Annotated in this window: 38 protein-coding genes and 2 tRNA genes; 16 read left to right on the top strand and 24 right to left on the bottom strand. The window is 44.2% G+C overall.

All coding sequences use genetic code 11. The features are described from left to right. Positions 1-208: 208 nt before the first annotated feature. Positions 209-811: a hypothetical protein gene (locus ACRBG0_RS12810; protein WP_431487267.1), complete on the bottom strand. Its 603-nt coding sequence runs from the start codon at positions 809-811 to the stop codon at positions 209-211. Positions 812-1,279: 468 nt separating this feature from the next. On the opposite strand from ACRBG0_RS12810, the gene ACRBG0_RS12805 reads away from it, so the two are divergent. Next, positions 1,280-4,441 (top strand): WD40/YVTN/BNR-like repeat-containing protein, encoded by a 3,162-nt coding sequence (locus ACRBG0_RS12805; protein ID WP_431487266.1) that lies wholly within the window; start codon positions 1,280-1,282, stop codon positions 4,439-4,441. A gap of 181 nt (positions 4,442-4,622) precedes the next feature. Here the strand turns inward: ACRBG0_RS12805 and ACRBG0_RS12800 are convergent, their stop codons facing one another. After that, positions 4,623-5,336, bottom strand: coding sequence for a thioredoxin family protein (locus tag ACRBG0_RS12800; protein ID WP_431487265.1), 714 nt, complete (start codon positions 5,334-5,336; stop codon positions 4,623-4,625). Between the two features lie 18 nt (positions 5,337-5,354). After that, positions 5,355-5,939 carry a TlpA disulfide reductase family protein gene (locus ACRBG0_RS12795; RefSeq protein ID WP_431487264.1) on the bottom strand — a complete coding sequence of 195 codons (585 nt, stop codon included), beginning with the start codon at positions 5,937-5,939 and terminating at the stop codon, positions 5,355-5,357. Between the two features lie 278 nt (positions 5,940-6,217). Between ACRBG0_RS12795 and ACRBG0_RS12790 the strand changes: the two genes are divergently transcribed. After that, positions 6,218-6,637, top strand: coding sequence for a hypothetical protein (locus tag ACRBG0_RS12790; protein WP_431487263.1), 420 nt, complete (start codon positions 6,218-6,220; stop codon positions 6,635-6,637). A 38-nt stretch (positions 6,638-6,675) separates the two neighbouring features. On the opposite strand, the gene ACRBG0_RS12785 is transcribed toward ACRBG0_RS12790, so the two are convergent. Together ACRBG0_RS12785 and ACRBG0_RS12780 are read right to left on the bottom strand one after the other, a co-directional pair. Further along, positions 6,676-7,308: a DNA-3-methyladenine glycosylase I gene (locus ACRBG0_RS12785; RefSeq protein WP_431487262.1), complete on the bottom strand. Its 633-nt coding sequence runs from the start codon at positions 7,306-7,308 to the stop codon at positions 6,676-6,678. Then, the gene (locus ACRBG0_RS12780) at positions 7,305-7,841 is read right to left on the bottom strand and encodes a helix-turn-helix transcriptional regulator (RefSeq protein ID WP_431487261.1); all 537 of its coding nucleotides are present in this window, start codon (positions 7,839-7,841) and stop codon (positions 7,305-7,307) included. Before ACRBG0_RS12780 ends, ACRBG0_RS12785 begins: the two co-directional genes overlap by 4 nt. Positions 7,842-8,107: 266 nt before the next feature. On the opposite strand from ACRBG0_RS12780, the gene ACRBG0_RS12775 reads away from it, so the two are divergent. Further along, the gene (locus ACRBG0_RS12775) at positions 8,108-8,662 is read left to right on the top strand and encodes an RNA polymerase sigma factor (RefSeq protein ID WP_020539089.1); all 555 of its coding nucleotides are present in this window, start codon (positions 8,108-8,110) and stop codon (positions 8,660-8,662) included. 125 nt (positions 8,663-8,787) lie between these two features. Here the strand turns inward: ACRBG0_RS12775 and ACRBG0_RS12770 are convergent, their stop codons facing one another. Continuing rightward, the gene (locus ACRBG0_RS12770; protein WP_431487260.1) at positions 8,788-9,486 is read right to left on the bottom strand and encodes an SIR2 family NAD-dependent protein deacylase; all 699 of its coding nucleotides are present in this window, start codon (positions 9,484-9,486) and stop codon (positions 8,788-8,790) included. After that, entirely contained in the window at positions 9,479-10,999 is a 1,521-nt protein-coding gene (locus ACRBG0_RS12765; protein ID WP_431487259.1) for an NAD(P)H-hydrate dehydratase, read from the bottom strand. Before ACRBG0_RS12765 ends, ACRBG0_RS12770 begins: the two co-directional genes overlap by 8 nt. Positions 11,000-11,269: 270 nt before the next feature. On the opposite strand from ACRBG0_RS12765, the gene ACRBG0_RS12760 reads away from it, so the two are divergent. Continuing rightward, positions 11,270-13,075, top strand: a complete 1,806-nt coding sequence (locus ACRBG0_RS12760) for a hypothetical protein (RefSeq protein ID WP_431487258.1) — start codon at positions 11,270-11,272, stop codon at positions 13,073-13,075. Positions 13,076-13,093: 18 nt separating this feature from the next. On the opposite strand, the gene ACRBG0_RS12755 is transcribed toward ACRBG0_RS12760, so the two are convergent. From ACRBG0_RS12755 to dnaA, 5 genes are all read right to left on the bottom strand, one after another. After that, positions 13,094-14,500 carry a hypothetical protein gene (locus tag ACRBG0_RS12755; protein ID WP_431487257.1) on the bottom strand — a complete coding sequence of 469 codons (1,407 nt, stop codon included), beginning with the start codon at positions 14,498-14,500 and terminating at the stop codon, positions 13,094-13,096. Positions 14,501-14,504: 4 nt separating this feature from the next. Beyond that, positions 14,505-16,148, bottom strand: coding sequence for an N-acyl-D-amino-acid deacylase family protein (locus tag ACRBG0_RS12750; protein ID WP_431487256.1), 1,644 nt, complete (start codon positions 16,146-16,148; stop codon positions 14,505-14,507). 344 nt (positions 16,149-16,492) lie between these two features. Beyond that, positions 16,493-16,567: transfer RNA gene (locus ACRBG0_RS12745), tRNA-Pro, on the bottom strand. A 22-nt stretch (positions 16,568-16,589) separates the two neighbouring features. Then, positions 16,590-16,678: transfer RNA gene (locus tag ACRBG0_RS12740), tRNA-Ser, on the bottom strand. A gap of 142 nt (positions 16,679-16,820) precedes the next feature. Then, entirely contained in the window at positions 16,821-18,269 is a 1,449-nt protein-coding gene (gene dnaA / locus ACRBG0_RS12735) for a chromosomal replication initiator protein DnaA (protein WP_431487255.1), read from the bottom strand. Positions 18,270-18,666: 397 nt separating this feature from the next. Here dnaA and ACRBG0_RS12730 point away from each other — a divergent pair, with 397 nt between their 5' ends. Next, positions 18,667-19,038: a cupin domain-containing protein gene (locus tag ACRBG0_RS12730; RefSeq protein WP_431487254.1), complete on the top strand. Its 372-nt coding sequence runs from the start codon at positions 18,667-18,669 to the stop codon at positions 19,036-19,038. A 52-nt stretch (positions 19,039-19,090) separates the two neighbouring features. Continuing rightward, positions 19,091-19,663 carry a shikimate kinase gene (locus ACRBG0_RS12725; RefSeq protein WP_431487253.1) on the top strand — a complete coding sequence of 191 codons (573 nt, stop codon included), beginning with the start codon at positions 19,091-19,093 and terminating at the stop codon, positions 19,661-19,663. A 74-nt stretch (positions 19,664-19,737) separates the two neighbouring features. On the opposite strand, the gene lysA is transcribed toward ACRBG0_RS12725, so the two are convergent. Continuing rightward, the gene (lysA, locus tag ACRBG0_RS12720; RefSeq protein ID WP_431487252.1) at positions 19,738-20,985 is read right to left on the bottom strand and encodes a diaminopimelate decarboxylase; all 1,248 of its coding nucleotides are present in this window, start codon (positions 20,983-20,985) and stop codon (positions 19,738-19,740) included. A gap of 237 nt (positions 20,986-21,222) precedes the next feature. Between lysA and ACRBG0_RS12715 the strand changes: the two genes are divergently transcribed. Together ACRBG0_RS12715 and ACRBG0_RS12710 are read left to right on the top strand one after the other, a co-directional pair. Beyond that, positions 21,223-21,786 carry an RNA polymerase sigma factor gene (locus ACRBG0_RS12715; protein ID WP_431487251.1) on the top strand — a complete coding sequence of 188 codons (564 nt, stop codon included), beginning with the start codon at positions 21,223-21,225 and terminating at the stop codon, positions 21,784-21,786. A 35-nt stretch (positions 21,787-21,821) separates the two neighbouring features. Continuing rightward, complete coding sequence (locus ACRBG0_RS12710; protein ID WP_431487250.1) at positions 21,822-22,304, top strand: hypothetical protein; 483 nt, start codon at positions 21,822-21,824, stop codon at positions 22,302-22,304. Positions 22,305-22,457: 153 nt separating this feature from the next. Here the strand turns inward: ACRBG0_RS12710 and ACRBG0_RS12705 are convergent, their stop codons facing one another. From ACRBG0_RS12705 to ACRBG0_RS12690, 4 genes are all read right to left on the bottom strand, one after another. Next, a complete protein-coding gene (locus ACRBG0_RS12705) occupies positions 22,458-23,690 on the bottom strand; it encodes a hypothetical protein (protein WP_431487249.1) in 1,233 nt (410 codons plus the stop codon). Positions 23,691-23,874: 184 nt separating this feature from the next. After that, a complete protein-coding gene (locus ACRBG0_RS12700) occupies positions 23,875-24,480 on the bottom strand; it encodes an inorganic diphosphatase (protein WP_431487248.1) in 606 nt (201 codons plus the stop codon). 5 nt (positions 24,481-24,485) lie between these two features. After that, a complete protein-coding gene (gene rfbB / locus ACRBG0_RS12695) occupies positions 24,486-25,532 on the bottom strand; it encodes a dTDP-glucose 4,6-dehydratase (protein ID WP_431487247.1) in 1,047 nt (348 codons plus the stop codon). Between the two features lie 7 nt (positions 25,533-25,539). After that, a complete protein-coding gene (locus ACRBG0_RS12690) occupies positions 25,540-26,478 on the bottom strand; it encodes a UDP-glucuronic acid decarboxylase family protein (protein WP_431487246.1) in 939 nt (312 codons plus the stop codon). A gap of 397 nt (positions 26,479-26,875) precedes the next feature. On the opposite strand from ACRBG0_RS12690, the gene ACRBG0_RS12685 reads away from it, so the two are divergent. The 5 genes from ACRBG0_RS12685 (at position 26,876) to ACRBG0_RS12665 (ending at position 32,622) form a co-directional block, all read left to right on the top strand. Continuing rightward, positions 26,876-27,658: a hypothetical protein gene (locus ACRBG0_RS12685; RefSeq protein WP_431487245.1), complete on the top strand. Its 783-nt coding sequence runs from the start codon at positions 26,876-26,878 to the stop codon at positions 27,656-27,658. Positions 27,659-27,661: 3 nt separating this feature from the next. Next, complete coding sequence (locus ACRBG0_RS12680; RefSeq protein WP_431487244.1) at positions 27,662-28,906, top strand: 3-deoxy-D-manno-octulosonic acid transferase; 1,245 nt, start codon at positions 27,662-27,664, stop codon at positions 28,904-28,906. Positions 28,907-29,045: 139 nt separating this feature from the next. Continuing rightward, positions 29,046-29,474 carry a doxx family protein gene (locus ACRBG0_RS12675; RefSeq protein WP_431487243.1) on the top strand — a complete coding sequence of 143 codons (429 nt, stop codon included), beginning with the start codon at positions 29,046-29,048 and terminating at the stop codon, positions 29,472-29,474. Positions 29,475-29,574: 100 nt separating this feature from the next. Further along, complete coding sequence (locus tag ACRBG0_RS12670; protein WP_431487242.1) at positions 29,575-30,561, top strand: bifunctional heptose 7-phosphate kinase/heptose 1-phosphate adenyltransferase; 987 nt, start codon at positions 29,575-29,577, stop codon at positions 30,559-30,561. Positions 30,562-30,738: 177 nt separating this feature from the next. Beyond that, positions 30,739-32,622, top strand: a complete 1,884-nt coding sequence (locus tag ACRBG0_RS12665; RefSeq protein WP_431487241.1) for a T9SS type A sorting domain-containing protein — start codon at positions 30,739-30,741, stop codon at positions 32,620-32,622. A 127-nt stretch (positions 32,623-32,749) separates the two neighbouring features. Here ACRBG0_RS12665 and ACRBG0_RS12660 read toward each other — a convergent pair whose 3' ends face one another. The 6 genes from ACRBG0_RS12660 to gldA all read right to left on the bottom strand — a co-directional run bounded on the left by ACRBG0_RS12660 (position 32,750) and on the right by gldA (position 40,992). Further along, positions 32,750-35,509: an AAA domain-containing protein gene (locus tag ACRBG0_RS12660; protein WP_431487240.1), complete on the bottom strand. Its 2,760-nt coding sequence runs from the start codon at positions 35,507-35,509 to the stop codon at positions 32,750-32,752. Between the two features lie 121 nt (positions 35,510-35,630). Next, positions 35,631-36,635 (bottom strand): DUF4340 domain-containing protein, encoded by a 1,005-nt coding sequence (locus ACRBG0_RS12655; protein ID WP_431487239.1) that lies wholly within the window; start codon positions 36,633-36,635, stop codon positions 35,631-35,633. 98 nt (positions 36,636-36,733) lie between these two features. Continuing rightward, the gene (gldG, locus tag ACRBG0_RS12650) at positions 36,734-38,458 is read right to left on the bottom strand and encodes a gliding motility-associated ABC transporter substrate-binding protein GldG (RefSeq protein WP_431487238.1); all 1,725 of its coding nucleotides are present in this window, start codon (positions 38,456-38,458) and stop codon (positions 36,734-36,736) included. Between the two features lie 72 nt (positions 38,459-38,530). Then, on the bottom strand, positions 38,531-39,262 hold the full coding sequence (gene gldF / locus ACRBG0_RS12645) for a gliding motility-associated ABC transporter permease subunit GldF (RefSeq protein WP_020539129.1): 732 nt from the start codon (positions 39,260-39,262) through the stop codon (positions 38,531-38,533). A gap of 120 nt (positions 39,263-39,382) precedes the next feature. Further along, positions 39,383-40,075 carry a hypothetical protein gene (locus tag ACRBG0_RS12640; protein WP_431487237.1) on the bottom strand — a complete coding sequence of 231 codons (693 nt, stop codon included), beginning with the start codon at positions 40,073-40,075 and terminating at the stop codon, positions 39,383-39,385. Then, positions 40,072-40,992, bottom strand: coding sequence for a gliding motility-associated ABC transporter ATP-binding subunit GldA (gldA, locus tag ACRBG0_RS12635; protein WP_431487236.1), 921 nt, complete (start codon positions 40,990-40,992; stop codon positions 40,072-40,074). The genes ACRBG0_RS12640 and gldA overlap by 4 nt, the downstream gene beginning before the upstream one ends. A gap of 339 nt (positions 40,993-41,331) precedes the next feature. Between gldA and ACRBG0_RS12630 the strand changes: the two genes are divergently transcribed. From ACRBG0_RS12630 to ACRBG0_RS12620, 3 genes are all read left to right on the top strand, one after another. After that, entirely contained in the window at positions 41,332-42,912 is a 1,581-nt protein-coding gene (locus tag ACRBG0_RS12630; protein ID WP_431487235.1) for a hypothetical protein, read from the top strand. 100 nt (positions 42,913-43,012) lie between these two features. Continuing rightward, the gene (locus ACRBG0_RS12625; protein WP_431487234.1) at positions 43,013-43,528 is read left to right on the top strand and encodes a hypothetical protein; all 516 of its coding nucleotides are present in this window, start codon (positions 43,013-43,015) and stop codon (positions 43,526-43,528) included. 31 nt (positions 43,529-43,559) lie between these two features. Further along, positions 43,560-44,894, top strand: coding sequence for a hypothetical protein (locus ACRBG0_RS12620; RefSeq protein ID WP_431487233.1), 1,335 nt, complete (start codon positions 43,560-43,562; stop codon positions 44,892-44,894). Here the strand turns inward: ACRBG0_RS12620 and ACRBG0_RS12615 are convergent. Then, positions 44,891-45,971, bottom strand: a 1,081-nt coding sequence (locus ACRBG0_RS12615) for a dipeptidase (RefSeq protein ID WP_431487232.1), incomplete at its 5' end; no start/stop codon positions are given. The genes ACRBG0_RS12620 and ACRBG0_RS12615 overlap by 4 nt on opposite strands.

Raw genomic sequence — 45,971 nt, 5'->3', positions numbered from 1 at the left:
GTTTTTCACAATAGTTGAATAAACGATTCATTTTAAGTGTTTTAACTATTTGAAAAACTTAAGAAAAATCGCACTTTATTTTCTGCGCAATGCTTATGTGCTGGCCGCCAGGCTGTTCGTTCTTATGCCCTCGCTGCGCAGGGCATACCACTGCCATCCTTGGTTGATACGGGCTCCGCGCGCTGCGCTGCGCCCTAAGTATCTCTTGCTATAAACGCCGTTTGCCCTTTGCACATTCTTTGTCGTACGCCTCTAGTATGGTATACAAATCCTTGAATCGGTAGCCTTTCTTGCCAATGAGCCTGGATAGTCTTGGTGCTGTATCAGACATCAGTCGTCTCATTTGGCGACGAAACCCTAGCTTCTTTAGTGGAAGAATTCGGTCTCCGGGAAGTTCTACCCAATATTGTACAATCTTTTTGTCGTGGGCAACCAGGTTTCCGTTAAACCATTCGTATTTGATCAGCGTTTCTGGCGTTTGAAGTAAGCTGATATTATCACCAGAGTACTGTAGGCGTAGAAACATCCAGGTGTTTCTGTAATATTTGCTTTCATAAGCACTTATTGCTGGCCCTTCAAAAAAAACAAAGCCCTTGATAAGTGCAGGATGCAGAAAATAAGGAGTGCCAAAATCATTAATAAACTCTACCATACTTCCGTACTTGGTGTGTTCAATAAGGCCAATAGCTCCGGTTAAATGATAATTGTTCTTTGTCACAATATACCCGGTTAATGCTTGTGAATGCTGAGCATTTAGCGTACCGAAAAGAATACCAATTGTGAATAGGAGGAGGGTAGAAATTCTTGGCATATTTTGTCTGTTGATTTTATACTTCTTTATAAAAATACAAATATTTTCTAACTCAATAGTAATTAGCACTTTAAATAGGTATTTTTTAGTAATCCATCAGCCAAATAGGGGTATTGTTTGGATAACATGAAACCTTTAGCGTGTTAATCCGTAAACTATGTGCGATAGATAAAAATCCAAATAAAATATGCACAGGCTCGTCCTGTCCTTTTCAGGCTTTCTGCCTGGAAAGCCAACTTCTCAAGGGTTAAGCACTGGGTTACGATGTTTTTCGTAAATTAGCAGCTTTGATCCCCTATGCGTGGTTAGTTTACAACAGAAAGCAATTTAAAACGGGATTGTTTTCTGAAGTTTATTCCACTACAACATGGTGCAAAGCTGCAATCATCGCCGAGTTTATTTCAGTATCTACCTCGGTAGTACCTGTTTTTAATCGCCGGTTTTTCGCTTATGCCCAATATTATGAGAATGAAACACTTGCTCAAAGCGAGCTTGTTGCTGGCCCTGGTTTTCGCAACCACCTCAATTGTAACAGCACAGCTCGAGACACCAAAAAACGTCGGCCCGTTCAATGTGGCCGTGTACCAAGGTGCGCATTGGCGCGGCATTGGTCCTTATCGTGGTGGCCGCAGCGTAGCGGTAGCCGGGGTAATAGATAATCCTCAGGTTTATTACATGGGAGCTACAGGCGGCGGCGTCTGGAAAACTACTGATGCTGGCCTCAGTTGGCACAATATTTCCGATGGCTTTTTTAACGTAGGCTCTATTGGAGCTATAGGTGTAGCACCTTCAGACCCCAATGTCCTTTATGTTGGTACCGGCGAGCATGCTATCCGTGGAGTAATGACTTCCCATGGCGATGGTGTTTACAAGTCTACAGATGGTGGCAAAAACTGGACCTATCTGGGTTTGGAAAATAGCCGCCATATTGCTGATATTCAGATTCACCCCGAAAATGCTGATTTAGTTTACGTTGCTGTTCAGGGTGCTGCACACGGACCTTCCTCAGATCGTGGCATATACCGTTCTCAGGATGGTGGCAAAACCTGGGAGCATCTTTTCTTTATCAATGATTTTTCTGGTGCTGCTGATTTAAGCATGGACCCTTCAAACCCTCGTATATTGTATGCGGGGATGTGGGATCATGAGCGTAAGCCTTGGCAAATTCGTAGTGGAGGAGAAGGCTCAGGGTTATTTCGCTCTGTAGATGGCGGTGAAAACTGGCAAAAACTTTATCAAGGCCTCCCAGAAAAAATGGGTAAAGTTGGAGTCTGTGTCTCTCCGGCCAATACCCAGGTCGTTTATGCTAATATCGAAGCTGAAAAAGGCGGTGTCTTCCGTTCCACTGATGGAGGGGATAGCTGGACCCAGGTGAATGACCAACGCTTGACCATCGGGCGAGCTTGGTATTATACCGAAATTGTAGCTGATCCCCGAGATGAGCATACCGTATATGTTCTTAACGCACCCTTGCTGCGTTCTACCGATGGAGGGAGAACCTTTGCCAGTATTCCTAACCCTCATAGCGATCAGCATGATCTTTGGATCAATCCATCTGATCCAACGAATATGATTTTAGCCAATGATGGCGGAGCCTGTATAAGCTTTAATAGTGGCAAAAGCTGGTCTGCACAAGACAACCAGCCTACCGGACAGTTTTACCGGGTCATTGCCGACCAACGATTCCCCTTTTACCATGTTTACGGGGGGCAACAAGATAATTCCGCCATTGCTATTGCTACTCGTTCTCCTCGCGAAGGAATTAGTGGAAAAGATTGGTACGAGGTAGCCGGTGGCGAAAGTGCCTTTATTGCTTTCGACCCCAGTGATCCTCAGCTGGTTTATGGAGGAAGCTACCAGGGGAATATCTCTGTGTTTGATCACCATACTGGAGAAACTAAAGATATCATGGCCTACCCAACAGTAGGCCTGGCGACTTTGCCACGAGACATGAAGTACCGTTTCAATTGGAACGCTCCTATTGTGGCCAGCCCGCAAGATCCAAGGGTGATCTTTCATGCTGCACAAAAAGTTCTGCGAACACGTGATGGCGGTATCAATTGGAGCGAAATTAGCCCAGATCTTACCCGAAACGATAAAACAAAACAAGGCCCAGGAGGTGTACCTTTTACCAATGAAGGTGCTGGTGGCGAAAATTACAATACGATCAGTTACCTGGCTTGCTCTCCTCATGATTCTTGGGTGATTTGGGCAGGTAGTGATGATGGCTTAGTACATCTTACTCGCGATGAAGGACAGAGTTGGCAAAACGTTACTCCACCGGAACTAGGAGAATGCCTGATCAATAGCATCGAGGTTTCTCCACATAATCCTGCTACGGCTTATGTGGTGGCCACTCGTTACCGCTTCAACGATTTTACACCACTTATTTTCCGAACCGATGACTTTGGAGAAACCTGGGTGAAAACGACAAGAGGTATTGCTCCGGAAGATTTTGCCCGTGTTGTTCGTGAAGATCCACTGAGAGAAGGACTTCTTTATGCGGGAACAGAAACAGGCATCTATATATCTTACAGCAATGGCCGTTTCTGGCATCGTTTTCAGCTTAACCTACCAGTTTGTCCAATCAATGACCTGACTATTCAGGGCAATGATCTTATTGCGGCAACCTCCGGGCGAGGATTTTGGATGATTGATGACCTCAGTTTTTTACAGCAAAGCGCAGGTTACTTGCTCGCAAAAAGCCCTCAGGTATTTCGCCCCAAGAATACTTATCGACTGACCACTAGCGGTGGTGGGAGTCAGCAAGGTACAAACCCGGCAGGAGGTATGAGTATTGATTATTACCTGCCTCCACAGATGGATACGGCTTTGGCTATCCTGGAAATTTTAGATGATAGAGGTGAACTAATACGGTCATACTCCAGTAAAGCCGATGAGAGATATTCCGCTTATGTAGGCGGACCTTCTGAGCAACCCCTTCTCGCGAGGGGTTATGGTATTCATCGTTTTCAGTGGGATTTACGCCGCAAACCCATTCGCCACTTGGAGGATGTTTTTGTATTAGGAAATTATCAGGGAGCATTGGTACCTCCAGGTGATTATACTTTGCGGTTGATTGTTGGTGATAATAAGTACGAAGAGGTTGCTCAGGTACTGGCCGATCCTCGTATGAAGCTTAGTGGTGATGCTTACATTGCTCAGCAGGAATTATTGATCAACATAGAAGAAACCATTGCGGATATTCACGGTTCGGTAGAGATGATGCAAGACTTGAGAGCGCAGATGGAAATACTCGCCGGGCGCTTGAGTAAGTTAGAAGCCCAGTCAGGCTTAGTGGCAAAAGCAAAGGGGATTACGGATCAAATTAATATATGGGAACGGCAACTGATCCAACCTGATCAGAAGACTTTTCAAGATGTTATCAATTTTCCTAATCGTTTAAATGCAGAATTACTTGATTTACATAATCGTTGCGATGGTGTCGATCCACGGGTAACACAAGGAGCAGAAGATCGCTTAGCAGACTTGGTAGCGGAATGGGAAGGCTTGGCAGAAGAGCGTGATCTAATCATCTTCAATGAGATGGCAGAATTCAATAAGCTGTATAGCGAACAACAATTGCCTGCGCTATTTTTACCCGATTCAGCCAGCGGGACTGCTTGGTAGTATTGGTTTTAAGAAGATTAGAATGACTTTTAGTCTGTTGGGAACAACAGCGCAAAAAAAACGCTCTACCTAGCATCGCTAGGTAGAGCGTTTTTTTTAAGGTAGCTAATATATTAGGCATGATCTCCTTTAGGGAAAGTAAAATACCTTGTACTTTTTACCAACTACTCAGTACTTTTTGCTAAATCTTCTTAGTCTTGATGCTACAACCAACAGCCTTTACATCTGCTGGATTTGGCTCTTGGCCATTGTTTATGGCTTCGACTGCTTTCTCCACGTAATTAATGGTAACGGCTTCAGCATCTTGCGCATTGTCGTCAATTGCTCCGTGGTAACGAACAACCAGGTCGGCATCTACAAGATAAATCTCAGGGGTACGGCTGGCACCATATTGTGGGTAAATAGCCTGCCCTTCATCCATAAGATAAAGGAAAGGGAAGCCTTTTTCTTTAGCGCGCTGCTGCATATTGGCAAAGTTGTCGCCTTCTTTAATCTCTGGATCATTAGGCTGAATTGCAACGACAGGGTAGCCCATAGGTGACAGTGTATTGTGAAGGTCGATGAGACGATCTTCGTACATTACTGCGTATGGACAGGTATTACACGTGAACGTAACAACATATCCTTTAGGGGTATTTCCGTTAGCATCCTTGATGTTGTCAAAGGAATACATATTCCCGTCAATGTTTTTGAGATTAAAAGCAGGGGCAGTATCACCAACCTTTACACCGGTCATATCAGCATCTTCGGTAGTATGGCTAACGGTTTTGCTAACAGCTTCGGTTGATTCCGTTGCTGTGGCGTCTGTATTCTCAGTAGTAGCGTTTTGGCAGCTAAAAAGGGCCACGAGTGCCATCATTGGTGCTAGGGAACGAAGCAAACTTGCAATCTTCATTTTTTAATGATTTATAGATTATTGGAAAGATCGAACGGCAGTAGCCAGTTCTTCATAATTAGCAAATTGTTCAGCAATAAACAATCGTTTATCCTGGTGATAGACAATTGTGATAGGGATAGCTCCTCCCCATTCGGGATCAACCTTGTCTATCCAAACGTTGGTTTTGCTGTCTGTGAGCGCAATAACAGGAAGGTCGAAGGGCCGATTCTTGATGAATTTCCATAATTTAGTACGAACATCGCGGCGAAAATCCAGGCTTACCATCACAATTTCTACCTCTTCTGGATTCGTTTCTTCTGCTAGGCGCTCAAAGTAGGGGAGTTCCTCTACACATGGGGCACACCAGGTCGCCCAAAAATTGATCACATAAATTTTATCGTCAGTACGGGAAAAGATGGGCGCTAAATCGTCAAAATCCTCTACGATAGGATAGGGGAGTGTGTCGGTTAAAGCAAGGTGCATTATTTGGTTAGGTGTAGTATCAACTCTTGTAACAGGGGTAGACGATTCTCCTTCTTGTTGTTGCTCTTTTTCTGTTGATTGACAAGCTGCTGTGCAGAATAAAGTTAAGGCCAGTAATCCGGAGAGTAAGTGTCGCATGTCCGCCGTTTTTATTATTATATTCATTAAGCGTTTCAAAGAATAAAGCTCGATAAACGCTGAAGAGGCAAAGTTACGTTACAAACAATAATCTTCAACCCAATGTTGTGACGTTGACTGCAAAATGCACCTCTTTCAGTGCTTAAATGCAGGTTGGTAAAGAAAATCATCAAGTCGATGTCTTGATAAAAATATTTTTACAAATACTCCAACCTTTTATTCCGCTATTGACGTCTTAGCCTAAATGAAGAGTTTTCTTTAATGTTTAATCATTTACTATGAAAGTCTATCAGATACTAATATTAGCCAGCTTCGCTTTTTTCGCTTGCGAGAAAAGCACAGAAAGCTTGAGCCCAATGTACGAAGCAGGTATTGCTTTCAATTTGGAATACGATGAAACCACGAATTGTAATGGTTGTGATGGTCCCGAACTTCGCTTTGTGAATGTGGTGACGGAAAGCCGTTGCCCAGAACCGGTCGCGTGCATCTGGGCTGGGGAGGTGATCGTCGAGGTAGAGATCGATGGAGAAGTAGTAGTAATGGGCCTCAGCCCAATTGAAACTGCTCCAGCGGAAGTCATGGTCGGCGAATGGAACGTCAGCCTGTTAAAGGTCTTACCTTACCCTACTCAGTTCCTGGAAGAAGATGATATTGACCCTAGTATTTATTCCTTAGAGTTACTGGTGGAAATGATGTAAACGATTAGGGAAAGCACACGATGAATCCCTCCTTTCCTTTATAAGTTGAAATCAGCACGCGCAGCCTCTGCCTTTGCCCTACAGAAACAACCTTCCAGATGATCATTGACGAGCCCCATTGCTTGCATGAAAGCGTAGGCAGTGGTAGGTCCAACAAAACGCCAGCCACGCTTTTTAAGATCCTTGCTCAAGGCGGTGGAAGCAGGTGTTTGTGCCAGTTGATGTAAGGTCTCGTAATTCAGGGCTTTTGGCCGCTCATTCGCTGGTGGTTCAAAAGACCAGAAATAATTCGCGAGGGAGCCTTTCTCTTCCACGAGTTCGATAGCGCGCTGGGCGTTGTTGATGGTGCTCTTTATTTTTCCTCTATGCCGAATAATTCCGGCATTCTGTACGAGGCGCTCTACATCATCTGGCCCCATTTTTGCTATTTTGGAATAATCAAAATGATGGAATGCTTCTCTGAAGTTTTCTCGCTTACGGAGAATGGTCAGCCAGCTTAACCCTGCTTGAAACCCTTCTAGGCATATTTTTTCAAAAAGGCGGAAGTCGTCTTTTACCGGGTATCCCCATTCGTTGTCATGGTAGTGGAGGTAATCTTTGTGGCTACCATGCCACCAGCAGCGTAGTTGCCCATCCTCTCCTCGAATCAAGCCTTCCGGAATAGAACTCATACGTCTTTCTTCTTTTCTTCTTTTGTGCGGCACATACGCAGTAATTGCAGATGCTGTTCTGATAACCTGAGGGCTGCTGCATGCAGTTGTTCAAAATGGCTGCGTAAAAATTTAGCTACCTGAGGAAGGTCATCACTATTTTTTTCCAAATCTTTTGATTTGTAGGAATAGCAAGTGTATATGCCTTTGAGAAATTGATCAAAATCCAGCGCGCCTTGAAAAAGGCCTTCTAACTTGGCCCGCTCCTGAGGGCACAAGCCATGAATTCTCGTTAGCGACTTGAGGGTCGCTTCCTCAGTTAGATCTCGTTGGGCAAGGTCGATCAGTGAGATTTCGAAAAATTCCGCCATACGTAGCAGATTGCTGATCTTGGGTTCAGCTGATCCATTTTCGTAAGAAGCAATATTGCCTCGATTAAGACCTATTTGTAGTGCCAACTCTTCCTGGCTTAGCTTTCTACGTTTTCGTAGAAGCCGAAGGTTGGCGGCAAGATAATTGCTGCTGATTTGTTTGTCCTGCTTAACAGTTTCCATTTACTAGCACATTTGTGTTGGAACTACCTCTATGAATATCAAAAAAACGTTTCACTATCAATTCCTATCCAAAAATACAAAGGAGGGACTGATTTTGTTTTAGAACGTTAAGGAAATTAACATTTTTTGAGCTGACAATGCGTCAGTTCGTCGTGTATGGAACAGTTCTTGTACAAATATACTTGAAAAGTCAAAAATATTTGCATTGTGTTGAAAATGTAGCTATTTTTGACAAAAATAATTACAGAATATAAATCACCCCTGATATGCTATACGCGATTCAGAACCAAATACAGGATCAATTAGACTCCATCAGTAACTCACTGAAGGCTTTCTCAATGAAACTGACGGGAAATAGCGACGATGCGGAGGACTTGTATCAGGATACCGCATTACGGATTATCACGAATGCCGATAAATATCGCCAAGGCACTAACTTTAAGGCTTGGGCGGTTACTATAATGCGGAATATCTTTATCAATAACTACCGCAAGAAAGTTCGTCGTAACCTAATTATCGACCAAACACCGAATAACTACTACATCAACTCTGGTGAGCGTCCCATTGAAAATGATGGCGAAACCCAGGTTGCTTATAAGGAGTTGGTAGAAATGGTAGATCGTTTACCTGACGACTTCAAAATTCCTTTCATGATGGCCTACCAAGGCTATAAATATGATGAGATTGCAGAAGAATTGGGGTCTCCATTAGGTACAATTAAGAGCCGTATTTTCTTCGCTCGCCGGAAATTGCAGAAAATGTATGCAGACGCGACAAAGAATTTATTGCAGGAACAGCAACGAAATACCAAAACGGCATGACATAGTGGCGTAAGCGCCAATGTACCCAGACTATTTCATAACGGGTAGAAAGAACTGACTTTAAACAAGTGACTTGAATGGGCTCCGACGATTAATTTTGTCGGAGCTTGTTCTTTTTAAGAAAGTTAGAGAAGCAACTGATCCACTAGTTTTCGAACACCAGTGGTCGCGGGCTCCGCAATGACTTCCAGGCTACTCCGCTGTTGTAACTCGTAATTAATACTAGGTTTGGGGTCGATGTAGTAAATGTTAGCATCTCGAGGAGCATACCCTACCAAGCCGGCAGCAGGGTAAACCTGCATAGAAGTACCTATAATAAGGATATGATGTGCTCCGTAAATTTCATCCACGGCATCTTCCAATGCAGGAACTGCTTCCCCAAACCAAACGATGTGAGGTCGCAATTGATAACCTTTTTTACAACGATCACCCAGCACACAATCCTCTTCCCAATCGTAGATCAAGGTTTCATCACCAGTGCTTCGCACTTTTCGAAGTTCTCCGTGTAAATGGATAATGTTGGTGCTGCCGGCTTGCTCATGTAGGTTATCTACGTTTTGAGTGACAATAACAACATCATACTTTGTTTCCAGCTCTTTAAGTGCGAGATGCCCCGCATTGGGGCTTACTGTTTTTAATTGTCGCCGCCGCTGGTTATAAAAATCAAGGACCAATTCCTTGTTCTTACGCCAACCTTCGGGTGTGGCCACCTCCATCACATCGTGCCCTTCCCATAGCCCGTCGGCGTCGCGGAAGGTATTGATTCCACTTTCAGCGCTGATGCCTGCTCCGGTGAGGACAACTATTTTTTCTCTTTTACCCATGATAGGTTCTTAATTTAGCGAAAGCTTTACCAAGGTACTGAATAATATCTTCAGCAATAATACTTTCCATTTGTTGATCAACTGCTGCTAGATCACCGGCCAGACCATGTAGACAAGTTCCCAATAAAGCGGCTTCTTTAGAGGTGTATCCTTGCGCCAGCAAACCACAGATAATACCAGTTAACACGTCACCAGCACCAGCAGTTCCCATTCCAGGGTTACCAACCGTCAAAAAGAATAACTGGCCTTCTGGGGTGGCAATAGCTGTGTTTCCACCTTTGAGGAGAATGTAGCATTGTAGCTGTTGTGCTTTTTCTTGTAGTCGTTTCCACCTGCTAAAGCTGTTAGTTGTTTGCCCGAAAAGGCGAGAAAATTCTTTAGGATGAGGCGTTAGGATACTATTTTTTGGTATTAATGTTTGCCAATCAGAATGCTCCCCCAGTATGTTTAGTGCATCAGCATCGAGTACTAGGGGTTGCTGTGCTTTTTTTAGTAAAGACAGCAATGCCGCTTGGGTAAGCGAGTTGGTCCCAAGGCCAGGCCCTATACCTATAGCAGCATAGGCCCCGAGGTCAGGAGGGGTGGTGAAGACTTCCCGATGCGGATCGGTTAAAACCATAGCTTCCGGAAAAGCAATCTGCATAATTTCGTAACCACAAACTGGCAAATGGGTAGTTACCAAGCCACAACCTGCCCGTAGTGCTGCTCGTACACTGAGGATAGCGGCACCAATTTTACCATAACTGCCCGCAATAATTAAACTGTGCCCAAAGGTGCCTTTATGATCAAAGCGACCTCTTGTTTTTAAAAAGCCAGCAGCAGCCTGAATGGGGAAGTAAGAGTAAGCAGTCGTTTGGGTAGCCAGCGCTTGCTGGTGGAGTTGTATGTCAAGGACTGTCCACCGCCCTATGTAAGGCGCATTTTCAGGAGCGAAAAAAGAAAGCTTTGGCAGTTGGAAAGTATAGGTGCGATCGGCCTTGAATATTATGCCTCTTGAAGAAGAATCAGCAAAAAGCCCGCTTGGAATATCAATAGCTATACGTCTGGCAGGATTTTCATTGAGATGGGTGATCAATTGCTCCCAATAAGATGATATGGGGCGGTTAAGGCCGGAACCAAAAAGTCCGTCGATGATGATTTCAATATTGGTTAGGTCAGGTAGTTTATCTCCTTCCGATAAAGTTTGGATGGGTACCCCTCGTTTTTTGTGCAGCCGTTTCAGATTGGTTTGCTGGTCTTCACTACTTTTCCCCAGGTTAACGACCAATACACTGACTTCATAACTGGCTTCGTAGAGCATTCTGGCTATAGCCAGACCATCCCCACCATTGTTGCCAGGGCCGCAGACGATGAGTGTTTGCTGGTCCAGGTCGGTATATTCTTTTTGGTACTGCTGGACAAAGGTACGGCTTGCTCTCTCCATTAAATCATAAGAAGAAATAGGCTCTAGTGAAATGGTTTGTTGATCAAGTATGCGTATCTGAGCAGCCGAAAGAATTTTTAATGGTAACATGTTTCAAAATTATTAGAGAAGGTATTATTTTCTTGCCAATTTCTTTTGGAACAGCACAAAAATAAGTTGAGCCATCGTTTTTCAAAAAGCTGGCTAGGCAGTTTACTTTAAGCGTGTCGGCTATTTGGAAAACCACAAAGACGGTTCAACTTATTTTTTGTGCAATACTTACCATTCTCTTTGTATTCCTACCGTTGCGTAAAATAAACACTAAGCAAGTGTAGTTTTAGCAGTCATCTGGCTATTTTCGGCTTAAGAAAAATGAGTGATATGTTTTCCAGACAATTACGCTGCTTTTTATTGCTTTTGGTACTTGGCATTTCTTTTACTCCAGGACTTTCCGGGCAACGCATAGACCGTGCCCGAAGTAAATTAAATGACCATCGGGCAGAGAGTTGGCCTCCGGAGAAAGTTTATTCCAGGGTGTCATTGGGGCGTGCCCTCCAGCAAACCTTTCAACGACATTATCAATACTGTGGATTTGAAACTGCCGCCGGGAGCCGGGATTATCTTCCTGCGGATATTAGTCGTTTTCTGGGCAGTCGAGACTTGCGTACCAAGGTTGAAGCAGCAGACCTCAGCGGTGGTGGATTACTGCAATATATTTTCAATGAAGATGAAACAACCTTACCATTAAACGTGATTCGATTTCGTCCGGAATTTCGTTTAGAATTACCCGGAAGTACTACCTCTTTCGAGTTATCTCCGGTAGATGAGTTTGATACGTTTATCCTTACGGAAAACTGTAGTGGTTACCTCAAGGCGGCCCTGGATGCAGGTGTAGAGCCTCCATATGCTGCTTTTAAAGCAGCTTTGAGTACCGATGATCGCAAAGAATCAACGGTGTTGGCTATTGCCGGAACCTTCCTTAGCCCATTAGAAACAGCCCTGCGCGCCAAAGATGCCCGTACTACCAGCTTGATGCTGCGACTATGGGAGTTTTATCAAGAAAATCCCGAGTATATAGGGCAGGCTTATTACTTGCAATCTTTTGCTGGCGTAATGATTAAGCACACTGCTTCGGCAGAAGAGAGCCGCAGAATAGAGAATGAACTGGGCATGAATATCAACGCGCCTTTAGGTATAAAAGCCAACGCGCAAATGGATTGGGGACGCAGCCGTAGGGCTAGTTTTTCCGGTACCGACTGGGAAACTATTGTATTTGCTGATTTCAACGAACAATACAAGCGCCAGCAATGGTATGTCCGTTTACCAGACCCTGCGGCGATCATAGCCTATTTTGGACAGCTACAGCCAGGGTTTGAGCGTCATGCCGACTTTCCTTTGCTAACGGAAGGTGTTGAGCATCGTCATTATTTGAAATTAGAAGGAATACCGGCGTCGCTGGCGCGTGGAGGTTGGGTCATAGAAGGCGTTTCTCCGGGAGTGTATAACCAATCACCTCGCTTGGAAGCCCGCCCATATTCGGAAGATGGCAGGTTTGGCTGCCGATTTACAATTATTGGACAACCAGATGCAGCTTTATTTACGGGCCCTTTAGCAGAACGCCCAGGAAAGCAAACCCTGTCGTACCGGATCCGAAGCTTGCAGCAGATTGGCCCGAAAGCACTTTCTGTTACTGTTAAAGAGGAATTGCCCACCAGTGCTCATCCTGTAGTCCAGCTAGGAGAGGGACGGTTTGATTTATCCATTAAAGAAGATCGGCGTTTTGCCCTGCAATGGAAAGTACCGCTTGAAGTGATTGATGATGAAAACCCCGTCGATTTTCTCGAGGTACCCTATTTTAGTGAGTTAGCCCTACGTGGTAGTAACCAACTTGACCCTTTAGAGGTTCAGGTGAAAGAGGTGATAACAGATGCTCGTCGACATGAATATGTGTTGGTCTTGGAAACGGTACAAACCTGGCCATTAGGAAGAATTAACGACCAAGAGATGCGGAGCTATCAACTGAATTGTCAAGTACACCTACCTGCCGAGCGCTCCGAGGCGAGAATGCAACGACCACTCAAGGGTGTTATTTCATTCCCCACGATCAACCCGCCGCCGCCACCTGTACCAGCAGTGGATTTGAGCCCTGTTCCGGTTATACAGGATGGAGGAGAGGACAAAAACTAAGTATGGTTTTAGCAGAAGCTAATCTTCCGCTAACTTTTCAAGGAGCAACTTTTCATTCGAACGCCAGTCGAGGTTAGCAACAGCTACCTCTGGCGCATAATGCTCTTTAAGTTCAGCGAGCAGTTGGGTAATGGCGTGCCGAACCTGGTTGTTTACCCGATCCCAATCTGCGGCAGAGATCAATTTGTTTTGTAGCTGATTGCTGTTGTCATTCCAGCGGAATTGCAGCAATAGAAGGGTGTCACGAAAGTCAGTATCCTTGTCTTGTACAAAGTTGACGATGCGTTCGATGGCCAAGTCTACCCGCCCGTGGAGGAGCGCGTGCCTTACAGCTTCTTCGTCTTCCTTATCCCAATCGGGGTCAGGAATAGGTTGTTCGCTAAAGGTGGCTTTTGCTGTTGGGGCATCATCTGTATTTACTTGAATGGCCCGGTCAAGCACAGCCACATCAAAAGGGCGTTCTCCATATCCAGGCACTTGAACTTTGGCGGTCACGCGCAAAAGAAGCGCGTAATGGCCCGGGCGGTGTGGTGTTATGTCAAAGCTCCACTCTGTAGGCATGAAAGGAAGGATGGGCTGCTCTTCATTATTGCGGGGTATAATGTCGAAGTTGTCGCCCTCTTGAGCCTCCACCAGTGCGACTTTCATGACAGAGGTGATCTTGATAGATTCTTTCGATGCTGTTTCGCGTTCCTCCGGTTTAAGTCCTGCGAGTAATTCGTCGTTACTGATTTGTTCCGGAGCAATCCTCACCCGACAGCGGCTGGGGGTAGATATGGCCATCTGATCAGGAATAGCGTAAAGAATTTTACCTTTTTGGAAAGGGGAGGATACTTCAGGCGTTGGAGCAGGAGCAGGAACCGGTGCCGGAGAAGGTGCCGCTGGTGGAGCAGGAGGTGGAGCGCCAGCACTCATCATTTCCTCCTCTTCTTCTTCTGGAAACTCAAAAGGAGGTGTTTCGTTACTTACTTCAGCGTTTTTTGGTGTTCCTGTTCTTTGGGGGATGGGAGCACTAGATTCAGGAGCTGAACTCATGGGGTTGCCTGGCAAGAGGTCTTTAAAAACATCTATGACTTTGTTGAAAATGCCTCCTTTTGATTTTGGTGGGGAGGTAGGTGCAGGGGTCGTTATTGGAGGTGGACTGTATTCTTGCTGTTGCTGTTGCTGTTGTTGTTTGGGAAATAAACGGGTCACCATTTTCAGTAACTGGCTGATGCTCCAATTAAGTCGTTTTTGGTACTGTACTTGATTGAGTATACCTGAGCCGAATTCTTTTTCTGCTTTTTGGTACTCCGTTTTTATCTGTTTCAGCTCTCGATGTTCTTCCTTGTTGGGGAAAAGCTCGAGGTGGTGCTCCATAGCAGTAATAGCCTCCTCTATCTTGTTAGCCTCAAGTAAATCTCGAATTTTTAGTAATGCTCTCATGGTTTTAGTTGGTGCTTTTTCTTTTTAGATAACGCCCAGGGAAGGTTCCTGTTGCTTCTCCTTGGTGTAGAACTAGCTGACCGTTGACCCATACATTTTCTATACCTTCGGCGTATTGGTGCGGAGCTTCGAAGGTAGCTTTATCTTGTGTCTTTTCAGGATCAAAAAGGACTAGGTCTGCAAAGTAGCCGGGGAGGATTTTTCCTCTTCGATCCAGATGCAAATTTTCAGCGGGGAGAGCACTCAATCTACGAATACCTTCTTCTAGTGGGAACAGTCCTTCATCACGACTATACTTCCCTAATACCCGGATGAAAGAGCCATAGGCCCGTGGGTGAGTGCTGGATGCCAGAAAAATGCCTTCTGCCGCGTAGGAGCCAGCATCAGAGCAGAAGCTCATCCACGGCTGGACGATCTTTTTACGAATATTTTCCTCCGACATGGAGAAGTAGACCACCTGAATACGGCTCTGATCCTGAACCATTAAATCGATCATCGTTTCTTCCGCGCTTTTGCCCCACTCCTCTGCTACTTCGTTGAGACGCTTGCCTTGGTACTGCCGGAGATCAGGGTTTTTAAACCCTACCAGTAAGATATTTTGTGGAGGATGGAAGAAATGGATATCCTGTAACACCTTAGCCCGCTGTGCTGGGTCGGCAAGCCTTTCCAGGGCTGCATCCACACCACCTTCTCTGACCCATTCCGGTAGTTGGGTGTGCAATCCAGTGGAGCTGGCAGGATAGGTGTACATATCAGCGGTGATTTGGAGGCCTTCCTCGCGAGCGGCTTCTATCATCAGAAAAACACTGTCAAGTTTGTGCCAATTGTGTTGCCCAGACGCTTTGAGGTGATAGATTTCTGCGGGGATATTGGCCTCACGGGCAATAGTGATGAGTTCTTCTACGGATTCCAGTAATTGGTCTCCTTCGTCGCGAATATGGGAGATGTAAATGCCGCCGTATTCGGCAGCCACCTTCGCCAATTCGATGAGTTCCTGGGTATCTGCATACCGGCTGGGGGCATAGAGTAGGGAAGAAGATAAGCCCACGGCTCCTTCTTTCATGGCTGTTGCCAAAAGCTTTTTCATGGCTTCCATTTCTGCTGGACTTGCAGGCCGGTTTTCATAGCCAATGACGTGTTGGCGAAGGGTGCCATTACCTACGAAGGAAGTGATGTTGGTAGAAACACCTTTGCGCTCCATGAATTGTAAGTATTCACCCAATGTGGTCCAGTTGATGTCGTATTTGATGTCGCTCTGATCAGCTTTCATTTCCGCTTTCATGTCATCATTCAAAGGCCCCATTGAGCGGCCTTCTCCCATTACTTCTAGCGTGACGCCCTGCTTGAGGTCACTTAGAGAGCGACCATCCTCTATGAGCGAGACATTGGCCCAACTGAGCACATTGATGAAACCAGGGGCAAGCGCTTTGCCTTGAGCATCCAGGATATTTTCGGCAGTACCTTCAATGTCACCCAAGGCAGCAATGGTATCACCTTTTATAGCGATGGACCCTAGGTAAGGTGTTTCGCCAGAGCCATCATAAATCATAGCATTGGTGATGAGCGTATCGTAAGAAGGAGTGGGGGCAGAGCAGCTGGCTAACAGTAGCAAACTAAGCAGCAGTAGGAGATTTTCTTTTGTTACCATTCTGAGCAGGGTTTAGAAACAAGATAAGGAAAGTTCACCATTGTTTCTCTCTACCGTTACGGCGGTATGGTAGCCGGTGCCCGGAAATAAGTCTTGGTTAAATCAATTTGGATTTTTCAGAAGGCCGGAAAATAAGGGGGGATAAACTGTTGACCTTTTGTCGAGGTGGCAGGATTACTCCACTATGTTCTGTGTACTTCGTGCTCGAACCTGTGGCCCTCCCGCTTTTTAAGCGAGATGCGCTAACCGGACAGCGCCACACCCCTGGAAAATTAAGTTGAATAAATTTATAAGAAAGCTTGAAAAAGAAAAAGGCCAACAGTATGATAACTGTTGACCTTTTGTCGGGGTGGCAGGATTCGAACCTGCGGCCCCCTGCTCCCAAAGCAGGTGCGCTAACCGGACTGCGCCACACCCCGAATAATTCGGATAAGACTTGAGCGGAGACGGCGGGATTCGAACCCGCGGTACCCCGTTAAAGGTACGTCGATTTAGCAAACCGGTGGTTTCAGCCACTCACCCACGTCTCCAAAGTATATATAACTTCATGCCCTTCTTTCAAGAGCGATGCAAAGGTATATAACCGACTCTTATTAGACAAGCATTTTTGTAAAAAAAATAACTTTTTTCAGAGGGTTTAACCTAAGTGCTTGATATTTAGTTCCCAAGAAATTAATTACTCAGGGACATTTTTATCTTTCGCTGTAAATCAGAGACGGTGTCTTTGAATATAGCGTCTGTTTCCATCAAATCCTGTACGGTTTTGCAAGAATAGATCACTGTGCTGTGATCACGTCCCCCAAAATTGGCACCAATAGCCTTGAGCGACTGGTCGGTCAATTGCTTGGCAAGATACATGGACAACTGGCGAGCGATCACAACTTGCCGTTTGCGGGTTTTCCCTTGAAGGATTTCCACCGGCAGCTCAAAATGACCAGCAACCAACTCTTGGATATACTCTACCGTAATTTCCCGGTTGATTTCACTGACAAAGTTCTTGATCACTTCTTTGGCTAAAGGAACATCAATTTCTCTTTGGTTAAGAGAAGATCGCGCGATGAGAGAAATCAAGGCACCTTCCAGCTCCCTAATGTTATTCTTAATATGGTAGCAGATGAATTCCGTTACGTTTTGTGGAATATCAACGCCTTCATAATTTGATTTAGATAATAAAATAGCCATCCGAGTCTCCAAATCAGGCGCTTGGAGATCGGCTGTGAGGCCCCACTTAAAGCGGGAGATTAGGCGTTCCTCGATGCCGTTCATGTCTTTCGGAGGGCGGTCGGAGGTAAGGATGATTTGTTTACCGTTTTGGTGCAGCTGGTTGAAGATGTTGAAGAAAATCTCCTGCATCTTATGCTTATTAGCCAAAAACTGGATATCATCAACAATCAGTACGTCTACAAACTGATAGAAGTTAATCAGGTCGTTGACTGCATTGTTTTTAATGGACTGAATAATCTGTTGGGTAAACTTATCCGTAGCAACATACAAAACGGATTTACCTTCATGGAGTTCTAGCACCCGGTGACCAATAGCCTGAGCCAAATGGGTTTTACCCAAACCAACATCGCCATAAATAATCAAGGGGTTAAAAGAGTTCTTACCTGGGCGATCAGCAATAGCCAGCCCTGCAGATCGTGCCAATTGGTTACAATCCCCTTCAATGAAAGTATTGAAAGTGTATTTGTCGTTAAGCTGAGGATCAATTTTAGGTTTCTTGATCCCTGGAATAATGAAAGGGTTTTTGATGTTGCCGGTGTCTACTTGACCAGGGGCATAACCCTGACGAGGTGGCTCTTGCTGTGGACTTCTGGCAACGGTGCCCGTTTGTTCCTGTCGGTTTATTCTGCCCTTGGCTTCCCGGCTACCGTTTACGATTTGATAGAGCAGTTGGGCGTTCTCCCCAAGTTCTTTGCGAATCGTCATTTTCAATAAGCCCACATAATGCTCCTCCAGCCACTCGTAGAAAAAACGATTGGGAACTTGAATGGTAAGTGAAGTCTCACGAAGGTTGACAGGACGTATCGGTTCGAACCAGGTTTTGAAACTCTGATTGTTAACGTGCTGCCGAATCGTAAAGAGACACTTATCCCATACGGAGGAGTAGTCCATTTGCATAATACTCAATAGTTAATAGCCGTTTAGGCAATTAAAAAATACTGTGGCCTGCTGGAGGTAAAAAACTGAGTATCAGTAAGTTGTAAGTAGAGTCAAGACCGGTCTCCTGAAGTGAGCCGATGCTTGTGAGTTGTGTGTAAGAGTGGTATCTTTCTCTTTGCTCCTACCTTAGGAGGACTACAAAAGTGAGGTTTTTTTTCTAAAGCCCGAAACCCTTTTTGAATGTTTTTTATAATTTTTTTTCAATCATGCGTAAACACTGGGTTTAAGCAGGGAAAAGAATGTTCGTGTATAAAATACACTATTTTGAGTGCACTCAAAAAGCTTGCAATTTTTAGTAGAAAAACGTAGATTAACAAACAAAAAATGCGCTGTTTTTTTTTAAAAAAAATGACTAATGTCCAAACCATACACCCTCCAAAGCTCTCCCTTCATTGTTCCCACAACCGATGGGAAATTGATCGAAGAACATTTTGGATTAGCCTCTACAGGGGAATCACACCTGAGTATAGCTCACATGGTTGCACCACCCGGGTGGAGTGAGCCTTTTCAGACACCTGAGTTTGATGAATACACTTATGTCATTCGTGGGAAAAAGCAATTCAATATAGCCGGAGAAATAGTGATTCTTGAGGCGGGGCAGTCCATTAAGATCAACAAGAACACCCGTATCCAATATGCCAATCCTTTCGAGGAGGCGTGCGAATATCTTGCCATTTGTATACCAGCCTTCGCTCCGGGAACGGTCCACAGGGAAGAGGCGGAGTGAGTAAGGAACTATTGTAGAACAACCATGTGTTGATTCCTGAAAAGAAGCCAATATGAACCTAATTCTATTAACTGGCCCTCCGGCAGTAGGAAAGATGACGGTAGGGCAGGAGCTGTCTAAACAGCTGGGCTACCCGCTTTTTCATAACCATCATTCTATTGAATTGACCCTAGATATGTTTCGTTGGGGGACACCGGAGTTTAAAGCAATCAACTCAGGAATTAGGCAGCTGGTATTTGATACGGCTGCCAAGAGTGAAAACTTGGACGGTTTTATTTTTACAATAGTAGTCGCCTATGATTTGCTAAGAGACGTTGAAGAGGTAGGGAAAGTCCTTGATACCTTTTCTGAACATGGTTGGGAACTCCACTTGGTGGATTTGTATGCTCCATTGAAAGTACGCCTAAATCGAAACCCTACGGCTAACCGTTTGAAACACAAGCCAAGTAAACGGGACTTAGAGTTTTCCGAGGAGAATTTGCTGAAGATGGAAGAAAAATACCAGATGTCAGCCGAAGAAAACCCGTTTCCTAATGCTCATTATTTGAAAATAGATAATTCTTTACTGTCTCCTCCGGAGGTTGTGGAAAAGATTGTTTCTGAATTTGGATTAAAAAAGGCCTGACCACAATAGCAGCCAGACCTGTTTATTTTGTTGACAATTTTTTCAAGCGCTTAATTTGACCGAAAGGAGGTCTTTTAAATCGCCTCTACCGCGGCAAACACATCGACCTGATTGCGGCGGATATCTTCCATTGTTTCTCGTTTGCGAACCAAATAAGCCTTGCCTTCGTGTACCAAAATTTCGGCTGGACGATAACGACTGTTGTAATTTGACGCCATGGAGAAACAGTATGCTCCTGCATTGTGCAGACAAATGACATCGCCTTCCCGTACTTCACTAAGTTGGCGGTTGGCACCAAAAGTATCTGTTTCACAGATGTAACCTACTACGGTATAGATACGCTTCTTCCCTTCGGGGTTACTCAGGTTGGTTATGTGATGGTAGGCATCGTACATCATGGGACGAATCAGGTGGTTTAACCCGGAGTCAACACCTACAAAGGCAGTCGCTGGAGTCGTTTTTACAACATTGCACCTCGCAAGGAAATAGCCAGATTCACTGACAAGAAATTTTCCAGGTTCGAACATCAGCATCAGTTCTCTGCCATAGTTGGAACAAAATTCGTTGAATCGCTCGCTGAGCTGCTCACCAAAATCTTCAATGTCGGTAGCAATACCACCGGGCTTGTAGGGAACCCGGAACCCACTGCCAAAGTCTACGTAGTCTAAATCAGGGAACTCTTTTGCACAGTTAAGCAAAATCTCAGCTGCTTGTAAAAAAGACGCTGCATTTAAGATATCCGATCCTGTGTGCATATGGATACCTTCGACCTTGAGCTTAAGGGTAGAAACGACCTTTAAAACATGAGGTAACTGGTGGATTGAGATTCCAAATTTAGAGTCAATATGTCCAACGGAAATCTTAGAATTCCCGCCAGCCATGATGTGTGGGTTGATTCGGATACAAACGGGAACATCTGGAAACTGGTGGCCAAATTGTTCCAGGATTGAAATATTATCGATATTGATTCTTACGCCCAAGCCTACAGCTTCTGCAATCTCTTCCAAAGACACGCAATTGGGCGTATAGATAATATCTTCTGACTTAAAGCCGGCCTGCAAACCTAGTTCTACTTCTTGGACAGAAACAGTATCAAGGCCACTTCCCCAGCCTTGCAAAAGTCGCATAATACTCAGATTAGTATTGGCTTTACAAGCGTAATTGATCTTTAACCGTTTTACTTCAAAGGCTTTAGTGATGCGATCATACTGGCGTTTAATGACTGAACTGTCATAAATATAAAGAGGACAGCCATATTCTGTGGCCAATGCTAGTGGATCAATGCCCGACGGCAGGAGGTAACGGTTATCTTCCTGGATCATTTTTAGTATTTTGAGAAAAATAAAGCTGCAAAAATAGGTTTTCCATCAGTCAAAGGCTAGTTTTTTTAGGACAACCCTCTTCGGAAAACCGATTTCTAAGCCAATATTATCTTGATATTTATATCAAAACCACAGACTTTAGCATAAAAATTGTCAAAGAATCACTTTATTCGGAAAACAAAACACCATTCATTGAAAATGTTGCATCTTGTTTTCGGAAATTAATCACACTACCAGGTGACAGAACAAGAACTCATATCAGCTTGTCAAAAGCAAGACCCTCTGGCACAACGTCGTTTGTACGAAACTTTTTCGCCGAAAATGTTGGGGGTTTGTCGCAGGTATCTATCCCGTGCGGAAGATGCGGAAGATGTGCTGGTAGAAGGTTTCTGTAAGGTATTCCAAAATCTGGAACAGTATACCGGAAAAGGTAGCTTTGAAGGTTGGGTCAGGAGGATTATGGTCAATGAATCTTTGATGTTTTTACGTAAGAAACACGCTTTACGCAATGCATATGAAATCAAAGAATATTTTGACCTTAGATCTGATCAGAACGTAGTAGCGGAGTTGGCAGCCCAGGATATTTTATACTTGCTAGACCAGTTGCCTACAGGTTACCGTACCGTTTTCAACCTGTATGTGATAGAAGGATTTAAGCACCGTGAGATTGCCGAAGAACTGGGGATTAGTATCAATACATCCAAATCACAGTTGATTTTAGCGAAGAAACGTTTACAAGAATCATTACTGAATGTCAATTACCCCGGCGTACGCGATCGTATGAAAGATACCGCTGGATAAGATTGTCAGAACAGCACTTTATAAACAACAACACCATGGCAAAGAAGGATATCTTTGACCTCTTTAGGGAAAAATCAGATGAATTAGAACAGTCACCTTCGCCAGAGGCTTGGGCCCGCATCGAAGGTAGGATTGCTTCTAAGCGACCAACTGTTGCCCATCCGCGCGGAGTTCGACAATTGGTTCGGCCACTTAGTATTGCTGCTGGATTGGCGCTATTGCTAGGGTTGTCGGTAGTATTCATGTGGCTGTCAGAGCAGGGGCAGCCCAGCGTGTTGGCACAACAGCAAATACCGCTTGAACTGGAAGAACTACAAATCATTATAGATGATCAATCATCAAGTGCTATAGAAAAAACGCCCAGCCATTTAGATATTACTCCAACCAAGCCGATCGTAGAAGGTACTGCCAATCAAAAATTGGTAGCAAAAAAGGAAAGCTTCCGTGATGGCGGCAGCAGCCCAGTGTCTCATCCTGATTCTACGGAGAACGAAAATAATAGAAGAACTGGAAGGTAGTAAGTTGAGGGAATGTAGATGGAAGTAATAGCCAGGATTCAATAACAACGATTAGATAGTCAACTTGTCAGTTCGCGTAAATGTATAAACGTATTTATACAAATGGGCCCCTCAATGTGCAACAGAGGGTGGGCTGATGTTCTTCTTTACAGCTTAATCTTTAAATGGGTGCCTGGGCTCCCACTCAGGGAGTGGAGCAATAAATTTAGCAACAATAGGCACCAGCGGATTAACCAGGGTATACCGCGCCCGCATCCAGCAATACAAATCTTCCGCCACCGCGCCAACCGAGCTTTTTATCTCTAGTGCGGTACGAGAGAAAATCAATTCCTTGCTTCCTGCTATAATTGCCTCTTGTACCAAATCATAAAGCATGTTGAGGTACAACTGATGGCTCCGGTTATAATCAGCTTCGAAGCCTAAGAAGTGAGCTTCCAACTCTTTGCCGTTGTAAACAGCCGTTGAAAATCCGATGAATTCTTCCCCCAGAAAATAACCCCAGACTTTAAATTTGTCAGGAAACTGTTCTTGCCAACTGGTGAAGTAATGAGGAGGAAGAACAACAGCATTGAAATCCGACTGTTCTGCAATAATGCAATACATTCGATGCATTTCTGCTTGTCTTTCTTTGATTTCCTCCAGGCTAAGTTTTCTTCTAATCAACTCATCACCTTTCTTTCTGGCACGACGTGCTCGTACCCGGTATTTAGAGCTCATAGCATCCAGGTAATCGTTGAATTTAGACCAATTTGGGTCTAAATGTAGTACCATGTTGGGTTGTACCGGTAATGGATGATAAGCATGAGCTTCAGGATGTTGATCCAGGGGCAAATCTTTGATCATGATCCCATGGATATGCTCGGGCCAAATACGGGCAATGGCTTCACTACCTTCTGCAAGTAGCGTTGTCAGTTCGCTCGTTGATAGTTCGTAATCACCCCGTATACCATGATTTCCTGTAAGTAACAATTGTCCGAGGGAAAGAATACGGAACCGTAGCGTTTTAGCTAGAACATCTTTGGCGCGTTTCGCAAGGCGCTGAAATCGACCGTATTGATCATTTTGGTCAAGCTTGCCCATTTGTTCTTCCGGATTGAAGGAGAACGATTGAAGAACCAGACCAAAACAATTGTGGTTTGGATGTTCAAAAATAGCAAAGCCTGTAGTTACTCCTTTAAGATCAATTTCGTCTATCAGACTAAAAAAATCTCCAGATAGGAAAAAATCATCCGAGCCGGAAAGCTGTTCCCAGTAAGTCTTTCCTTCTGTAAGTGAAGTGAAAGTATTTATCTGCCAGCCGGAAGGAAGCGTGATGATATCCAAGGAATTATTGAGTAAGGAAAAAGAATTCGAAACAGGGGATAGAACAGCTTTATGTTTTCGCATAAGCGGGCAATCTGGTCGTTTCTGCTCCTTTACGGGTGTTTCTGTCATGGTAGAGTCAAATCAATCGTATACAGTAACGATATAGAAGGGAGTATGGTTGAAATCCCTTTTACATTGTCATTACTTTATTGATGTAGATGGCCAACCAGTTGCGATCAGTTAATAAAAATAATATAATAAACGCTTATTCTTTTTCCCACTTTTTAACTTCCTGTATTGCGTATTGTTCGTCTTCCCAACGCACAATTTCTACCCCTTCAGCTCCTTTGTAATTTTGAAACCAGTCTTCAATAATTCTACGGGCAGCATCGTAGCGCAAAGCAAATGTCATAAAATCGTCCGCTTTGATGACTTGCTGTTGAGGATCAGCAGGAATGGCGATAATTTTGGTATCTATTTCCTGACGATCACGAAGCATCAATGCACCGATGGGGATTACCTCCATGATAGTTCCTGTTGGAACGGATTCACCAAGGACCAGAATATCCAAAGCATCTCCGTCGCCCCCTCGTTCTTTGTCCATTAGGGTATTGGGGATAAAGCCATAGTTACCTGGGTAGGGGAGGAAATTGATGACCCGGTCTTTGCCCTCCAATTGATCATTAAGAAACTGCTTACTGGCGTAATCGTATTCAATTTTATGATTAGTACCGGCAGGAATTTCAATGACAGCTTGATGGTACTCGCCTTTTGTGGCAGCTACCGTGGTTGGGTCAGGAGTTGATGATTGCCTGCATGAAAAAGAAACTAAAAAAAGAAGGGCAAACAACCCGGTGGTATGAATTCTCATAGAGGCTATTGGTATTGTTGGGCATAATATTCCCGGTAAGCACCTGAGGTAACTCTTTCCAGCCACTCGGTATTATTTAGGTACCACTTGGCCGTTCGTTGCAGGCCTTCTTCTACACCAATAGTCGGTTCCCAACCAAGTTCTGCTTTGATTTTTGATGCATCAATAGCGTATCGCTGATCATGGCCGGGGCGGTCTTTTACGAAAGTAATTAGCTTGCGTGAACTGCCTGGAGCACGGCCAAGAAGGTCATCAACAACATCACACAATTGGTGTACTAAACCAAGGTTAGAACACTCATTGTTACCTCCGATATTATAAGTTTCTCCTTCTCTTCCTTCCCGGAAAATGAGGTCAATAGCTGCAGCATGGTCTTCTACCCAGAGCCAATCACGAACATTGGAGCCATCACCGTAGACTGGTAGTGGCTTCTCGTGACGGATGTTATTGATCATCAACGGCAGGAGTTTTTCAGGAAACTGGTAAGGGCCATAATTATTTGAACAATTTGAAATCACTACCGGTAAGCCATAGGTGTGTTGCCAGGCTCGTACAAAGTGATCAGAGCTAGCTTTGGAGGCGGAATAGGGCGAGCGAGGATCATAGGCGGTTTCTTCTGTAAATAGGCCTTCGGCCCCTAAGGAACCATAGACTTCATCTGTAGAAACGTGGTAAAAACGTTTTCCGGAATAATCACTTTGCCAACTGTTTTTAGCAGCATTTAGCAAGTTTACCGTACCCACCACATTGGTCATGATAAAAGCCATGGGATTGGCTATTGAACGATCAACATGAGACTCTGCGGCCAAGTGGATCACGCCGGTAAATTGATGCTCTGCAAAGAGTTGCTCAAGAAAAGCAAAGTCAGTAATGTCACCTTTGACGAAACGATAGTTGGGAGCATCTTCAATGGCTTTCAGGTTCTCTGGGTTGCCTGCATAAGTCAAGGCATCAAGATTCACAAACTGCTCTCCGGGGTACTTGTTGACGAGCAGGTGAATTAAATGAGAGCCAATGAATCCGGCTCCACCGGTTATTAAAGTCTTTGCCATAAATAAATTACTTAACGACGGTTTTAAAGTATTCGAATGTCCGCTTTAGCCCTTCTTCCCGATCAACCGTCGGTTCCCAACCAAGGATCTCTCTTGCTTTGGTGATATCCGGCTGTCGGATTTTAGGGTCATCTACCGGTAAATCATGGTGAATGATATGGGCTGCTGGGTTGTTCACTAAGGCTAAGACCTCCTTTGCGAAGTCCATGATAGTGATTTCATCGGGATTGCCGATATTAACGGGTAGGTGGTAATCACTTAAAAGTAAGCGATAGATACCTTCTACTAAATCATCAACGTAGCAAAAGGAACGGGATTGTGAACCATCACCGAAAATGGTCAGCCCTTCTCCGCGAATAGCTTGGGAGAAAAAGGCAGGAAGTACACGGCCATCATCGGTGCGCATACGTGATCCATAGGTATTGAAAATGCGAATAATTCGAGTTTCCAAACCGTGATAATTGTGATAAGCCATGGTAATGGCCTCTAAGAATCGTTTTGCTTCATCATATACACCACGCGGGCCAACAGGGTTGACATTGCCCCAGTACTCCTCTGGTTGTGGATGAATAAGTGGATCGCCATAGACCTCGGAGGTAGATGCAACAAGGATACGTGCCTTCTTCTCTTTGGCCAAGCCCAATAAGTTATGTGTACCAAGGGCACCAACCTTTAGGGTTTGAATAGGCATCTTTAGATAGTCGATGGGACTGGCAGGAGAAGCGAAGTGAAGGATGTAGTCTAGTGGCCCTGCAACATGGACAAAATTGGAAACATCATTATGGTAGTACTCAAATTCCGGGAGAGGAAATAGGTGGGCGATATTATCCTTACTGCCAGTCAGTAAATTGTCCATAGCAATAACCTGATATCCCTCTTTGATAAAGCGGTCACAAAGGTGAGAACCTAAAAAACCAGCTCCACCGGTGATAAGAATTCTTGGCATAATGATATTGAGTATTTATTCAATGTTTTAAGATGACCCATTCTGAAATATGGTATAAGACCATTTCTTTCGGCAGCAAAGATAGAAGAATCCGTTGCAGCCCGAAAAGGATTTCTTGTTAAGAGCATGTTTGGGACTTGCTAAGCCTGAAAACCAATACTTCAGAAACCTGTCGTCGCTCAAAACAGCTTACTTGACCTGCCAAGCGTTCGATTTTGAACTTAGTCAGAACTCTAAATTGTTGATTTTCAAATCAAATTCGTCCCCAATAAGCTCTGAGTTTTAATGAAAAGATACTGTAATCAATTCGTAATGTATAGAACAAGTAGAAGCGTTATTTTTTAACCTTTACCAAGTCTTAAAAAGCCTCCTATCTTTGCGATCAAATTTTTAAGAGATGAAAAATTATTTTCCGCTAAAAGCTATAGCCTGTAAAACAGTTAGCATAATGCTGGTGCTAATTATGCTTCAAACGGGCCTTCAGGGGCAGGGTTGGGGGAAAACCAATTCAGGGAAAGCCCTTTTACTCAATTTTGGCTACGCTCCAGAGGTGCCACTCGGTGATTTGGATGAACGCTTCGGACTGGGTTTTGCTCCAGAGATATCCTTGGACTTTATTACAGAAAGCAACTGGATCATAGGCATACAGGGAATGTATCTTTTTGGTAGTAATGTAGAAGAAGATGTACTGGCAGGCCTCCGGACCGAGTCAGGTGTTATTATCGGGAATGATCGATCGCCGGCTGATATTCAACTGCGTCAGCGTGGGAGCTACTTTGGCTTGCGAGCCGGTAGGCTTATCAGTCTCTTTGAGGATAATCCTCGTTCTGGTATTCGTCTTAATTTGGGCGCGGGTCTACTTCAACATCGCATCCGTATCCAGGAAGACCCCTTTCGCGCGGTGCCACAGCTGGAAGGAGAGTACTTGAAAGGCTACGATCGCCTGACCAATGGTCTGGCTTTGCATCAATTTGTAGGGTATCAGGTGATTGGAAAAAATACAGGGATTAACATTACAGCCGGTTTTGAATTTTATGAAGGATTTACCCAAAGTCGTCGCTCTTTTGATTTCAGTTCAAGGGTTGCTGACACGGAAAAACGGTTGGATATTTTAGCTGGCTTCCGTTTTAGTTTTACACTGCCTTTTTATCTGGGAAATGCAGAAGAAGTTTATTATTAAACAATGGTTGCATTAATTTACCGACTAGCAATAAGCTTATACCATACTGCAATCCATCTAGCTTCCTGGTTCAGACCAAAGGCAAAAGCCTGGGTAGAGGGTAGGAAAGATTGGCTGCAAAAATTACGGTCGTGGAGAAGCACGCTTCCTGCTGAAGTCAAGGTGCTTTGGATGCATTGCGCTAGTTTAGGTGAATTTGAACAAGGGCGCCCCGTATTGGAGCTTGTTCGTGAGAAATACCCGGATTTTCAGATTGTATTAAGTTTTTATTCGCCTTCTGGTTACGAGCAACAATCTGATTACCCTCATGCTGATTATGTGACCTACCTACCTGCTGATAGCCCTAGTAATGCGCAGCAGTGGTTAGAAATATTAAGTCCAACTATTGTCGTTTTTGTGAAATACGAATTTTGGGCTTACCACCTAAAAGCCCTTTTTGCTGCAAATATTCCGGTCTTCCTTATTGCGGGCAGCTTTCGCCCTGGGCAGCTTTTCTTTAAATGGTATGGCAGTTATTTTTTAGGACTGTTGCAAGGGTTTCAACACCTTTTTGTACAAAATCAAACGGATAAAGATTTACTGCTTGATCATGGTATTTCTGGTGTTACGGTCGCTGGTGATCCTCGTGTGGATCGGGTGTTGTCGATCGCACAGCAGGATATTGATTTTCCACTGGTGGCTGCCTTTAAAGGGCAAGATCGTCTATTTATAGGTGGCAGCACCTGGCCTGCTGGCGAGCAAATTTTACTGACGCAGCAAACTTATTGGGAAAAAGAGTGGAAACTATTATTAGCCCCGCATGATATTAGCGAGGCGCATTTGAAAAGTATTGAAGCTCAGTTGAAAGTCCCGTTTTGTCGTTACTCTCAATTAAAAAATACAGATAATTTAGTCTCCTTCCGGGTGCTGATTTTGGATACCATCGGTATGCTTTCGCGTGTGTACCATTACGGTGAACTGGCTTATATTGGTGGAGGATTTGGCAAAAGTATTCACAATACCTTGGAGCCAGCAGCACATGGCCTACCTGTCCTCTTTGGTCCAAATCATCAAAAATTCCAAGAGGCATTAACCTTGAAAAGCCAAGGTGGAGCTTTTGAAATTACGGATTTTAAGGATTTTGAACGTTATTTCAATGATTTTCAGAATGGAAAAACATTGGCCAAAGCACAGGAAGCAATAGGCGACTACCTAGCGGCCAATCAAGGGGCTGCTGTAAGGATTGTCGAGGCCTTGCCTTTGGGGTAAATGGAGAAACGCAGTCAGCCAGAAGTGTGTTTAGGATTTATCCCGAAACCGTTCCAGACATGCTCTAATTGTCCAGGAACTCTCGTATTTTGGGCTTTTTAGGCTATAGGTTGTAATCGTTTCAAATAGACTAGACTAAATGAATCTAAAACTTAATTTTTCGAGAAGCTATATTTTAGCCTTGAGCATAGGGATAATATACCTTTGGTTTGGAACATTGAAATACTTTCCAAATCAAAGTCCAGCAGAAGATTTAGCTAAAGACACCATAACCATATTGACTTTTAATATTATACCTGCAAACGTTTCCATAATACTACTTGCGATTTGGGAGTCATTAGTAGGGATATTATTAATTACAAATATTTATAGGCGAGTTGCTGTTTTACTTGCATTAGTGCACATGGCATTTACCTTTACACCTTTATTTGTTTTGCCAGAACAAGTGTTTGTCAACATACCTTTTCAGCTGACCCTGCTGGGGCAATACATAATTAAGAATTTAGTTATTATCGCTGCATTATTAAGTTTATATAATCTACCTAGAGCTGAACCTGAGCTGCTCTAAACTTAGGAGAGATCATCGAATTGTAAGGTGTCCAGGAAAAGGATTGCGTTCATCGGCATCGTTTTCGTATTTTTGCGACTCCTGATCAGACCACTAACCAATGAATTCAGTTGATTTTTTAGGACAGTTCTCCCAACTTAATATTGTCGTTATTGGCGATGTGATGATCGACCGCTACCTCAGCGGTAAAGTTGATCGCATCTCGCCAGAGGCACCAGTGCCGGTTGTACACTTGCGTTCAGAGGATAATCGACTGGGAGGAGCGGCCAATGTCGCGCTGAATATCGAAGCTATGGGTGCTACTCCATATTTATTTAGCGTAATTGGAGCGGATGATAATGGTAAGTTGTTGCAGCAGCTTCTACCAGCGGCGAACATTTCTGCGGAACATCTTCTGGAGCATTCTGATCGAATTACTACGGTGAAAACCAGGGTGCTGGCCCAAAATCAACACCTGTTACGTGTTGATCGAGAAGATACTAGTCCAATTAAAGAACCAATTGTCGAGCAATTGATGGAGCGACTGAAAAAAAAGCTCGACGAAGAAGAAATCCATCTTATCCTCTTTCAGGATTACAATAAAGGGGTGCTAACCCCAGGTTTGATTCAGCAAGTTATGCAGCAAGCACTACGTAGAGGTATCCCCACGGCAGTGGATCCTAAGTATGACAATTTCTGGGCTTATCAAGACGTAACGTTGTTTAAACCTAATCTTCGGGAAATCCAACAACAAATAGACCCTCATTTAGAGGTGAATTTGTCAAGTTTGAAAGAAGCAGCGGCAGCGGTGAATAAGCGGTTGGGCAATGCTTACACGATGATTACCTTATCAGAGAAAGGAGTATTCGTCGCAGGAAATGAATTGAGTGAGATTATCCCTACTTACGAACGTACTATTGCTGATGTTTGCGGGGCCGGAGATACGGTAATAAGTATAATGGCCCTTGGTTTGGCTGCCAAAATGGAATTGTCAATGATTGCTCGTTTAGCCAATTTAGCTGGTGGGCAGGTTTGTGAAAAAGTAGGGGTAGTGCCCGTTGATAAGCATCAATTAGCCAAAGAGTACGCTGCTTTAGGTTCGGATTGATTAAGCTTATGCAAAACAGGCGACGATAATCAGTTGAATGTAGCCACAAAGTAGTTAGCTTGGCAATAAACCTTTATCTTTGCATCCTCTCTCTAAAAAACAACGATGAATCAAATATTGATTCGTTAATTTTCAGGTGTAAGCCTGATGATTTGCTTATTTAAAAAATCTGATTTTATGCAATTGAAGAATTACGTAATCGCCTTATTCTGTTTGTCATTGACCACTTTTGGTCTACAAGCACAAGACTTTTTCACAGAATCTTTCACTAGTGATGGTGGAGTTCCTACAGGTTGGATGAATGTAGAAGTAGCCGGAAACGGTACTCCTTCCGCCTCTTGGCTATTTGGAACAGATGGCCCTACAGGACCATTCGCAACTGATCTTATCGCAAGTACCACAGCTACTGACGGCTGGGCTACTTTTGATTCTGATTTGAACTGTTCACAAACGGTACAAGATGCCTGGTTGATTTCACCAGCTATTGATGCTTCTGATAAAGCTGCTGTTTGGTTAATATTTGAAACGCTTTACCGTAGTTTCAATGACCGCCCGCAAATTCGCGTAGGTACTGATTTAGATGATCTTGCCAGCTGGGAAACTTTTGAAGTATTCCCTGGTATTGCTGCCAATGACTTTGGTGGTATTCTTGATGGTGATCCTGCTCAGAACCCACAGACGATTCAGTTGGACTTATCTGCTGCAGCTGCTGGTGTTAACAATGTATATGTTGCTTTCCAGTTTCTTTCTGACGGTGGTACTGCGAATGGTGGTAACCTTACTGCTTGTGGTTACAGCTGGCAGGTGGATGATATGGTCTTGACCGAGACTGATCCTCGCCCAGCTAACGAAATGCGTGTAAATGCTTTCGCTGCTGTAGCACCTAACGCTTTAACACCTGCTAGCCAGGTAGAACCTATCGGCTTTATCGCTGATATCGCTAACGCTGGTTCTGCTACCCAAGCTACCGTAACCTTGAACATGACGATCACCAACAATGCTGGTGCAGAAGTATACAACGACGAGATCGTTTACACTGATATTGTTTCTGATTCAACGGCGGAAAACGTACTGTTTCCTACTGAATTTACACCTCCTGCTGTAGCTGATATCTATACTGCAACCTACTCATTATCTTACGATGGTGATGATATGGATGCGATTCCTGGCAACAATACCAACCAGTTTGTTTTCTCAGTAACTGATACGCTTTTCGCTAAGGAAATCGGTTCTACCCGTGGTGTTTCTCCTGCTGATGATGACAGCTACACCTATGGTAATGTTTACACCATCAATAGTGATATGACGCTGGAAGGTGAACCACTACATGCACGTACCATCTCTTTTGGTGTAACCAATGCAGATGAATTGGCAGGTCGTTTTGTAACTGTTTTGTTACTTGAGTGGCCAGAAGATGCCAATGAAAGTTTCATTGCTGAGCAGGACGAGTATACAATCTATGGTTTTAATTCTTACGAATTTACCGGTAATGAAGGTGATGGCCTGATTACAGTAATGGCTAACGAAGATGGCCCATTACCATTGACGGAAGGTTTTAACTATATTGCTGCTATTCAGTATTCAACGGATGATGATCAGGCTATGTTCTTGCAGGCTTCTGAGGATTATGATTATGCGGCAATGACTTTCTACACCGATTCTTTAGACCGTATTCGCTATTCTGCTGCACTTGATGTGAGCAACGAAGGTGATTTGAGCATGACTGGTTTCGGTCAGGATATCGTGCCTGTTGTACGCCTGAGTGTTGGAAACGATGTAGTTACTAGTACCAGCGAAGTAGAATTACCTACGGGTGCCGTTTCGGTATTCCCTAACCCTGCTAACACTTACGTGAACCTGGATTTCGATCTGGAAGAGCAAACAAGTGGCCGTTTGGTGGTATTCAATACCAAAGGACAGGTGATTATCAACCGTACTTTAGATAATGTAATGAAGGAGCGCATTCAGTTGGAAACTGCTGGCTTGCCTAGCGGTACTTACTTGATCCGCGTTGATACTGAACTTGGTGTAAGCAACCGTATGATTACGGTTCAGCACTAAATTCTACTTTATCTCAGCAGCCTTACAGTTGTTGGAATAAAAAATAGCACGGAAATAAATCACCATTTATTTCTACGCAATACAAAAGAAGGGCATAGATGAGGTAATTCTCATTTATGCCCTTTTCTTATTTAGGTTTTATTGAAAGGAAGGTTTTTAGCGCATGCCTGCTTTCTTCGGGGGAGTTTATCCATTGACTATAAGGCAGGGAGAAGCAGGGAATCCCCAGTCGCTCAAGCATTCTCCATCGTTCTAGCGGTAACGCCATTTCGTAAACGCCGGGAAAACCGATGAGATCAATGCAGTAAGTATGATTTTGATGGACCACAACCAAATCAATTTCGAGCCCGGCAATAGGATAATTTTCCAAGATCGTAGATGTGCCTTGCTGTGCAATAAATTGGCTCACTTCTTCCAGGAAGGGATCGGTGTCAAACGAAGCTTTTTGAGCAATAGCTGGAGTCGATTCTACTACACCTGATGTCTGTAGATAACGTGTCAATAGATGATCAACGGGAAGCTGATGAACATCAACGGATAGGAACATATACTGAGCAGCCCGAGCTCGGGTAATGCTTACATTAAAGACATTCTCTTTAGCAAGGTAGCGGTAAGTACCGGCAGGAGTTGTTGCATCAACGACCCAGGAAATTAGCATCAGATCTCGTTCTTCTCCCTGAAAGTCGTGTGGGGTACCGATCAAGATGCGGTGTCGAGCAAGCTCTTCTGCGGAGAATGCTTCTTTGACGGCTTTTCGCAAAAAATCGACTTGGGCCCTAAAAGGCGAAAGTAAACCAATGGATTGGTGTAGTGCCGAATCCAATTCTCTTTCTTGATCGACAGTACTTCTTATTTTACGAAGGATCGCTTCCGCTTCTTTGATGTTATGCCCGCTGGCGTCTCTATCGCCATTTGAGCGATGTAGGAAAATACACTTTTGCGCATGATTATGCGGGTGTGCCGTCATGATTTTTAGTTGTGACCGATAGAAATTAACATTACTAAAATTGATGATCCCCGGTAAGGAGCGAAAATGCTCATCCAGTAGAATGATGTTTTGTTGATGCTTGATGCGGTTACTCACCAAATCAAGTAGACTGTGGTCACGGTAAGAGAGTCGCTGCTGCAAGTTGTTTAGTTCGGTAGCAGGTAACTGAAAGCGTTGTGCAAAACCGAGTTGCCGCTCCCTCGACAGGAAGGAAACGTGCCGAAGCTGTTTGGGGTCACCCACAATTACGGCTCTTTTGGCCCGTTGCAGCAGCGGGAAAGCACTGGCCATATCTGATTGACTGGCTTCGTCAATAATGACAAGGTCAAACAAGCTAGCCTCCAAAGGAAGTACTTCTTGAATATGGCTACTGTCGACCAACCATACCGGAAGAGCGCTTAGTAGTTTTCGGAAATTTATCTGGTTGAAATACCGTTCTTTTTGATTGCCCGTTTTACTTTTAAGGGCTTCCCATGTTTGTTGCAGTTCATTTCTGTGAGTACGTAAGGCACTGGTGAGGCACGCGGAAAACAAGCCCTCTAGGTGTTTCCGCGAACGATGTTGTAACTTATGACTAGCTTGTTCTAATTGTTGGTGGAGTTCCCACATCGGAGTGATACCGTCAAAAGCTCTTCGTAGTCGCCAACGCTGAAACCGCTCTCGCCAGCTAAGGGAATCCTTAGTCATCAACTTTCCCATAATAAGCTCTTTATCGGCTCGTAGCGCAAGGATATCTTCCAAGTTAGCTGTTTGGGAAAGGAAAGTATCCAATTCAATTTTTATCCGCTTTTGATCAGAAGGGTAAACGTATTTTACACCCAAACCATTTAACCAGTCTTTTAGTCGGCGGCGCAAATGCTTGCGATAATCCTTACGGGTAGCACGGATAGCAATACCGGGAAGTTGAAAGTCTCTTTCCAATTTATCGGCAATAACTTCAACTGCTTGTGGGTTTTTGGCTGCAATCAGCACCGACTCACCTTGGCTGAGTCGATCAGCGGCAATAGCAGCGATAGTAAAGGACTTTCCCGTCCCTGGTGGCCCGTTGACCATAGTGATCGTTTGTGTAGCTGCTGCCTGGAGGATGGCCTTTTGGTTATTGCTTAGCAGTACGGGCAGAGGGGTAGGCGTTTGTTTTTTATTGGTGGATGAAAGGTCGTCATTGGTGAATAACTCTTGAAGAACAGGTGAAAAGGTAGTACCCTGAGCAATGGTTTCCAATTCATTGAGAATGCCCAATGATCCCGATGCTTTTTGCATCATTGCTAAACCTGTATGAGGTAAAAGCGTAAATCCTTCTTTTTGCTTTCGTATGCTTTGTTTGAGGGATTGTTCGCTAATAGATTTAGGAAACGCATCTAGATCATTTAGCACTAAGTCAGGAAAAATGGAAGCAAGTTGCAGCTCTAGGGCGTGCAGGTGGTCAAAATCAAGTGGGCCGGTGGGCAAAATATTGTTCAGGTGATCTAAGAGGGAAGGGATGTTCCCAATATTCAACTCCTGAAGGACATCCGCTACAGCTGGATTGATGACCATGCCGGAAAAATCAAGGCTTACCTGATACACTTCCTGTAAGTGATTAAGCTCTGCCGGGATTAAATACAAGGGCGCGCAGACGGTACGTTGTTTGCCGAGCAACTGGGTACGCCCCACCAGAAATAAGGCATGGACATAGAGCTGCTCTTCTTTGCCATGGAGGTAGATGTGTTTGCTTAAAGAGCTGGCCCAATCCGTGTCAACGGGCAAAGTTTCGAGGGTGCCTTGGAGAAAAGCTTCATCGGCAAAGAGGTGTTGATGATTGGCTTTAGTGCTGAAAAAATTCAAAAGATTTACCGCCCGATAGTCGGCCTGGTAGCAGGCACGGAGATACTGGGTAATGGCAGGTAGCGCATTTGCCATAATTCTTTGTTGCGTTAATGATAACTAATAGTTGTCAAACTAATGACTTCATATAGTTACCACAATTTCTTTACTCTTGCTACCAAAGTCGATGAAGCTGGATGAATTTTAGATGTAATTACTATTCGTAGAAAAAGTCGTAAGCCCACAGGATTTTACTCACCATTGGGTTCTGAAGGATCATAAAATCATTGGCATGAGTCAGGCCATAATAACCTGTTACTTCGGTCGGCTGAGTGGTTGTCCCCGTCTTAGGGTCAACGAAGGGTTTACCGAAGATAGGGAATAGTTGTAGTGATTGAGTATCCTCATTCTTAGTATCTACGGTAATAATGGCAAAAGGAATCTGCTGAGTGATTTCATCTCTTTCTCGGTTTAGGTTGTTGAAGCCGGAAGCGATGATCTTTTCAAAATTATTACGATAGGCTTGAACTCTACTAGGCTGTAAAGGCTTTTGTATACGGGGCGTCAAAGGGTAGAATGGTTCAACTTTGGGCGCTTCGTTATAGTCGATCCTAAAAGACTTGTTTTGTTGTTTAGGATATTCGACACTAACGCTGGTGATATTTTCCGGGTTTAGTCGGAAGATGGTACGGTCTCGCCAGTCATCGCCAATGAGGTTATAGCGGAAGCGGAGGTTACCTTCCCATCCTGGAATTTCGGCTACGTACGGTTGTTCTGCACCATCAAGAATGATATGTGTACCTCGTTCATCATTGGTTGCACCACCAATGTAGTAGGTTTTTAGCAGTTCGTTGTCCTTACCGTATATCTCTACCTTGATACCTTGGGTAGCTAAACCATCAATCATATTGGGGATGGCCGCGTCAGCAGGTTTGAAGCGCATTCGTATTTTGTCAACAGCTGTGAGAAGGTTCTCTACAGCATCTGGCCGAGCAGGGTATTCGTCGTTGTACACCCATCCAGAAGATGTACGGGTAAGGGTTGTACGGTTGCCGTTGCGGTCACCTAGGAACACCTTATAAACATCCTCGCGAGGTACGGAGAACTCCCGGTCTGCACCAACCACGGAGCTCACTGTCCCCTGTTTTTCTTCGCTCATTAAAAAATAGGCACCAGCGCCTAGGATTACTACAGCGACTAATAAAATAAGGGTACGATTCATTAATTTTTTATTTGTCCGCAAAGGTGCGGGCTTCCTCTGGTTTATCCAAACCGGATTGAGTGAAAGTGCCGACAAAGGGGGTAGGGGATAGCTTTGGTTTATTCTCTTTTATTCACCAACCCGTACTTTTTTCTTCGTAGTAAGAAATAAACCAAACCAAATAATAGTAGAAGTGCTACAGGGGTAGCAATGTTGATTACTCTCCAGAAGGTAGCTTCGGCCTCGGCCCGCTCATTGTTGAGCATACGTAGGCGTACTTCCTTGCCGCGGGCCTGGATGATCCCCCCGTCGTCGAGCAGGTATTCCAGCGCATTGAAAAGGAAGTCTTTATTTGAGAATTGATATTTCTCGAAAACATTGTACCCCAGAGGAACAACCGATCCATCGGGGCGTACAGGGTTGGCAACAACGTCTCCATCTGAGACGACAATCATAGCATTAGGAACACTTTGACTTTGATACTCTACGCCGATATCTTCTAAAACCGCCAAATTTTCAGGGCTCAGCCTGTTTTCGTACATACTGGAAAAAGTGCCTTCTAATAGTACACCCATGACCAAAGAATCCTGTTGGAATTTGTTTGGATCAAGGTCGTAGCGGAGAAAGTCAAAATCGAGACCAACAGGTAGTTTTTGGTAACGAGCAGCATCACTACTCATTAGCAGGATGGTTTTATCAATAGGCGTTTTTGTCCGGGGAGAAAGGTCAATGGAACTGGGGTAAAAGAGGTTGACGGCTTCCAGGCTACGGACAATTGGGTGGTTGCTCTGTGGCAGTGCCAGTACATGGTAGGGATAACGGAAGAGGTCAAACTGAGGCGCATTACCCAGCATACCCGTAGCGAGGGGAATACGTGTACTACGTAAATCCTGCACCAAATCATCATTGAATCGGAGCCCATAGCGGAAGAGCAGATCGTCGATGTTAAGGTCGTAAGGTTTTGGGTAATATTCCGGTCTGCCTTGCAAACTATCCAGGTCAACAGCCACTCGGTCGAGGAGCCACATGACCTTACCTCCGTTCATGATATATTGGTCAATTTTAAACTTGTTGTTGTCCGAGAAGGGGCGAGTAGGTTTTGCAATAATTAATGCAGAAATGTCTTGAGGGATCACAGCCACGCTATCCATTGACAAGCGGCCTACATCGTAATAGGTCCGGAGTTCTTTTTCCAAGTCAGCCGTTTGGATAGGCGGAAGTTCTCCTTGTCCGGTACTGAATGCAATGATTTCGCGATAAGAGCGGTTTAGTTTTTGAATAGCATTTGCAAACTTATATTCCAAAAGCGCTACGGCATTGTTTAGCACCACATCGCTGGGTACGCCGGGGATTTCGTTTTCGAGAATATTGACGTAAACAGAGCGCTCTCCCTTATAGAAAATGGCATAAGGAAAAATGGAAGTAGTAGAAGTCCCTTCAACGCCTTTTACACGAAGATTGACGGGGACGATGCCCTCTTCTTTGTATTGCTCTCGACGGGTGTTGATTTCGTCGACAGTCCCTTCGTTGGGGTTGTAGAACTCATATTCAATGTAGGGCGATTCCGAGTGGAAATCCTCCAACATCTCACGGGTGGCAGATTGTAAACGCTTAAATCCTGCCGGGAATTCGCCCTCTAGCAAGACGCGAACAAAAATGACGTCTTCCTGTGCTTCGAGCAAGGTTTTCGTGCCCTCTGTGAGGGTGTAGCGTTTTTCTTCGGTCAAGTCTAAGGCTCCATAAAGAGGACGTCCCCCCATCCGGCTATTGGCCACGATGTTGATCAAAAGGAGCACTCCTAAGCCTAGAAAAAATTGAACGATAGTTTGTGTCTTACGATTCACGCTAAGGGATTTTTGTAAAAACGTAATGGATTACGTCTCCATGCAATTGTGTATACCTCTAGTTTTGGAGTGTTACCATTTTCTACGCTCCAATGCCAGCATAGAGAGGAAGAGAAAAAAGCCGGAAGCACTCAAGAAGTAGATGACATCGCGGGAGTCTATGACGCCACGGCTTAGACTGTCATAATGGTAAAGCATCCCCATCATTTGTACGACATCATCACCCTGGCCTATAAAAATGGGTAACCGGCTGAGGTAGTCGAAGCCCCAGAAAAACCAGAAACACATCGCTGTAGCTGCCAAGAAGGCTACAATTTGATTACGGGTAATGGAACTGGCAAAAATGCCGATGGCTGCAAAGCCTCCGGCCAGGAAAAGGAGGCCGATATAGGATCCAAGGATTCCGCCCGAGTCGAGATTACCACGGGGTGCCCCCAATTCATACACCGTATAGTAATAAAAGAGGGTAGGCAATAAGGCAAAGGCAATCAATGCAAAACTCGCGAGGTACTTGCCCAAAATGATTTGCCAGTCGGAAATTGGACGGGTGATCAGTAGTTCAATTGTTCCGCTTTGTTGCTCTTCAGCAAAAGTACGCATGGTGATTGCCGGAATAAGGAAGACGAAAATGTTAGGCGCCAGTGCAAAAAGCTGGTCGAGCGTAGCAAAGCCATAATTGAGTAAGCTGGTGTCGGGGAAAACAAACATAAACAGCCCCAGTACTATCAGGAAAACACCGATAACAATATAGCCGATCAGGGAGCTGAAAAACAGATTAATTTCTTTGCGAAAAATACTGAGCATGAGCTTCTTTTGGTTGAATGCAACTTGATTTTACCGTACAGGTGCCAAGGAAACCATAGTCACATAGTATTTGCAAAAGTACAAAAGCAGCCGCGTTTGTACTAATGCGTTTTTACTAATCTAATTGGTGAGTTGAGAAGGTGCGGGCAGATAAATAGGGTGGCGATCATCATAGATGAGTAAAGTGCGTTGAAGACGTTTTTCTGCTTCCTCTATTGAAAGGCTTTCCAGTGATTTGGTCAGCGCAGGATCATCGGCCATCAGTCGCATGAGGTTCACTCGATCAAAGGGGCTGGTTTCGCCAGTAGCCAGGGCCAGAACGCGCTCGGTAAGCATAGGTTTCTCGCGGATTACATTTTGTTGCCGGAAGGGTATCCCCGTCATTGGGTTATAGGCCTTTATCAAGACTGTATCCGGTTGGTTTTGCTCATAAGCAAAATAGCACAAGCGACCACGAACCCGCAAACCTGCATAGACCGTAAAATTACGGACAGTATCCACATAAGCACGGGTATAAGCAAGGCCATTGAGGCAAATGAAATCTATATTTTGTAACGCTACGGGAAGATCGGGACGCCCTTTAGGGTACAAATTCTCGACTTTCAGAATATACTCTTCCTCTTGTACAACTAGGTTCCCGGCCAGGGTTTTGAAAGTAAGATTGGGTTGGTTGGTTCGCAATACTTCGGCATTTGCATAAAGACCATCGGTAAAGCGAAAATTGACATCCACCAAAACACTGTCAGTAGCTTCCGTCTGTGCATACAAACCAAGAAAACAAAACATTAAAACCAGGTTCAAACCATACTTCATACCTTCGCTTTTTGTTCCGTTAATTGGCGGAATACATCTTCAATACTCAGTTCGTCGCGGCGCAACTCTAACAAAGGAGCCTTTTGCGCCACCGCTAATTGGAAAACAGCTTCGCGGATATCTTGTTTGCCTACAGAGGCTAGTCGCCAGCGGTCTTTTCCAAATGATTCAACGGTACGAACCCCGGAGATTGCAGCGAGGTCTGCCTTAGTTACAGGTTTTGCAAAGGCAACGGTCACAATCGTTTCTCCTTGCAGTCGGGACTGTAATCTCTCGATAGGATCGTTGGCAACGAGTTTTCCCTGGTTGATGATGATGACCCGGTCGCACAATGCTTGTACTTCCTGCATAATGTGGGTAGAAAAAATTACGGTTTTCTTTTCACCCAACTGCTTGATAAGGTTCCGGATTTCTGCCAACTGATTAGGGTCAAGGCCAGAAGTCGGTTCGTCAAGAATGAGCACTTGAGGGTCGTGAATCATGGCTTGAGCCAAGCCCACCCGCTGGCGATAACCTTTAGAGAGGGCTCCAATAGGTTTATGCTGTTCCTTACCCAGCCCGGTCATGTCAATAAGCTCATTGATGCGCTTTTCAGGCTTGGCCAGCTTGTGGATGCGGGCTACAAAAGTCAGATATTCCCGTACGTACATATCCTTGTAGAGGGGGTTATTTTCTGGCAGGTAACCAATCTCGCGTTGAGCGGTCAGGGTATCTTCCACGACATCAATCCCACAAACCGTCAACTTGCCTTCGCTGGGAGGCAGGTAGCCGGTAATCATCTTCATGGTGGTGGTCTTACCCGCACCGTTAGGGCCAAGGAAGCCAAGGATTTCTCCGGGTTTTGCTTCGAAGGCAATATGGTCCACCGCGCGTTGGGTGTCGTAAATTTTCGTTAGTTGTTCAACTTGAACTGACATATGTAGGCTTTTGCTACCGCAAAAATAGCAGGTATACTGGTAAGTGGAGATATAAAATCAGTTATTCCTGTTTTCTAAACGGCTTTAGAGGTAGGAAGTTTAAGCTTATGGTGTTACTTACTGGTCTACAACGCTCAGAATCAAAGGAGCGTATAGAAAGGTAAATGGTTGGTAGATCATTCTTTTATGCAGAGAAAGAGTGCTGATGTTAGGTAGTGTAGCAAGGTACCTAAAAGAACGGGCTGAAGCCCCTAATGTGCAACTTTTCATAGGTTTAAAGGTCTTTTTGTGCGTATCGTTTTAAACATCTTTTGAGGTTAATGCTAAAGACAATTATTAATGAAATCTTTGATGCTTCCAATTAAGAATAAAATATATAGAGTTGCTTTTCTATCTCTTTTCCTTTATGCCATATTTGGGTTGACATCTTCTGTTACTGCACAATCATTTGATCAAATCACAAATGATCAATGGGAAGAGGATATTGATTTTTTATCAGAGCAATTATTAAAAACAGTGCCTGGTATAGAAGAGCGTGTTAGCAAGGAGGTGCTAGAAGCTGAGATGGAAGCTCTTAAATCAAGTTTACCGAACCTTAACGGTGTTCAAACAGCTCTAGCTCTCCAAAAGGTGCTTGGCTTAGTGAAGGAGGATGGGTGTGACATCTACCCGTTTCAAGAAGTTTTAGGGAGCAAAATATTACCTCTAAAAACCTATCTATTTGCTGATGGACTATACATCTGTGATGCAAGTGAAGAATACAGCAATATAATTGGGCAAAAAATAGAAACAATAAATAAAGTTCCTGTTGCAAATGTTTTGAAAGCGATAATGGCTTTTTCTCCTGCTGATAATACCTACTTTCAGGCTTATCTGTTTCCTTTTTATTGGCAAATTGATACTTGGTTCGCCTCAGCTATGAACGCCCCTATTACAGAGGAATTAACATTAGGTTTCACATCAGGCAAGGAGGCGGTTGTAGCTTACGAAGAAGTTTCGGAGTATATCCAACTCGATCGACAGCTGACTAGTCACCGGCAATTAAGTTCATCTTCCATACGACATGAAAATGAAAACTACTGGATGGAATATATGGAAGAAGAACAAACTTTATTTGTACAGTTTCTGACCATTTCTGATAATAAGGGAGGGCTATCAATTAAGCAATTTACAGAAGAAGTAGAAACCGCGATTAAAACTTTAGAAATCGCGAGGTTGGTTATTGATAATCGCTATGGTGGTGGTGGGAATGGTTTTAAATTAAAACCATTTATAGATATGATCAAAGAAAGTGAAGCGTTGAATCACCGAGGCAAATTATTTGTTCTTACGAGCAGGGCAACCCGTGGTACGGTGATGGAACTTACTTCAATTTTAGAGCTCAATACGAAAGCCGTATTTATTGGAGAACCTACTGGCGAAGGGCCTAATTTAGTTGGCGATACGAGAATAGTTGAACTGCCAAATTCAAAACTTCGTGTGTCTTTAACGAATAAATTTTGGCCTACCAGTTGGGAAAAAGACAATAGGTTGGTTATTCATCCAGAAGTAGAGGTAGCTTACCGTTTTGAAGATTATCAAGAAAAAATAGATCCTTGGTTAATTGCAGTTCAGGAATATGAACCTGTATCGGAAATTACAGAAAAGGCTCAAATTAAATCACTTAGCCCTTTGAAGGGTAAGTACTCAATAGAAGGTGAGTCTGTAGAGATTTTTGAAGAAAACGGGCAGCTATTTGTTGCGTTGAAACGAAAAATGAAGAGTTTTTTCGAACTTAAAACCCAACTTTACCCCATGGAAGAAGGGGTTTTAGTAACAGATATAAGGGATGTTAAGCTCTTGTATAAGCTTGATTTGAATGGTAAACCGGAATTATTAGGTATTAGTTGGAAAGGAGTTGATTTAAGAATTAATAGCTAGTTAATCAGATTTTTATAAGAGACTTGTGATTGTAAAACGTTAATGGGGTAAGGAACTGATCCAGAATTAGTATTTTTACGAACGGACAAAGTCTATAAACATGAAATATTTACCTCTTCTCCTTTTCACCCTACTGCTCTGGGCTTGTGATACCCCAAAGCCTAATGCAGCAACTAGTGCCGTCCCTATGGCAGAGGCAGCCTACGTTTCACCTAAAGTATACACGGTAAACGAACCTCTAGCGGGCTTGCCAGCTGATTCTATTCCTGTTTCTTATTCCATCAAAGGTGTGGCTGAAGCCCCTGTCGGATTCAATGGCATGATGGGCGAATGGGTGGCTGCGTATGATGAAAACGAGGCCGTCAGGTTTCTGCCAGGCAAATATGTTTCCTATTATAAAGGAGAAAAAGTCGTGGAAGAAAATATGACATACTACCAGATTTGTCCAGAAGAGTGTACTGGTGGTCAAGGGCCGGAATTGCCCTGTTTTGTGCTGTCTAGTGCCTATGAAAAAATGTGCTTTGCCATTTTGAACCAAACTGACGAAATGCTGGAATTAAGTCTGTTGGGCGCTGATGGTGCTGTACTTACCTATCACCGAAAAAAAGCCAATTAAAGTACTAAGTACTTGGTATCAAATAAAACCTATGAGCTTTTTCGAACGCTGGTTCGGCAATAAAGATGAAGCCAATGCTCAGCCCGATATTCGTTTTGGGCGCTATAGCGACTCCTATAAATCCACCGATTGCTATGACGCTTGGGATGCAGCACTTACTGATTTCGAAAACGGTAAGTACCTCACTTCCTACGAGCAGTTTCTTTATTTTCTGAGAGACGAAGAAGAAGAGAATGTCGTATGGGAAAAAAGTGATCAAGGCCTCGCGTTTGAACTGTTTCAGGGCAGTAAAAGAGTAGTTGGATGGGCCACACGCCAACGGTTAAGAGTAGAAGCACGGGTAGCAAGAATTAGCGCCCCCCGGCCAGAATTATTAAGGAGATTGGTCGAACAGAATTATTCGCTCAAATTTAGCCGTTACGCCCTTGATCCGGATTATCATATTACTGTGGTGTTTGAAACAGATACCATCGACGCCTCTCCTTATAAGTTATACTACGCCCTGAAAGAGGTCGCTACCCAGGCCGACAAACAAGACGATCTACTGCTAGAGGAATTCGGCCACATGGAGCCCGTCGATAGTTCTCATTTGAACCCGCTATCGGAAGAGGAGACCCACATCAAGCATCAGTATATTGTCAAGGAAATTCGCAGGACACTGGAGGAAGCCGAAAATGGTGCGCTTGACAGAGAAGAATACCCCAGTGGCACGGCTTGCCTATTACTGTCATTGATTTACAAACTGGACTATTTGACCAAGCCAGAGGGCTTTACGATGGAGGCACTGGAGCGTATTCACCGTCGTTTTTTCTCCAAAGACACGGCGATGAATGTTCAGCAAAAAAATGAAATGATCATCGCTGAGCTGCGTAGCTTGCTCGAACGCTCTGAAAAAGAGTACAGCAGGGAGATGTATCAGGTGAAAACGACCTTCGGAATTACCGCCCCGGTCACCCACGATCGTATCGTCAACCTTATCGATTCGGAATTACACCAGATGGACTGGTACAAAGAGAATGGGTACTACAAAATTGCTGCTGCTTACCCTTGTTATATCGTGGGTTATAGCCTGTTTATTTATGCTATACCACAGCCTGATCGCGAGTTTTTTCATTTGTTTTTTAGGGTAACAGAGCCAGCTTATTTTAAAGGACTGGGTTTTCAACCTAATTATTGTGACCCAGAAACCAAACAGTTGGACAGCAAATCCATCCGAAAGGCTATTGATCAAATCGCCAAAAAACACCGCAGTCGCTATCCACAGTTACGGCCGTCTGTGAGCACCCTTTCTTTTGATAATTTGCTCGATTTCTCTAGGACCTTTTTACTCATGATTCGGGAGCTGGATCTGACCAGGTTAGATTAACCCCAAAACGTCCGAATAAACCGTTCTGCATTTCCATGGGCGAGCGCTTTCAATTCCTGTTCCGTTACACCAAGTTCATTTAGTTGCTGCAAAATTTTTGGGTATTGGCCAGCATCTTCGTATTCAGGAAAAAAGAGAGGCTGGCGCTCCGGAGCAGGAATCCCTAGGCGGTAGAAAAAATCGGCACCAAAGGCCATACATTTAGGCGCATTGGCCAAGCCGTAACGGATATGTTCCAACAAAGAACTCGGTTGGTCACCATCGAGAAACAATCGTAGGAAATTGGCCCCAATTAAACCATTCCGGTTGACGATTTCTACGACCAGCTCGGAGGGTAAATTGCGAGAATGATTCCGTAAGATGCGAAAGTTGGAATGACTGGCGATTACTGCCAGGTCGTAGCGTTTTTTATCAATATAATTGATGATGTCATAGGCCATCGCATCGCTGGTATGCGACAAATCTACGGGGATATCTTTTTCTGCCATGTAGTCGAGCAAAGCTTCTCCATCAGGTTTTAGTCCAACGGTGCTGTAGTTGCCGCCGCCAAAACGATTTTCGGTATGATGAGTGATCGTAATGTAAAAGAGCCGCTTGCCAATATTGAGGATGTTATCCAAGCGGGCAAAGGCAGTTTCCAACGATTCTTCTTCCGTGGCAAGAATACTGGCGTTTTCGATAGCTAAAGTGACACCTATTTGGTCTTTTACTGGCTGGTCGAGTTGCTTACTATCAGTGAGGGCAAAGAAGGGAGATTGTTGCAGCAAATCTTGGTAAGCTTGTAGTTGTAGCTCGCCCCAGTGTACGCTCTCGGCACCTGTGGTAGCAAAAATAGCTAGTACCTGATGTTTTACATTTCCTTTTTGCAAATAGGGCAGGGTCACGCCAATATCCTCTGTAGCAAGTATGCTGGCTCCTGGTGCTTTTGCCAGGTAGAGAAGGAGGTCGCAGTGGAGGTCTGTGATGTTCAAGTTGATGTTGTTTAGGAAATATTCTACGATAATAACAAAAAAAGCGCCGACCAAGTGGCCAGCGCTTTTATGTTGTGGAGACGCCGAGAGTCGAACTCGGGTCCAG

It is taken from the genome of Lewinella sp., assembly GCF_050633125.1.
Taxonomy (GTDB): domain Bacteria; phylum Bacteroidota; class Bacteroidia; order Chitinophagales; family Saprospiraceae; genus Lewinella.
This window is presented reverse-complemented; position numbering and strand designations above follow the sequence as displayed.

Bases quoted from the DNA above. Each gene is read 5' to 3' on its own strand.
- ACRBG0_RS12810 (WP_431487267.1), bottom strand. From the start codon at position 811: ATGCCAAGAATTTCTACCCTCCTCCTATTCACAATTGGTATTCTTTTC.
- ACRBG0_RS12805 (WP_431487266.1), top strand. From the start codon at position 1,280: ATGAAACACTTGCTCAAAGCGAGCTTGTTGCTGGCCCTGGTTTTCGCA.
- ACRBG0_RS12800 (WP_431487265.1), bottom strand. From the start codon at position 5,336: ATGAAGATTGCAAGTTTGCTTCGTTCCCTAGCACCAATGATGGCACTC.
- ACRBG0_RS12795 (WP_431487264.1), bottom strand. From the start codon at position 5,939: ATGCGACACTTACTCTCCGGATTACTGGCCTTAACTTTATTCTGCACA.
- ACRBG0_RS12790 (WP_431487263.1), top strand. From the start codon at position 6,218: ATGAAAGTCTATCAGATACTAATATTAGCCAGCTTCGCTTTTTTCGCT.
- ACRBG0_RS12785 (WP_431487262.1), bottom strand. From the start codon at position 7,308: ATGAGTTCTATTCCGGAAGGCTTGATTCGAGGAGAGGATGGGCAACTA.
- ACRBG0_RS12780 (WP_431487261.1), bottom strand. From the start codon at position 7,841: ATGGAAACTGTTAAGCAGGACAAACAAATCAGCAGCAATTATCTTGCC.
- ACRBG0_RS12775 (WP_020539089.1), top strand. From the start codon at position 8,108: ATGCTATACGCGATTCAGAACCAAATACAGGATCAATTAGACTCCATC.
- ACRBG0_RS12770 (WP_431487260.1), bottom strand. From the start codon at position 9,486: ATGGGTAAAAGAGAAAAAATAGTTGTCCTCACCGGAGCAGGCATCAGC.
- ACRBG0_RS12765 (WP_431487259.1), bottom strand. From the start codon at position 10,999: ATGTTACCATTAAAAATTCTTTCGGCTGCTCAGATACGCATACTTGAT.
- ACRBG0_RS12760 (WP_431487258.1), top strand. From the start codon at position 11,270: ATGTTTTCCAGACAATTACGCTGCTTTTTATTGCTTTTGGTACTTGGC.
- ACRBG0_RS12755 (WP_431487257.1), bottom strand. From the start codon at position 14,500: ATGAGAGCATTACTAAAAATTCGAGATTTACTTGAGGCTAACAAGATA.
- ACRBG0_RS12750 (WP_431487256.1), bottom strand. From the start codon at position 16,148: ATGGTAACAAAAGAAAATCTCCTACTGCTGCTTAGTTTGCTACTGTTA.
- dnaA (WP_431487255.1), bottom strand. From the start codon at position 18,269: ATGCAAATGGACTACTCCTCCGTATGGGATAAGTGTCTCTTTACGATT.
- ACRBG0_RS12730 (WP_431487254.1), top strand. From the start codon at position 18,667: ATGTCCAAACCATACACCCTCCAAAGCTCTCCCTTCATTGTTCCCACA.
- ACRBG0_RS12725 (WP_431487253.1), top strand. From the start codon at position 19,091: ATGAACCTAATTCTATTAACTGGCCCTCCGGCAGTAGGAAAGATGACG.
- lysA (WP_431487252.1), bottom strand. From the start codon at position 20,985: ATGATCCAGGAAGATAACCGTTACCTCCTGCCGTCGGGCATTGATCCA.
- ACRBG0_RS12710 (WP_431487250.1), top strand. From the start codon at position 21,822: ATGGCAAAGAAGGATATCTTTGACCTCTTTAGGGAAAAATCAGATGAA.
- ACRBG0_RS12705 (WP_431487249.1), bottom strand. From the start codon at position 23,690: ATGCGAAAACATAAAGCTGTTCTATCCCCTGTTTCGAATTCTTTTTCC.
- ACRBG0_RS12700 (WP_431487248.1), bottom strand. From the start codon at position 24,480: ATGAGAATTCATACCACCGGGTTGTTTGCCCTTCTTTTTTTAGTTTCT.
- rfbB (WP_431487247.1), bottom strand. From the start codon at position 25,532: ATGGCAAAGACTTTAATAACCGGTGGAGCCGGATTCATTGGCTCTCAT.
- ACRBG0_RS12690 (WP_431487246.1), bottom strand. From the start codon at position 26,478: ATGCCAAGAATTCTTATCACCGGTGGAGCTGGTTTTTTAGGTTCTCAC.
- ACRBG0_RS12685 (WP_431487245.1), top strand. From the start codon at position 26,876: ATGAAAAATTATTTTCCGCTAAAAGCTATAGCCTGTAAAACAGTTAGC.
- ACRBG0_RS12680 (WP_431487244.1), top strand. From the start codon at position 27,662: ATGGTTGCATTAATTTACCGACTAGCAATAAGCTTATACCATACTGCA.
- ACRBG0_RS12675 (WP_431487243.1), top strand. From the start codon at position 29,046: ATGAATCTAAAACTTAATTTTTCGAGAAGCTATATTTTAGCCTTGAGC.
- ACRBG0_RS12670 (WP_431487242.1), top strand. From the start codon at position 29,575: ATGAATTCAGTTGATTTTTTAGGACAGTTCTCCCAACTTAATATTGTC.
- ACRBG0_RS12665 (WP_431487241.1), top strand. From the start codon at position 30,739: ATGCAATTGAAGAATTACGTAATCGCCTTATTCTGTTTGTCATTGACC.
- ACRBG0_RS12660 (WP_431487240.1), bottom strand. From the start codon at position 35,509: ATGGCAAATGCGCTACCTGCCATTACCCAGTATCTCCGTGCCTGCTAC.
- ACRBG0_RS12655 (WP_431487239.1), bottom strand. From the start codon at position 36,635: ATGAATCGTACCCTTATTTTATTAGTCGCTGTAGTAATCCTAGGCGCT.
- gldF (WP_020539129.1), bottom strand. From the start codon at position 39,262: ATGCTCAGTATTTTTCGCAAAGAAATTAATCTGTTTTTCAGCTCCCTG.
- ACRBG0_RS12640 (WP_431487237.1), bottom strand. From the start codon at position 40,075: ATGAAGTATGGTTTGAACCTGGTTTTAATGTTTTGTTTTCTTGGTTTG.
- gldA (WP_431487236.1), bottom strand. From the start codon at position 40,992: ATGTCAGTTCAAGTTGAACAACTAACGAAAATTTACGACACCCAACGC.
- ACRBG0_RS12630 (WP_431487235.1), top strand. From the start codon at position 41,332: ATGAAATCTTTGATGCTTCCAATTAAGAATAAAATATATAGAGTTGCT.
- ACRBG0_RS12625 (WP_431487234.1), top strand. From the start codon at position 43,013: ATGAAATATTTACCTCTTCTCCTTTTCACCCTACTGCTCTGGGCTTGT.
- ACRBG0_RS12620 (WP_431487233.1), top strand. From the start codon at position 43,560: ATGAGCTTTTTCGAACGCTGGTTCGGCAATAAAGATGAAGCCAATGCT.